Annotated in this window: 25 protein-coding genes and 3 pseudogenes; 16 read left to right on the top strand and 12 right to left on the bottom strand. The window is 72.0% G+C overall.

All coding sequences use genetic code 11. The features are described 5' to 3' along the window. Positions 1 to 458: 458 nt before the first annotated feature. Together IE294_RS40330 and IE294_RS40325 are read left to right on the top strand one after the other, a co-directional pair. Positions 459 to 2,222 carry a histidinol-phosphate aminotransferase family protein gene (locus IE294_RS40330; RefSeq protein WP_189894359.1) on the top strand — a complete coding sequence of 588 codons (1,764 nt, stop codon included), beginning with the start codon at positions 459 to 461 and terminating at the stop codon, positions 2,220 to 2,222. After that, complete coding sequence (locus IE294_RS40325; protein WP_189894358.1) at positions 2,219 to 3,022, top strand: phosphatidate cytidylyltransferase; 804 nt, start codon at positions 2,219 to 2,221, stop codon at positions 3,020 to 3,022. Before IE294_RS40330 ends, IE294_RS40325 begins: the two co-directional genes overlap by 4 nt. Before the next feature lie 129 nt (positions 3,023 to 3,151). Here IE294_RS40325 and IE294_RS49455 read toward each other — a convergent pair whose 3' ends face one another. After that, positions 3,152 to 3,349, bottom strand: coding sequence for an OsmC family protein (locus IE294_RS49455; protein WP_306433519.1), 198 nt, complete (start codon positions 3,347 to 3,349; stop codon positions 3,152 to 3,154). Between the two features lie 733 nt (positions 3,350 to 4,082). Then, a complete protein-coding gene (locus IE294_RS40315) occupies positions 4,083 to 5,522 on the bottom strand; it encodes a purine-cytosine permease family protein (protein ID WP_189894357.1) in 1,440 nt (479 codons plus the stop codon). Positions 5,523 to 5,656: 134 nt separating this feature from the next. On the opposite strand from IE294_RS40315, the gene IE294_RS40310 reads away from it, so the two are divergent. After that, a complete protein-coding gene (locus IE294_RS40310) occupies positions 5,657 to 6,316 on the top strand; it encodes a TetR/AcrR family transcriptional regulator (protein ID WP_189894356.1) in 660 nt (219 codons plus the stop codon). Positions 6,317 to 6,470: 154 nt separating this feature from the next. After that, positions 6,471 to 8,090: an amidohydrolase gene (locus IE294_RS40305; RefSeq protein ID WP_189894355.1), complete on the top strand. Its 1,620-nt coding sequence runs from the start codon at positions 6,471 to 6,473 to the stop codon at positions 8,088 to 8,090. A gap of 24 nt (positions 8,091 to 8,114) precedes the next feature. Here IE294_RS40305 and IE294_RS48270 read toward each other — a convergent pair. Continuing rightward, a pseudogene (locus IE294_RS48270) lies at positions 8,115 to 8,300 on the bottom strand (sulfite exporter TauE/SafE family protein); the annotation flags it as partial. Between the two features lie 352 nt (positions 8,301 to 8,652). After that, a complete protein-coding gene (locus tag IE294_RS40300; RefSeq protein WP_189894362.1) occupies positions 8,653 to 8,889 on the bottom strand; it encodes a hypothetical protein in 237 nt (78 codons plus the stop codon). A gap of 260 nt (positions 8,890 to 9,149) precedes the next feature. Here IE294_RS40300 and IE294_RS40295 point away from each other — a divergent pair, with 260 nt between their 5' ends. The 6 genes and pseudogenes from IE294_RS40295 to IE294_RS40270 all read left to right on the top strand — a co-directional run bounded on the left by IE294_RS40295 (position 9,150) and on the right by IE294_RS40270 (position 19,273). Next, the gene (locus IE294_RS40295) at positions 9,150 to 11,933 is read left to right on the top strand and encodes an ATP-binding protein (protein WP_189894354.1); all 2,784 of its coding nucleotides are present in this window, start codon (positions 9,150 to 9,152) and stop codon (positions 11,931 to 11,933) included. Between the two features lie 656 nt (positions 11,934 to 12,589). Next, a complete protein-coding gene (gene secY / locus IE294_RS40290) occupies positions 12,590 to 13,903 on the top strand; it encodes a preprotein translocase subunit SecY (protein WP_189894353.1) in 1,314 nt (437 codons plus the stop codon). Positions 13,904 to 13,934: 31 nt separating this feature from the next. After that, positions 13,935 to 14,663 carry a DUF4232 domain-containing protein gene (locus IE294_RS40285; protein ID WP_306433520.1) on the top strand — a complete coding sequence of 243 codons (729 nt, stop codon included), beginning with the start codon at positions 13,935 to 13,937 and terminating at the stop codon, positions 14,661 to 14,663. Positions 14,664 to 14,750: 87 nt separating this feature from the next. Next, positions 14,751 to 15,330, top strand: a pseudogene (locus IE294_RS40280) (IS701 family transposase); the annotation flags it as partial. Positions 15,331 to 15,424: 94 nt separating this feature from the next. Continuing rightward, entirely contained in the window at positions 15,425 to 15,796 is a 372-nt protein-coding gene (locus IE294_RS40275; RefSeq protein ID WP_189894351.1) for a hypothetical protein, read from the top strand. Between the two features lie 108 nt (positions 15,797 to 15,904). Beyond that, positions 15,905 to 19,273, top strand: coding sequence for a S8 family serine peptidase (locus IE294_RS40270; protein WP_189894350.1), 3,369 nt, complete (start codon positions 15,905 to 15,907; stop codon positions 19,271 to 19,273). 495 nt (positions 19,274 to 19,768) lie between these two features. On the opposite strand, the gene IE294_RS40265 is transcribed toward IE294_RS40270, so the two are convergent. The 3 genes from IE294_RS40265 to IE294_RS40255 all read right to left on the bottom strand — a co-directional run bounded on the left by IE294_RS40265 (position 19,769) and on the right by IE294_RS40255 (position 21,853). Then, positions 19,769 to 20,845 carry a response regulator gene (locus tag IE294_RS40265; RefSeq protein WP_189894349.1) on the bottom strand — a complete coding sequence of 359 codons (1,077 nt, stop codon included), beginning with the start codon at positions 20,843 to 20,845 and terminating at the stop codon, positions 19,769 to 19,771. Then, positions 20,838 to 21,083 carry a hypothetical protein gene (locus tag IE294_RS40260; RefSeq protein WP_189894348.1) on the bottom strand — a complete coding sequence of 82 codons (246 nt, stop codon included), beginning with the start codon at positions 21,081 to 21,083 and terminating at the stop codon, positions 20,838 to 20,840. The genes IE294_RS40265 and IE294_RS40260 overlap by 8 nt, the downstream gene beginning before the upstream one ends. Before the next feature lie 410 nt (positions 21,084 to 21,493). After that, positions 21,494 to 21,853, bottom strand: a complete 360-nt coding sequence (locus IE294_RS40255; RefSeq protein ID WP_189894361.1) for a hypothetical protein — start codon at positions 21,851 to 21,853, stop codon at positions 21,494 to 21,496. An 81-nt stretch (positions 21,854 to 21,934) separates the two neighbouring features. On the opposite strand from IE294_RS40255, the pseudogene tpg reads away from it, so the two are divergent. Continuing rightward, a pseudogene (tpg, locus tag IE294_RS40250) lies at positions 21,935 to 22,278 on the top strand (telomere-protecting terminal protein Tpg); the annotation flags it as partial. 1,033 nt (positions 22,279 to 23,311) lie between these two features. Here the strand turns inward: tpg and IE294_RS40245 are convergent. After that, positions 23,312 to 24,427 (bottom strand): FAD-dependent oxidoreductase, encoded by a 1,116-nt coding sequence (locus IE294_RS40245; RefSeq protein ID WP_189894347.1) that lies wholly within the window; start codon positions 24,425 to 24,427, stop codon positions 23,312 to 23,314. Between the two features lie 685 nt (positions 24,428 to 25,112). On the opposite strand from IE294_RS40245, the gene IE294_RS40240 reads away from it, so the two are divergent. Further along, positions 25,113 to 25,907, top strand: coding sequence for an Lsr2 family DNA-binding protein (locus IE294_RS40240; protein WP_229917840.1), 795 nt, complete (start codon positions 25,113 to 25,115; stop codon positions 25,905 to 25,907). 226 nt (positions 25,908 to 26,133) lie between these two features. Then, positions 26,134 to 27,267 carry a phosphoenolpyruvate carboxykinase (ATP) gene (locus IE294_RS40235; protein ID WP_189894346.1) on the top strand — a complete coding sequence of 378 codons (1,134 nt, stop codon included), beginning with the start codon at positions 26,134 to 26,136 and terminating at the stop codon, positions 27,265 to 27,267. 869 nt (positions 27,268 to 28,136) lie between these two features. Here the strand turns inward: IE294_RS40235 and sbnB are convergent. The 4 genes from sbnB to IE294_RS40215 form a co-directional block, all read right to left on the bottom strand. Further along, positions 28,137 to 29,150, bottom strand: a complete 1,014-nt coding sequence (gene sbnB, locus IE294_RS40230) for a 2,3-diaminopropionate biosynthesis protein SbnB (RefSeq protein ID WP_189894345.1) — start codon at positions 29,148 to 29,150, stop codon at positions 28,137 to 28,139. Beyond that, positions 29,144 to 30,163, bottom strand: coding sequence for a 2,3-diaminopropionate biosynthesis protein SbnA (gene sbnA / locus IE294_RS40225; protein WP_189894344.1), 1,020 nt, complete (start codon positions 30,161 to 30,163; stop codon positions 29,144 to 29,146). Before sbnA ends, sbnB begins: the two co-directional genes overlap by 7 nt. Positions 30,164 to 30,334: 171 nt before the next feature. Next, on the bottom strand, positions 30,335 to 31,618 hold the full coding sequence (locus IE294_RS40220) for an MFS transporter (protein WP_189894343.1): 1,284 nt from the start codon (positions 31,616 to 31,618) through the stop codon (positions 30,335 to 30,337). 33 nt (positions 31,619 to 31,651) lie between these two features. After that, on the bottom strand, positions 31,652 to 31,870 hold the full coding sequence (locus tag IE294_RS40215; protein ID WP_189894342.1) for an MbtH family protein: 219 nt from the start codon (positions 31,868 to 31,870) through the stop codon (positions 31,652 to 31,654). Positions 31,871 to 32,060: 190 nt separating this feature from the next. Between IE294_RS40215 and IE294_RS40210 the strand changes: the two genes are divergently transcribed. From IE294_RS40210 to IE294_RS40200, 3 genes are read left to right on the top strand one after another with little or no spacing between them, the layout of a single operon-like run. Beyond that, positions 32,061 to 33,089 (top strand): TauD/TfdA family dioxygenase, encoded by a 1,029-nt coding sequence (locus tag IE294_RS40210; RefSeq protein WP_189894341.1) that lies wholly within the window; start codon positions 32,061 to 32,063, stop codon positions 33,087 to 33,089. Beyond that, positions 33,076 to 39,519 carry a non-ribosomal peptide synthetase gene (locus IE294_RS40205; RefSeq protein ID WP_189894340.1) on the top strand — a complete coding sequence of 2,148 codons (6,444 nt, stop codon included), beginning with the start codon at positions 33,076 to 33,078 and terminating at the stop codon, positions 39,517 to 39,519. The genes IE294_RS40210 and IE294_RS40205 overlap by 14 nt, the downstream gene beginning before the upstream one ends. Continuing rightward, positions 39,516 to 46,736, top strand: coding sequence for a non-ribosomal peptide synthetase (locus IE294_RS40200; RefSeq protein ID WP_189894339.1), 7,221 nt, complete (start codon positions 39,516 to 39,518; stop codon positions 46,734 to 46,736). Before IE294_RS40205 ends, IE294_RS40200 begins: the two co-directional genes overlap by 4 nt. The last annotated feature ends 697 nt before the right edge of the window (positions 46,737 to 47,433 follow it).

Raw genomic sequence — 47,433 nt, 5'->3', positions numbered from 1 at the left:
CGACCCGGTCACCGGCGGCCCTCTCGTCGTCCCGTCCCGCATCTGGCGGCCCGCGCCCGGGGAGGAACCCGTTCCGGCGCCACGCTCCGGCTGACGGCGGGACGGACCCGGCCGGAGTGCCGCCGCTGCGCGGACCTTGTGCTCTGTGCCTGTGCCTGTGCATGTGCATGTCAGCGGCTCCTGGGCTGAGAACGGGCTCCGGCACGACTTCTGTGACGCCATCACTGTCCATGACGACAACAGGACTCGGTTCCGAAGGAGTTGGAAGCCGGCGCGGCCGAACTCCGTGCCGGTGCACGGCCGGCGCCGGTGGTTCGGCACCTGCCCATGGACCCGGCCCTGACCCGGACCGCTTCCACCCCGTCCGCTGTCCAGCTGAGTACGCGTACTCAGGTGCCGTCTGCCGGACTCCTCCATGCTGGGGCGCGAACGCCGGACCGCCTCGGGGGAACATACGCATGGACCACGCCCTGCAACTGCGCACTGCCACGCCTCGCGATCACGACTGGATCCACGAACTGCGCCATCGCGTGTACGCGGAGGAACTCGGCCAGCATCCGGTGGATCCGTCGGGAAGGCTGAGTGACGGACTCGACGGCGACAACGTCTATCTCGTGGCCGCGCGCGGCGAGACGCGGATCGGCTTCGTCAGCCTCACCCCGCCGTGGGTCGGCCGCTACTCCCTCGACAAGTACCTGACGCGCGAGGAACTGCCGGTCCTGACCGAGGAGGCGCCGTTCGAGATCCGCGTCCTGACCGTCGAGGAGCACTGGCGGTCCACCGCGGCGGCGCCACTGCTCATGTACGCGGCGCTGCGCTGGGCCGCGGCGCGGGGCGGACGCCGGGTGGTGGCGATGGGACGCACGGAACTGCTCGACATGTACCTCGCCGCCGGACTGCGGCCGGTGGGGCACACGATCCGCTCGGGCGCGGTCTCGTTCGAGGTCCTCAGCGGCTCCGTGGCCGAGCTGACGAAGGCGGTCGCGGAACGCCACGGCCGGACCCTGGAGCGGCTGCGGACGGGCCTCGACTGGCGGCTCGACATGCCCTTCGCGCCGCGCGCGGACGGCTGTGAGCACGGCGGGGCGTTCTTCTCGGCGATCGGCACCGACTTCCGCACCCTGACCCGCCGTCACGAGGTGGTCGCGGCGGATGTGCTGGACGCCTGGTTCCCGCCGTCCCCAGGGGTCCGCGCGGTCCTCTCGGAGGATCCGGGGTGGGCGACCCGGACCTCGCCGCCGACGGGCGCGGAGGGACTGCTCGCGGAGATCGCCGGGGTCCGCGGGCTGCCGGTGGAGTCGCTGGTCGTCGGGGCGGGCTCCTCCGATCTGATCTTCCGCGCGTTCGGCCGGTGGTTGACGCCCGGGAGCCGGGTGCTCCTGCTCGATCCGGGCTACGGGGAGTACGCCCATGTCACCGAGCGGGTGATCGGCTGCCGGGTCGACCGGCTCCCACTGCGCCGGGAGGACGGCTGGCTGCTCGACCCGGCCCGGCTCGCCGCCGCGACCGGCGACGGACGGTACGACCTCGTGGTGGTGGTCAACCCGAACAACCCGACCGGCCGGCACGCCCCGGCCGACGCGCTGCGCGCGGTGATCGAGGCCTCGCCCGTGCGGACCCGGTGGTGGATCGACGAGGCCTACCTGGGGTATGCCGATCCGGCGGACTCGCTTGCACAGCTGGCCTCGGTCGACGCCCGGGTCGTGGTCTGCACCTCGCTGTCGAAGATGTACGCGTTGTCGGGGGTGCGGGCCGCGTACCTGGTGGCCGGTCCCGAGACGGCCGGGGAGCTGCGACGCTGGACGCCGCCGTGGCCCGTAAGCCTGCCGGCCCAGCTGGCTGCCGTGACGGCGCTGCGCGACCCCGCGTACTACGCGGAGTGCTGGTCCCGCACCCATGTGCTGCGTCGGCAACTGGCTTACGACCTGGCGGAGTTGGACGGGTTGTCCATGGTCGACGAGGGGGTGGCGAACTTCCTCACTGTGACCCTGCCGCCGGACGGACCGAGCGCGGCGCGGCTGGTGCGCGAGTGCCGGCGGTACGACGTTTTCCTGCGTGACCTGTCGCCGATGTCCCCGGCGTACGAGGGGCGGACCGTCCGGATCGCCGTCCGCGACACGGCGGAGAACGCGCGGATCGTGGCGGCGTGCCAGAGCGCTCTGGACGCGCTGCGCACACCGGCCGCGGTGGTCTCGGGCGCGCCGGGACGGGCCTCCCGGTGACGACAGTCGCCGGTCTCGTGCCGTACCTCGGCGGGGCACTGGCGGTCGGAGGCGTCGCGGTAGCGGCGACCCGGCGCCGTGAACTGATGGTCCGCTGGTGCGTGTGGGCACTCGGAGTGCCCCTGGTGACCGCCGCGTTCTGGCTCGGTCCACCGGGGATCGCGGTGCTCACGGCCGTGGTCGGCGTGGTCGCGGTGGCGGAGTTCGGCGGGCTGCTCCGGCTGGGTCCGGTGGACCGGGCGGTGCTGGGCGCGGCGATCGTCGGACTCGTCCTGACCGCCTGGCTGGCCCCCGAGGAGGTGCTCCGGGTGGCGGCGGCCGGGGCGCTTGCGATCGCCGGGGTGCCGTTGTTCTCGGGCGACGCGGAGCACGGACTCCGCCGCCTGGGCGCGGGCCTGCTGGGGCTCGTGTGGCTGGGCGTCCTGGCCGGCCTCGTATCGTCCGGCGCTCTCGGCCTCGTCCTGTTCGTGGCCGTGTCGATCGCCGACATCGTCGCGTACGCGGCGGGCCGCCGTCTCGGCGGCCCCCAGCTCTCCCCGCTGTCGCCCGCCAAGCGGTGGAGCGGCACGCTGGCCGGGGCCGCGGCCGGGCTCTTCACGCTGGCCGTACTGTCCTCCCTGACGTGGCAGGCGGCGGTGGCCGTGGCGGTCGGCGGCCCGCTCGGGGACCTGCTGGAGTCGATGGTCAAGCGGGGCGCCCGCGCCAAGGACGCCGGCCGGTGGCTGCCCGGCTCCGGTGGCATCCTGGACCGGATCGACTCCCTCCTTGTCGCTCTGGCGGTGCTGTTGGTGCTGGGGTGAGCCCACGGGGCGGCGGCTTCCTCCGCGGCAAGCGGCTCCGGCTCAACTTCTGCGACGCTGCCACTCCGAGTGACAGGCAGGCCGCTCTGAGCCGCACGTGAAGGCGCCCCGCGCCCACTTGCGCGTCCGTCAACGGCACACGAACTCGCCGTCGTCGCCGTGGGTGAGGGCGACCTCGGTCCTGATGCTGGTGCTGGTCAGCCGGATCTTGCGCTGAGTCGCGGCATGCCGCAGGGCGCCGAGGAAGCAAGCGGACCAGCCGGCGGCCAGGAGCTGCTCGGGGTTGGTCGCCGTACCGGCACCGCCGAGCTCCTTGGGGGACGGCAAGGCCCGTCTCCAGCAACCCGTCGGAAAAACGCACACGACGAGTCATACGGCACCTGTCGACCGGAACTCGTCCTCCGAGTCACTGGTTTAGATGGTGATGCACGCCATGGATCACCTAAGCATCACGTGTCAATGCGGTGACTGAAACTGTGCCGGCGAAGTGCGCCATGTCGCTCCTTGAGACCCCCGGAGGGTGTACGGGCTGACGGCACGACGACCGGCGCCGACGTTCGCGCGGCCAAGGGCCCCTGCCGCGCGTGGTATTGCGGCTGGCGGCGGGACGACCGGTCCGGCGGACGGCCTGCCCGCTCTGCCGTCGAAGCCGCGGGCCTGTCGCACCTGTATCCCGACGCCGGCGCACCCTGGAGGCCCGCCGCCTTGCACGCGGCCGCCCACCCTCAATCCGGGATCGCGGATCTCGGGGTGCTGTTGAGCGAGGTCGGGAAAACTTTGCTGGCTGTGCATTATGAGTACGTGACTCCGTAGTGGACGGGACGGCGTTGCTCGACCGCAAACGGGCCGCCACCTGCTCGCACCTCAGCCAGCTCAAGGGCGAGCGACCGCTGCCCGCCCCGCTGTCCCGTACCCACGACCGGCGACGGTGGCGCATCCTCGCCACCGGGTACCACACCCGACTCGGCTCCCCTGCGACGGCCCGACCACCTCACGTCTCACGGTCAGTCCGCCCCGGCCCTCGGTGAAGTCCCTTCGCGTCACGCATGCGCGCCGGACGTCACCGCGTGGCCCGCTCCACCTGGGTACGCATCAGCGCTGCGTACACCACCGCCGTCACCACGACTCCTGCCGGCAGCGCCACGTCGACGCCGCCCAGGGCTTCGGCGACCGGGCCCGTGTACAGGGTGTTCACGCACAGGGCCGCCGCGCCTGCCCCCGCGGCGAGGGCGAGGGCGCCGGCTGGGTTGACGCCCGCGCGGTACCAGAAGGGGCTGCCCGGGCGTTCGTCGGCGAGCGCGGCGGCGTCGTAGTGGTTGCGGCGCAGGGCGATGTCGGTGGCGTAGACCGTCATGGCGGGGCCGAGGAGGACGACCGTCAGCTGGAGGACGTCGGAGACGGTGTCCAGGAAGTCGGAGACGAGCAGTGCGTAGAGGGTCAGGGCGACGGAGACCGTGCCGTCGGCCAGGACGCTGACCGTGCGGCGTACACGCAGGCCGACGGCTTGCAGGGCCAGTCCGGCGCTGTAGGCGGTCAGGGCGTTGATGGCGATGGTGCCGAGGACGAGGGCGAGCAGGAAGACGGGCTCGAACCAGCCGGGCAGGATTGCGGCCAGGGCCGTCTGCGGGTCGGTCATGTCCACCGCGGTCGCGGCGAGGGCGCCCAGCGAGCAGACGGCGACGCTGGGCACGAACGCGCCGAGGGCGGTCCAGCCGGTGATCGCCTTCGCGGAGGCAGTGCGGGGCAGGTAGCGGGAGAAGTCGGCGCTGGTGGTATACGACAGCGGGCCGGAGGCGATGAGGGTGACGCCCGCGAGGACGGTGGCCCACAGGTCGGTGCCGGTCAGCGGCGCGGCGGGCACCTGCCCGGGGTCGGCGTGGTCCACGACGAAGACAGCGACGACGGCGAACACGGCGGTCAGGACGAGGGTGATCGGCAGGTACAGCCGGACGATCAGGGCGTGGCCGTAGACGCTGACGGCGAGCGTGAGCGCGGCGATGGCCACCACGACGGCCGCCTGAATGCCGGTGCTCAGGGGGAGGCCGGTCTTGCGCACCAGGGCGAACGCGGCGGACGCCGCGGCGGCGAGGTTGAGCGCGAAGTAGCACACAGAGATCAGCCAGCCGGTGACCGCGTTGTTCAGCCGGTTGCCGCGGACGCCGTACACGGCCCGGGTGATGACCTCGCTCGGTGCTCCCGCCGCCGGTCCCGATATCGCCAGGAAGCCGGTGAGCAGCCAGAACAGGTTGCCCACCACGATGACGGCGACGGCCTGCCAGAAGCTGAGCCCCATCAGCACCAGCGCGCCGCCGACCAGCAGGCTGAGGTAGTTGACGTTGGCGGCGGCCCACACGGCGAACAGGTCCCGGGGCCGGCCGCGGCGCTCGGCGTCGGGGATGTGGTCGATGCCGTGCGCCTCGACGCGGGCGGCGCCTCCGGGCGGGGCGGTCCGGCCGCCGTCGAGGTCGTCCTGGTGCGGCTCAGGGGTCGTGGACACCATGCGGTCCCTCCGGGGGAACTGGTCGGTGCGGGATGGCGGTCCGGGCCGGCCGCCGGGGGAGTGCCCCGACCCGATTATTGGTCGGGCACCCAATAAAGTTGCTTATTGGCCGCACACTCAATAGCATCCTCGGCATGTCGTCAAGCGTTCAGCGCAAACGCGTCCGCAAGGACCCGGCCGCCCGACGTGCGGAGATCGTCGCCGCTGCGGCGGCTGTCGCCCTGACAGAGGGGCTGGAGTGCGTCACCCTGCGGCGGATCGCCGAGGAACTCGACGTGCGGCCCGGCCTGATCAGCCACTACTTCCCGTCCGTCGAGGACCTGGTCGCCGAGGCGTTCGCCGACGCCGCGACCGCTGAGATCGACGCGCTCATCCCCGAACGGCGGGAGGAGGGCACGCCGACCGCGCACCTGGCCCGCTTCCTCGCCCGGACCACGGGCGAGGCGTATGACGCTGTCAGCCGTCTGTGGATCAACGCGCGGCATCTGAGCCGGTACCGGGAGGTGCTGCGCGAGCAGGTAGCCCGGCAGGAGAGGGTGTGGCGCACCCGGCTGGAGGGGCTCATCCGGGAGGGTGTCGAGGCGGGCGAGTTCCGCACCGACGACACACTGGTGACGACCCTTCAGATCCTCATCGTCCTCGACGGGCTCGGCGCCGACGCCAACATCGGCAACGAGGACCTGCCCGAGGCCGTGGTCCGGATGGCGTTCACCATCGCGGAACGTGAACTCGGTCTGGAAGCGGGCGCGTTGAGCCGCCTCGCCGATACGCCCGCCGCTGGCGGGTCTGGCTGACCCGGAGTACCACCGACCGGCCGTCGCCCCCCCCGCGCTGGTGCCGCCCCGCCCACCCCGCACCCCTGCCCGCGCCCGTCCCTGCCGGTGCTCCGCCCTTGCCTCGCGTCCACCACCCCTTGCCCCTCACCCGTACTGCCTTGAAGGAGCCGTTGTGCCCGCTGACCTCGTCCTGCTCTCCGCCCGGCTGCTCGACCCGGGTACCGGTGCGCTGCTGCCGCACACCGCGCTCGCCGCCGAGGGCGGGCGGATCACCCTGCTCGGTGACGACCGTGAGACACGGGCACTGGCCGGACCCCGCACCACGGTGATCGACCTCGGGGGCGCGGTGGTCACCGCCGGTCTGACCGACGGGCATCTGCATCCGGTCTCCGGTGCCGAGCGCACGATGGGCGTGGACCTGTCGGGGTGCCGGGACCTGGCGGCCGTTCGCGCCGCTCTCGCCGACGCTGTGGCGCGGCTTGCCCGCGGTGCCTGGCTGCGCGGCTGGGGCCTGGACCCGAACGCCTTCGAGGGCGCTCCGGTCGCCGCCGCCTCCCTGGGACCGGTCCTGGACGGCGTACCGGCCCTGATCGACCTGTTCGACGGGCACTCGTTGCTGGCCAGCCCGCGGGCGCTGGAGCTGGCCGGGATCGACGGACCGCGCCGTTTCGAGCAGGCCGCGGAGATCGTGTGCGACACCGAGGGACGGCCCACCGGTCTGCTGCTCGAGGACGCCGCCTGCGAGCTGGCCGAGGCGGTCGCGCCCCGGCCCACCGAGGACGAGCTGCGGGCCCGGACCCGCGAGGTGCTGCGCGCCATGGCCGCGGCCGGGCTGAGCGGCGGCCACGCGATGGACGCCAACGGCACGACCCTGGCGACCCTCGCCGCGCTGGAGGACGAGGACGCGCTGCCGCTGCGGCTGCGGGTGGCGCCCTGGTGCCAGCCGGGCGCGGACGCGGAGGCGGTCGCGGAGCTGGTGCGGCTCCAGGGGACGGGCGGCCGGCTGTGGCGCATCGCCGGGGTGAAGCTGTTCATGGACGGCACGATCGACAACGGCACCGCCTGGCTGGAGCGCCCCGACTGCCACGGCGAGTCCACCCACGCCTTCTGGCCGGACCCGGCGCGGTTCACCGAAGTGATCGCCGAACTGCACGCGGCCGGCGTACCCACCGCCACGCACGCCATCGGCGACGCGGCGGTACGGCACATCCTGGACTCGGTGGAGAAGGCACGGGCCGCGCACGGGCGGCCCGTGCGGCACCGGGTGGAACACATCGAGACGGTCCCGGACGACACCGTGCGGCGCTTCGCCGCGCTCGGCGTCGTCGCGTCCATGCAGCCCACCCACTGCTGCGAGTTCACGCGAGCCGACCACACCGACAACTGGTCGCGGCGCCTCGGCGAGGAGCGGGCCTCGCGCGCCTTCCGCTGCCGCGACCTGTGGGAGGCGGGGGCGCGGCTGGTGCTCGGCTCGGACTGGCCCATCGCACCGTACCCGCCGCTGGGCGTGATGGCGGGCGCCCGGCACCGCCGCCCGAGCGACCTCTCGCTGCCCCCGCACGGCCCCGGCCAGGCACTCACCCCGCTCCAGGCGCTCCAGGGCATGACGGTGAACCCGGCCTGGGCAGCGGGCGAAGAACAGCGCGCGGGCCGGGTGGCGGTCGGCCACCGCGCCGACCTCACCGTTCTCGCCGACGATCCGCTGCGGGTCGCGGACGCGGACCTGGCGGCGCTGCCGGTGCTGCTCACGGTGACCGACGGCCGGGTCACCCACCGCGCGGCGGAACTTTAGCGCGGGCGGTCGCCGCGGCTTACGCAGCAGGTGCACCACGGTCGCCACCGTCGCCGCGATCACCAGCTGCTCGAACAGCCGCTGGTTGATCCGGTGCACCGCCCGCTTGCCGAGCAGCGCGCCCGGCACGACGAAGACCACGAGCGCCGCGTCCAGCAGCAGCGAGCGGCCGTCGACCAGGCCGAGCCCGGCACGGAAGGGAGGCCGGGCGGCTGGCCTTCAGACCTCGTCGGCAGCAGCCCGTCACCGCCGCCCGCTGGGCACGACTCGCGGGCGACAGCTGGTCCGACCATCTCGCCGACCGCCGGACATAGCGTGTATGTCGCCAGGTTCCCTCGGAAGACGCCATGGTACGAGCCTGCGCGATCCGCGGAAGAACGGGCCGACGCGTACGGCGATGTCCTGGGAGCGACCGGGCATCCAGGGCTCCGGGTCGCGTACGGCGGCGAGCATCACGCGGAACTGGTCGACGACGGCCTGGTCCTCGGGGGTAAGGGCGCGGCGGCCTGGTCCTCGGGGGCAAGGGCGCCGGGGCCGTGGCCGCAGCGGCGGCAGCGACGGATCATCGGGAGGTCTCCTGGTCAGGATTGGCGGTGCGGGGGTCGACGGGCTTCTTGAGGGCGCGCGGCAGATGGACGTGCAGTCTCCCAGTCCAGTCCACCTGGGTCTCGTAGCGGTCGGCGCGCTGGCCGTTCCGGGACTCAGGGGTCAGGACGGTCAGCGACTGCCTGCCGGTCCACTGCTCGGCCAGGAGCCGGGCGGCCTCAGGCCGCCAGGACGGAACGGGCGCGCTGACCATCCGCCTCACCGACCGCCGCCCCACACCCGTCGCCCACCTCCCGCACTGGTCGACCTGGCGCCGAGGACGCCGACACCAGGCCCGCACCAGCCACTGCAAACGACGCGGACACAGCCCCTGACCTGGCCACCAGTCACAGCACACACCGTTGCAGCACTAGCCGGGATGGTTGCATACGCTAGAGAGCCGAGCGTTGGCCCGACGGGCGACCGCTACAGCGCTCAGACCTCGTCAGCGCAGCCTTTGGAGACACCAACCCGATGCACGACCTGGACCACCCGTTCCGTACCGCGTCCACGCGCCTGATCGGACGGGACAAGGACCTGGAGTTCATACGGTCCCACTTCTCCGGCTCCGTCCACGGCGCGGCCCTCCTGCTGTCGGGCGAAGCCGGCATCGGCAAGACCGCCCTCCTCGACGCCGTCGCGGCACAGGCCAGGTCGGAGGGTACCCGTGTCCTACGGTCGAGCGGCGTGCAGTTCGAGGCGGACGTCAGCTACGCGGGCCTCAACCAGCTGCTCGTTCCCTTGTTCGAATCCTTCGACCTGCTGGATCCCAGCCACCGCGACGCGTTGAAGGTCGCGGTCGGGATTGGCAGCGGCCCCCCGCCCAACCGTCTGTTGACCTCCACTGCGGCCTTGCTGCTGCTGCGCCGGATCGCCCAGGACACCCCGTTGCTGATCGTCGTCGACGACCTGCCGTGGCTGGACCGGCCCACCACCTCCGTGCTCGGTTTCGTGGCCCGGCGACTCGTCGGCAGCCGCATCGGCTTTCTCGCGGCTTCCCGTGTCACGTCCGACAGCTTCTTCGAGTCCAGCGGTCTCCTCGAGCACCGCCTTCAGTCGCTGGACGAAGCGTCGTCGGCCGAGCTGCTTGCGGAAGCCCACCCGGACCTGTCGCATGCGATACGGCGCCGTATCGCCGCGGAGGCACACGGCAACCCGCTCGCGCTGGTGGAGCTGCCCACCGCCCTCGACCGCGAGCAGCGTACGGCGCCGACGGCGGTACCCTCGGTGCTGCCGCTCAGCGAGCGCCTTCAGGCGCTGTTCGCCGCACGCGTGGCCGATCTGCCCGAGGCCAGCCGCGAGCTGCTGCTGATCGCGGCACTCGAAGGCACCGGGGACCTCGCCGTCATCGAGGCCGCTGCGGGCCGCCGTGCCGCTGTAGACCTTCTGGAGTCCGCGGAGCGCGACCGGCTGGTGGCGATCTCGGCTGGTTCCCGCAGGCTGTCGTTCCGGCACCCCCTGATCGGTTTCGCTGTGGTGGCCCAGGCGTCGGCCGCCGACCGTCGCAGGGCGCACCAGGGGCTCGCCGCCGTCCTCACCGATCAGCCTGAGCGCCGCGCCCACCACCTGGGCGAGGCGACGACCGGGCCGGACGAGACGGTCGCCGAACTCCTGGAGCAGGCCGCTCGCTTGCGTCTCGGGCGTGGTGACGCGCTGGGCGCGATGGCGGCCCTCACCCGTGCTGCGGGACTCAGTCCGTCGTCGGCCGACGAAAGCCGCCGCCTGGCGGAGGCCGCCTACATCGGAACAGACGCCGGAGGAGGCATGGCGGACGCCTCGAGCCTGCTGGTCGGAGCCCGCCGTGCCGACCCCGCCACCCGAGAGGAGTCGCTGCACGCGGCGGCCGCCTCCGCGCTCCTGCTGATCAACGAGGAGGGCGACGTCAACACCGCCCACCGATTGCTGGTCGGCGCGATCGAGGCGGGCGGACACGGCTACGACGCCTCCGACGACGCTCTCGTCGAAGCCCTGTTCACCCTGATCACGCTGTGCTGGTACAGCGGTGACCCAGAGAAGTGGGCGCCACTGTTCCGGGCCCTCGACCGGATGACACCCGCACCCCCCGACCTGCTGTGGGTGTGTGCACAGACCTTCGCCGATCCCGCGCGCACCGGGTACCGCGCACTGGAACTCCTCGACACTCTGCTCGACGACATCGGCGACGCCACCCAAGTCGTCCGTGTCAGCACCTGCGCCGTCTACCCGGACCGGCTGGCGGATGTACGGGAAGCGTCCCTGCGCCTGGTCGAACAGGGCCGTGCGGGGACCGCGCCTGTCCGCAGGCATCTGTCTGCCCTGATCCACCTGTGTCTGGACGACTACTACAAGGGCCGCTGGGACGAGGCCGTGAAGCTGGCCGGCGAGGGGCTCAGCCTGTGCGAGGACTACGGATATCCCTTCTTCGCCTGCAAGTTCCAGTTCGTGCAGGCCCTGGTGGCCGGGGCGCGCGGCGACGTGGTGACGAGCGACGCTTTGTCCGAGGAGATCGTCGGCTGGGCCGTTCCCCGCGGTGCCCACGGCGCCCGCGCGCTTGCCTTCCACGCCAGGTGCCTGGCCGCACTCGGTAGCGGCGACTTCGATGGCGCTTTCCGGCACGCCACCGCGATCAACCCACTCACACCTCTGGCTCCGTACCTGCCGCACGCCATGACCGGCGCCTTGGATCTGGTGGAAGCGGCTGTCAGATCGGGCCGGTCCGCCGATGCGGCCACGCACACGGCAGCCTTGCGGGAGTCCGCGATGGCGCGGCTCTCTCCCCGCCTCCACATGCACGTGCTGGCATGCGAGGCCCTGACAACGTCCGACGGCGACGCCCTGGGACTGTTCGAGCAGGCGTTGTCTCTGCTCGACCCCGACGACTGGCCCTTCGACGTCGCGCGAGTACGCCTCTTCTACGGCGAACGCCTCCGACGCCGGCGCGTGACGAGAAAAGCCCGCGAGCAGCTGGTCCAGGCGGCCCAGACGTTCGAGAAGCTGGGGGCGGCGCCCTGGGCAGCGCGTGCCACGGCCGAACTGCACGCGAGCGGGCGCGCGACGTCCGCCACCGTGCAGGGCAAGGGAGCGTTGACCGCCCAGGAATTCGAGATCGCGACACTGGCGGCGACCGGGCTGACCAACAAGCAGATCGGCGAGCGTCTGTTCCTGTCGCATCGAACCATCGGCACACACCTGTACCAGATCTATCCCAAGCTGGGCATCAACTCCCGAGCCGCTCTGCGCGACGCTCTGGCCGCCCTCGAACTGGAGGACGTCGACTGACGACCCCTGATGACTCTCGTAGCACCGCCGGACGAACGAGTCCCTGCGATGCGCAAAGGCCCCGAAGCGGCCACGGCTAACGCCGCGGCCCGCTCGAAGGCGCTCGCAAAAGGTCGTTGTAGGTCCGTCTGAGGAGTTTCGCCGACTGACATGTGCTGCCTCTGCCCCGGCAGAACCGGCACGTCCGCACATGTTCCTCCAACGAAGCACGTGCTTGCTCCAGCGGACTCTGGTCTGGCTGCATGGCTCTCCCCGGGTGGGCGGCGCGACCACCTCGATCCTCACGACGGGAACTTCCAGCCGGATGGGACCCCGTGGCCGTGGAGATCCTCTCCAGGGGCTGAACGATGGTGACCCCTGCCCGGGTTCACGCTTCTGCCGGCAAAGGTGCTGCCCTGTCCGACAACACCCGCAAACACGCGATGCGGCCTCATCTCAACCCGTGCAGAGCGTGGTCGCCCCTACTGCGGCGAGAGCACCGGAGCCATGTGTGACCGAGTCGCCACCTCACACCCAAACGCACTACATGTTCGGGGCCATCTGGTGTAATTTCTGTCGAAAAGGCACGGGGTCACATGTGGAACGTAGGTGTGTCTCCCGCCGGTCAAAGAGCGGTAACCGTCGCTGTCATGCCGCTCCGTTACAGGAGGCATTTGGTGCTCACCGCGTTCACCCAGGCGTTCAGGACGCCTGACCTGCGCAAGAAGCTGCTCTTCACCCTGGGCATCATCGTGGTCTACCGGGTCGGCACACATGTCCCGATCCCGGGCGTGGACTACCGGGTTGTGCAGGAATGTGTGTCGCAGACTTCCGGCAGCCAGGGACTGTTCGGCCTGGTCAACCTCTTCAGCGGCGGCGCGCTGCTACAGATCACGATCTTCGCGCTGGGCATTCTGCCGTACATCACGGCGAGCATCATCCTTCAGCTGCTGACCGTGGTCATCCCCCGCCTCGAAGCCCTCAAGAAGGAGGGCCAGGCCGGCACGGCGAAGATCACCCAGTACACCCGCTACCTGACCGTGGCCCTCGCCATCCTCCAGGGCACCGGCCTCGTCGCCACCGCCCGCAGCGGCGCCCTCTTCTCCGGCTGCTCGGCCGCGTCGTCCATCGTCCCGGACCGCTCGATCTTCATCACCGTCCTCATGGTCATCACGATCACCGCCGGCACGGCCGTCGTCATGTGGCTCGGCGAGCTGATCACCGACCGCGGCATCGGCAACGGCATGTCGATCCTGATGTTCATCTCGATCGCCGCCACCTTCCCGTCCGCGCTGTGGGCCATCAAGAAGCAGGGCACCCTGGCCGGCGGCTGGATCGAGTTCGGCGCGGTCATCCTCGTCGGCCTGGTCATGGTCGGCCTCGTGGTCTTCGTCGAGCAGGCCCAACGCCGCATCCCGGTGCAGTACGCGAAGCGGATGATCGGCCGTCGTTCCTACGGCGGCACATCCACGTACATCCCGCTGAAGGTGAACCAGGCAGGTGTGATCCCGGTCATCTTCGCCTCGTCGCTGCTCTACATTCCTGCGCTGATCGCCCAGTTCTCCGGCGGCAACTCCAGCTGGAAGACCTGGATCGAGCAGAACCTGACCAAAGGCGACCACCCGATCTACATCAGTCTTTACTTCCTGCTCATCGTCTTCTTCGCCTTCTTCTACGTCTCCATCTCCTTCAACCCGGACGAGGTCGCGGACAACATGAAGCAGTACGGCGGTTTCGTCCCCGGCATCCGGGCCGGCCGGCCGACCGCGCAGTACTTGTCGTACGTGCTCACCCGGATCACCTGGCCCGGCTCCCTGTATCTGGGAGTGATCGCCCTTGTCCCGACCATCGCGCTGGTCGGGTTCGGGGCGACGAACAACTTCCCGTTCGGGGGCACCAGCATCCTGATCATCGTCGGTGTCGGCCTGGAAACCGTGCGGCAGATCGAGAGCCAGCTTCAGCAGCGTCACTACGAGGGTTTCCTCCGCTGACCCGCCGGGGACGGCATGGGTCACCGACTCGATGGGTCGGGCCTGCTCGAGTGTGGTGGCGGTCAGGAGTCGTACGTCCCGGGGACACCGGATGGACACCCGCCGCCGCCCGCGGCCGGTGAGCAGGATCCGACGGCAGCAACGGAGTACGCCGCCACCGCCGTCTCGCGTGGTCAACAGGCGTTCGAGGTGCCTGAACAAGGCATCTGGAAGGGGAAAGACGATGCTCCTCGGCAGGCGAACCCTCCACCTCCTCACCCCTGTCGCTCTGTCGGCACTCTCCGCAGTGGCGCTGATCGGCATCACGGCAGGTCCGTCGCAAGCGGCGACACGATCGGGGTGGGCGGACACCTCCTCGCTGTCGGTATGTGTGCACGGGCTGGACTCGGGCGCGGGGCAGCGCTACGCGACGGTGGTTCTCATGATCAAGACCCACAAGACCGTCCGGACCCAGGGGTATGCGGGGCTGCAACTTCTCAACTCGCGTGGAAGGGATGTCCCCACGCAGGTTGTCCGGGACCGTGGTCGGGCTGAGCTCATCACCCTCAAGCCCGTACAGAGCGCCTACACCCGGTTGCACTGGGCAGACGTGCCGGCCGCGGGTGGACCGACCAAGGCGGAGAAGCACCCCACCCGTCTGGAGGTCACCCCGCCCGACTCCTTGCACCACCTGGACACCCCGTGGAAGCTCGGTGACGTCCTCCAGAAGGGCCGCATCGACATCACTCCGTTGGTCAAGGGAACTGGCCCGGCATTCTGACAGCGCACACCGCGCGGGGTCCTGCGGCGGCAGCCCCCAGGCGGTGTGCCCGCCTCCCCGTCCTGCTGGATCATCGGGAGCAGCACGATCTTCGCCGCCTATGCCTCGGCCAAGGGCAGCGCGCTGGTGGACCGGGAGCTGTATCTGCCCAAGTCCTCGACCTCGGATGCGGACCGGTGCCGGGCGGCGAAGGTCCCAGGCAGCCGCGTCTTAGCGACCAACGGCGAGCTGGCCCGCGCGATGATCCTGCGGGCGCTTGCCTCACCCCTGCCGATCGCCTGGGTGACGGGCGACTGCGCCTACGGACAGGAATGGCGCATGCGCACCCTGGAAGAGGCCGGTCTCGGCTATGTCCTGGCCGCGCCGAAGTCCCAGCAACTGAGCGCTCCCTTCGGCCGTATCGACCAGGCCATCGCCGACGCCCCCGAGAAGGCATGGGAACGCCACTCCTGCGGCGACGGTGCCAAGGCCCGCGCCTTTACGGCTGGGCTGCCGCACGCCTGCCGGCGATCGGTGTCCTCGACAGCGACCGGCCCACCCACGAGCGGTGGGTACTGGGCCGCCGCAGCCTGGTCCGCCCGGACGAGATCGCCTGCTGCCTCGCCTACGCCCCCAACGGCACCGGCGTTGCCGCCTGGTCCGTATTGCGGGCTCGCGCTGGGCGATCTAGGAGGCCTTCCAGGCCGCCAACCCGCCCCGGAGCAGTCATCCACGCGCTGAACTGGTCACTCCGACGCAGACGACACCGAGCGATCGCCCGCGTGCTGCCCCTACCGAAGAAGCAGCTCAGGCAACGACTTCTGCCTGGAGTACTGGGAGCGAACCCCGACCTCACGGTCAACGTCCTGGCGAACCGGCCGCAGCGCACCGCGGTGCAGGTCCCCGAACCCGGGTCGGAGGAACTGCCACCCGGCCGGGAGGCCGCCTTCGCCGCGGTCATGACGGCGGTGTACGCGCTCGGCGCCCAGCTGCACGCGGACCGGGGCGACGAGGAGGGAACTCGACATGCTCTGAGCGGGGCGGATGAAGCCCTGATCGACATTCTCCGGGGCATGCATGACCTGCGGGTGGCCATCGGTGACGGGGCCGGGTGGCGGACCCCACGCACCGTGTCCGCCGGCATCCGCATGTGAACGATGCCGAGCCGCTTTGTGTGATCGAGATCTTTTGCTCATCGGATCAACACATCGTCGAACCAGTCTCTGTGTTTCCTCCAAGGAGTAAGGACAGGGACTACTCACATGCGCAGACCCAGCGGATACCTGGCGGTCGCCATCGGCATCGCCCTGGCGCTCACATCGGGATTAGCCGGCGGAGCCGCCGCGGCGCCACCGGGCGGTGCCCAAAGCGCGGGCGGCACCGGTATGGCCAAGGCGTCGAAGACGGTGACGCTGATCACCGGTGACCGGGTCATGGTGGACGCCACCGGCCAGGTCACCGGGGTGGAACGGGCGAAAGGCCGGGAGCGGGTGCCGTTCTCGGTCCGGAAGGTCGCCGGTCACATACGTGTGGTGCCCGGCGACGCCGAACTGCTGCTGGCAGACGGCACGTTGGACGCACGGCTCTTCGACGTGACGCAACTGGTGGCGGACGGCTACGACGACGCCCACCGCTCCGACCTGCCGCTCATCGTCACCTTCCGGCACGGGAAGGAACGCTCGATGAGCACGTTCACCCCGGCCGGGGCGGAGATCGACCGTGCGCTGCCCGTCATCGACGGCGCGGCGATGCACACCGTCAAGAAGCACGGCGCCGAGTTCTGGGACGCCGTGACCGGCGCCCGCACCGACGCGAGTGCCCGGGCCGGGGCGGAGTTCACCGCTTCCACGGCGGTGGAGAAGGTGTGGCTGGACGGCAAGCGCCGCGGCACCCTTGACAGGAGCGTGCCGCAGATCGGCGCTCCGGCAGCCTGGGCCGCCGGTTACGACGGCACCGGCGTCAAGGTCGCCGTCCTGGACACCGGGGTCGACAAGACCCACCCCGACCTGGCGGGCCAGGTGATCGCGGAGCAGGACTTCTCCGGCTCCGCGGACACCAGTGACCACTTCGGCCACGGTACCCACGCGGCGTCCATCGTGGCCGGAACGGGGGCCAAGTCCGGCGGCACGTACAAGGGCGTCGCCCCGGGCGCGAAGATCCTCAACGGCAAGGTCCTCAACGACAACAACCTGGGCGAGGAATCCGGCATCATCGCGGGCATGGAGTGGGCGGTGGCCCAGGGCGCCGACGTCGTCAACCTCAGCCTCGGCGGCGAGGACACCCCCGGGATCGACCCGATGGAGGAAGCGGTCAACCGGCTCTCCGCCGAGACCGACACCCTGTTCGTCATCGCGGCCGGCAACGACGGGAAAGGGGAGCACACGGTCGACTCCCCAGGCAGCGCCGAGGCCGCGCTCACCGTGGGCGCCGTCGACAAGTCGGACCAGCTCGCGGGCTTCTCCAGCCGCGGCCCGCGCGTCGGTGACAGCGGCGTCAAGCCCGACCTGACCGCGCCCGGTGTCGCCATCACGGCCGCTTCGGCCCCCGGCAGCAGACTGGAGAACTCGTACCCCTCCGACATACCGGGCTACATCACACTCGACGGCACCTCCATGGCGACCCCGCATGTGGCCGGCGCCGCCGCCCTCCTGGCCCAGCAGCACCCCGACTGGGACGGCGAGCGGCTCAAGGCGGTACTGACCGGTTCCGCCGAGCCGGGCGCGTACAGCTCCTTCCAGCAGGGCACCGGCCGTACCGATGTCGCCCGGGCGATCAAGCAGAGCGTCATCACCGAGCAGGGACCGCTCGACTTCGGCAGGCAGGAGTGGCCGCACGACGACGACAAGCCGGTGACGAAGCAGCTCACGTACCGCAACCTGGGTACGCAGCCGGTCACCCTGGACCTGTCCGTCGACGCCCTGTCGGTGAACGGCAAGCCCGCCGCCGAAGGAATGTTCACCGTCTCGCCGCAGCGGGTCACCGTCCCGGCGGGCGGCGAGGCGAGCGCCACCGTCACGGCAGACACCCGAGCCGGGAGCACCGACGGCACGTTCGGCGGCTCGGTGTCCGCCACCTCGGCTGACGACAAGGTCAGCGTGCGCACCGCCGTCGGGGTGGAGCGCGAGGTCGAGATGCACGACCTGACGCTGAAGCACATCGACGAGAACGGCCGGCCCACCGGTGACGCCGTGACCGAGGTCCAGGGCGTCGACACCGACTTCCACGCCTCCTACGCCGACGAGGAGGACGGCGAACTCACGGTGCGGCTGCCCAAGGGCGACTACTCCCTGAGCGGCATGATCCACCCGGGCTTCGACTCCGCCACCCACGCGCTGGTGTTCCAGCCGAGGATGCGACTGGACGCGGACACCACCGTCACCATCGACGCCCGGCAGACCCGGCCGGTCCAGGTCACCCTGCCCGATCCGGCGGCCAAGAACATCGACGCCGCGGTCGCCGTCGGATGGCGGCGGGGCGACGGACTGGACGACGGCCTCGTCAATTACGGCTTCCCCGGGTTCCAGAGCTTCACGGTCGGACAGCTCGGCTCCGACCTGCCCGCGGACCAGGCCTTCGCCCAGTACTCGGGCACCTGGAGCCACCAGGACGCCGGCACGCCGGTGAACTACCACCTGGCCTGGAAACGTACCGGTCAGCTGGACGGCTTCAACATCGCGGTCGCACGGAAGCAGCTCGCCACGGTCGATGTCCTGGTCGGCTCACCCGCCACCGGGAAAAAGGCGGACATCCTGGCACAGACCCTCGCACCCAGCGGAGAATTCACCTCCCTCGGTTCGCCCGTCACGGTGGACCTCCCGCTGCGCGGCACCGACTACGTCCTCGGCGACAACATCAAGTGGAACTTCATCGTCCTCCCGGGCGACGGCCCCGACGCCCAGCTCTGGAGCACGAGGACGTACCAGGCCGGCAAGAGGTACACCGAGCGGTTCAACGTCGGCGTCTTCGGTCCGGCCCTGGGCGGTACGGACACCACACCGTCCGCGTTCACCCCCGGCATCGCGCGGAACGGGAACGTCATCAGTGCCTATCTGCCACAGTTCAACGACGGTGCCGGGCACTGGAACACCATCGCCGGCGCCCCGGCGGAGACCTCGCTCCAGGCCGACGGCAGGGAGATCTCCGACCCGCACGGCGTCTCCCCGACCGACGACGTCGCCACCTACACCGTTCCCGCCCAGGACAGCGCCTACAAGCTGACCCTGGACACCTCCCGTGACCCGGCGAGCACGCCGGTCAGTACCCGGGTCAGGACGGAATGGACCTTCCGCTCCGGCGAGACGCCCGAGGGCGCCTGGTCCGCACTGCCGCTGTCCGTGGTCCGCTTCTACCCCGAACTGACCCTGGCCAGCACCGCGAAGGCCGGTCAGCAGTTCGACGTGCCGTTCCGCATCGAGGGTGCCGCCGCCGGGCAGCAGCCCAAGAAGCTGGCCTTCGAGGTGTCGTACGACGAGGGGAACACCTGGCAGGCCGCCGAGGCCGTCGGCGGCACCCACCTGTCGCTGAAGCACCCGGCCGCGGCAGGCTCCGTGTCGCTGCGGGCCAAGCTGACCGACGCACAGGGCAACACGCTGGTCCAGACGATCGAACGGGCCTACCTCACCACCCAGTGACCCCTGGCCCCCCCTCGGCCCGGCCGGGGCGGCGACGCCGCCCCGGCCGGCCTCATGCCCCTTGTGGCCATGAGGCCGGCCGGTGCTCGGCGTTCTCGCAGAAGGTGGTGTCGCGGCTGGCAGCCGGCAGCACTGGTCTTCCCGGCCCGCAGCTCTCCACCGCCGGGGGGCGGCGTCGAGGACCGCCGCGGTGAGAGGCGCGGCGATCCCAGGGAGCTGACGAAGCCCGGTCGACCGCCCGGAGCCGGCTCGCCCGCCTCGGCAGCAGCGGCTCGATCCGCGCTCACGACTCATCCGGCACGATCCACGGTGATTACCCACCCATACGGACAAAGCTCACGAGCGGCAATCCGGTCCGGCCCTCGCCACGTGACACCGCCCTTTCGCGTGAGCGGGCCGGCGAGCAGTGACCAGGCTGGGCGTCCCACGGCGAGCCCGCCCGGCCCCATGCCTTCCTCGTGCACGGGACCAGGCGGTGCTGTGCCTGTCCGAGGTCTACTGACTGTGTCGCTCCAGGTAGATAGTGGTGAATACGGCGACCTTGGCACGGAGGGCCCATGGGTCGAAGGGCTTGCTGATGTAGTCGACTGCGCCGGCCGCGTATCCGCGGGCGGAGTGTTCGGACTCCGTGCCCATGGCGGTGAGGAAGATGATGGGGACGTCCCGAGTTCTCGGGCGGCGCTTGATGTGAGCACAGGTCTCGTAGCCGTCCATCTCCGGCATCTGCACGTCCATGATGATGACGGCGAAGTCGTCGTGGTCGAGTAGGGCCTTGAGAGCCTCCCGGCCCGAGGAGACGGTGACGAGCTCCTGATCGAGCGTTGCCAAGACCGCGGTCATCGCCAGCAGGTTGTCCGGCTGATCGTCTACGACGAGGATCTTGGGCATGCTTCGCCGCCCCGTCGGCAGCACGGCTTCGGTCGTCTTCTCGACTGCCTCCAACTGGCGTTCGAGTAGATCGCAGCGGCCTTCCGCTGCGGCACGCTGAGCTTGTGCCTCCTGGAGAGCCGCTCCAAGTCGCTCGACTTCCCGCCGGAGTGCGTTGCGTTCCTGGACGAGGCTGTAGACATCGGGATGGGCCTCCGCGAGTTCGTCCGCTCGCCTCTGCTCCGCGATGCGGTCGGCCTCCAACTGGTTGAGTCGTGTCTCCAGGTCGGCGATGCGCTGGGTTCGGTCCAGGAGGGCATCACCCAGGACGTCACCGCGGACGCTGGACCGCCGGGATACATGGTCAGCGTCGGCCAGTTGCTGCTCCAGGATTTCCACCGCGTGCTTGGGCGATGAGGCAGCATCCACGGCCGAGCCATACAGGCCTCGCACCAACTCGATGGCCTCGGTGGTGACTGCGGTCCCGCGGTGTTCGGCAACGTCGGTGAACAGGTCACTGATCACCTGCCATGGAGGTAACCGGGTGCCGTTCAGGTAACGCGAGACGGTACCTGGATCGAGTCGGCGCCGGGCCGCATAACGACGGACAGACACGTGAAGGCTCTCGAACAACTCGCGCAAAGCCTCGGCCAACGCCCGGGACGCGCCGTTGAGGTCGTCGCCCAGAGGCCGCAGCTCACCCATTGCTCTCCTCCTCGCCCCTGCCGGCACCCACGGCGGCCGGCGGCTGGACAGCGCTGCCCTCGGCGGCGATGAGGTGGTTGAAGAACGGCACGGCCATTCCCGCAGCGGCGAGCCCCGCAAGCAGGCTGCGCGCGACGCCTTCCCCGGCGACGGCCGTCAGCCCGCTTGCAGCCGCGCCGGTAAGCAGGGCGAGGAGAAATACAATAGTTGATCTCAACGACAGCAGCGGACCGTCCACTGTGGGCTCCGTTCATCCAACCCGCTCCAGTGCAGCGGGACTTGTCCCCCATCCGGCCGATTGCGGATGCAGGAACCAGAATGGATGAAGCCAGGGGTGTTGCAGTCCACGATCCGTAATCGGGGCAGTAGAGACCGCCTGTTGCACGGGCGTTGCCGTCGCTCATGTCACAGTCGTGGCCGGTCAGGAGATCGACAGCTGGTCCGTTGCCACAGCGTTGCTCTGCAACGCTGTGGATCTTCGACAACGACGGCACTGTGGAGCAGCGCAGGGTCGGTGGGCCGGAAGCTGGATGTCACGTCCTCGTGTGTCCAAATGGTCAGCTGGGCGGGTGCAGTCGCTGCGGCGCTGCCGGTGCCCGTACGGTCCGAGCGCAGAGGAGGGGGCCGACAGTCGCGGGGCCGAGTCGGTCAGGCCGCCGGTGGCTGACTGGAGGAGGCGGCCTGTTCGGCGGGGTGGTCCAGCTGCTGCCGGCGGCGCCGCTGCCCGTCGCGGTGGTCCTCGACGCGCTGGGTGAACAGTGTCAGCGCTTCTACTTCCTGGCCGGGGCCGAAATCGCTGTGGGGGCCGATTGGGGCCGATACCGAGGCTGACGGCGTTGGCCTCTTTGTCGATGGCTTCGGCAGTCTGCCCTGCGGCGCGGATTGAGCCCACTGCGACAGGCGGGAGCGTCCGATGCCCCAGAAGGCGTTCGGCAGGAGCCATACCGCCCGCTGGACCAGGCGCTCCAGGTCGCGGCGGGTGCGGTCGCCGATGTCCGCCCGGGACATCGTCCGCCTTGCATCGCCGTCGGCCTGCCCGCCACCTGGGTCACCGCGGACGAGGCATACGGACAGGGCTGGCACTTCCGCCGCCTGCTAGAGAAACGGTGGCAATCGCAGGTCCGGGCCAAGGCCCGGCAGCAGGCCGCAACCACGGGGCGGCATCGTCATCGACACCCGCGCCCGACTCGGCTACACCGCGCCGACCGGGCCGACGGACCAGGACCGCATCCGCCACCTGACCATCACCCTTCCGCCCCCGCTACGTCGCCCGCCTCTTCGACGCCCAGGAGGCGGGCGCCAGCGACCAGCAACTCAAGGAGATCGCGGCGGAAGCACTCAAGGAGGTGTACTTCCAGGACAACGGCCGCTGCGCCGGCCAGCTGGAGCAAGTCCGCTGCACCGACATCGAGCACCTGGAATTCGATCTGTAACAGTCACGTCCCGAACAGCCGACGGACGTGACAGGCTGCCGCTGGCCGGCGCTCCCCCCACAGGGGGCGCTGTTGCCATACATCGTCCGCGGGTACTTCAGCGGCCCCACTGTCCGTTACGTAACGGGCGGAAATCCTCTGAGTTCTTGATCAATAGGGGTGGCCGCAAAGCGTGCCGAGTTCGCGCCCACCCCTATTACCAGGGTCAGGAACTCACCGAGTGTCGGTCCAAACATGCGTGACCGTGCCACTGACGCAGGTGAGCCGGGCTGTTGTGGTGTAGGGGTACCAGGCAGACCACTGGTATTCGCCGCTCGTGCACCGAATCCCGAGTCGCCACTCCTTGGGGAAAGCCGTACAAGACCCCGTTCCGGTCTTTGTTCCCACCCCGGATGTCCCGCAGGTAGCGGCTGCTGTGCTCTCCACCGCTGTTGCACTCTCGGCGGTAACCACAGCACCGCCCAGCAACAGACCACCGGCGGCTCCGACGGCCACCACCGCACGCCTTAATCGCATCGCCATCTCCCTGCTCGCTTAGGAGGCTTGCCTGAAAGGCTCTGACAGACATCACTCTTACAGGCGCGATAGAACCATGACACCAATTCGATGCTTATTGGCCGGAATCATTCGCCCGAACGCAGGTTGGTACTCCAGTCCGACTTCGCGATCTTGTCGCGGATCCGGCTGGGAAAAGATACGGCCACCGCGTGGTCATCGAGGGTTGTGTGGACTCCTGAAGATCGTGCGATGGTCATATCTATTTCAGGCTGAGATCGCGACGTGCGCCGAGTTCTAGTAGTTGGCCAGCACCAGTTGGCGAAGGTCGCGAACGCCGCCTTAGTCCCGCTGCCGGCCACCCCGCCGATCTTGCCGGTATAGCCCCAGCCGGTCCCTCAGGAAGCGTTGCAGACCCGATATCGTGCCGCTGCCGACGGTCCCGTCGATGTCACCGGTGTAGTCGTGGTACGCCTTGAGGTGGCGCTGCCAGCGGCGCCTCCGCGACGGATAGCCCGCCGATCGGGGCTTGAGTGGTTCATTGGCCCTTTTCGGCGAACATGTTGATCAGGTCGTGGGCTGTGTTGTCAGTGGAGTTGATCCCGGGCATCTCGTCCGTGTCGGCACTGCGGCGGAACATGGCCTGCTCGTACTTGGTGAGCGCCGTTTCGCTGTCGTCGAGGTGCGCGGCGAGAGCTTCACCGAGTTCGGCCCCGTCGAGCATGGCCAGGTTGGCGCCCTCGCCGTTGGGAGCCGCGAGGTGGGCGGCGTCGCCGAGCAGGGTCACCCCCGGCACCCGGTCCCACCGATGCCCGGTCGGCAGAGCGTAGAGGGGGCGCAGGACCGGCGCGACGTCGCTGTCGGTGATCAGCGCGGTGAGCTCCGGCGCCCAGCCGTCGAATTCCTGCGCGATCCGCGCGGTGGCCGTGGCGGCATCGGCGAAATCTATGGCGGCGAACCAGTCCTGCGGCTCGGACAGTCCCACGTAGGCGTGCAGAGTGTCGTACTTTTCCCGGTGAGCGAAGATCTCCCTGCCTGGCGAAGGAGCGATCAGCATGCCGCCGCCGACCGCCTTCGCGGCGGCCGGGTGCCGTGTGCCGGCGTCGAACAGATAGGTCTCGACGACCGATTTACCGATGTACTCGGGTGTGGCGGTGGACAGCAGCGGCCGGACCCGCGACCACGCGCCGTCCGCGCCGACCAGCAGGCTGGTGACGACGGTGCCGCCGTCGGCGAACGTCACCTCGTGGCGACCCTCGCCGAGGGCACGGGTGCGGCTGACCTTGTGCCCCCAGCGCACGGTGCCTGCCGGGAGTGAGTCGAGCAGGACCTGTCGCAGGTCACCGCGCTGCACCTCAGGGCGTCCACCCGTGCCGTCGTCGGCTTGGTCGAGCAGGACAGTCCCGTCCCGGTCGAGGACCCGCAGCGCCTGGCGGCCCTCCAGAACGATGGCGTGGAACTCGTCCATCAACCCGGCCGCCTTGAGTGCGAGCTGCCCGTTGTAGTCGTGGATATCGAGCAACCCGCCCTGCGCGCGCGCCGAGGGGGTGGACTCTGCCTCGTAGACCGTGACCGGGATTCCGTGGACGTGCAGGACGCGGGCCAGCGTGAGTCCGCCGAGTCCGGCGCCTACGATCGTGACGGGGGTGTGCATGGTGGCTCCTTCAGGATCGGGCCGTCTGGTGAGCTCCGGCCGGCCGTCTCTGGAAAGGTGCCAGTCCCCGCCGACAAGCCACCGATATCCGACCGACAGCCCCCGACAGTGCTCCGACATGGCACCGACACCGCAGATCAGCTGGCTGTCAGGTGGACACGTGCGCGGCTGCGTGACTTGCAGGCGGAGGCGTTCCGCACGGGCCGGACGCTGGCGGAGCGCAGCGAGCAGCTGGCCACGATCTGCGAGCAGCAGCGCACGGCGTTCAGGAGCGTCGACTCCCTTGCTGACGCCATTGGTGCGTCCGCGGGACGGTCAGTCACCGAGAGTCTTGTTCGCTCTCGCGCGTGCGCAGGGCGTCGATCCGGACGCCCTTCAATCTTGCCCCCTGTGCACGACGCACCGGAACCGAACGGTCCGGGCACACCGGTCTTTGGGCGGCGCACCTTCCACAGCGTCAGCCCGGACACCACCTGGGACGACACGATCGACACGGCCCGCCTGGAACAGCTCCACGATGATGCCCGGCTTGGCCCCGCTGCTGCGCGAGCACGGTGTCCCGGGGAGCGGTGTATGAGATCTGGAGCCGCAGATCCGGGACACGGTCCGGGGCAGCAGCGACCGGCCAGGGGAGATCGTCCAGTACAGCGTCTACCTTGAGTTCGCTGACAAGGAAGCAACCTCCGTGCCCAGCCACGTCTCCATGGAAGCGGACGGTAGCCGCGGCTTCCGCCTCGACCGTAACTTCCCCAAACCCCGACCAGGCCGCACAGCTGATCCGACGCAGGGACGGAATCGAATGACCCTCCTCCAACGCCTTACCGCGCTTTGCCCACCGCCCACTCCGGTGCAGCCGCCGGTGAACTGGGAAAGCGTCGAATCCGCCCTCCGCGTGCGCTTGCCGGAGGACTACAAGCAGCTCACCGCTGCCTACGATCCCGGACGCCTCGCCAACTTCCTCTGGGTCCACGACCCACGTCACACCTCCGTCCACGTCAACCTGCTCGGACCGGCCCAAGACCGCACCCGTGCGCAAGTTCGCGACGACTACGCCCGGGGAGTCTGCCCCGCCCCGGTCGACCCGGAGCTCCTGCTTCCTTGCGGTGGCACGGACAACGGCGAGGACATCTTCTGGATCACCGACCCCAAGGACGATCCGGACGCCTGGACCATCGCCGTCAATGAAGCACGCGGACCGCGCTGGTACACCTTCGACGGAAGCCTGACCCAGTTCCTGGTCGCCGTACTCAGCGACACCGCGACCGTCCCGCAGTTCCCCGAGGGACTCCTGCAAGGTGTCATCGACTTCAAGCCCTCGCGCCTTGACCAGTGGTCTCCGCCTCTGCCGCCTGAGACCCCTGCCGTCAGCACCGACGAGATCCGCAACTGGGCGCGCGCCAACGGGTACGACGTTCCGACGCGAGGACGCATTCCCGCCGAAGTTCGGCACGCCTGGGAGCGGACGCACAAGAGCGACTGATCACCACGGAGCGGCGGGCGGTCATCGAGACCGAGGAACCGACCCGTGAACACCGCGGCGACTGGCTCGCAATTCCGTTGCGCTTCACCCCTGGCCGGCCCATAGCGTGCTTGCCTGCCCTGGATACGGACGAGCGCGCGCAGCCGGCCGCGACCCTCACCAAGCTCCGAGGCGCCTACCGGGCGCTCGGCAGTCCTGCCCCATCCTCAACTCTTCTGGAGACGACGTGAGTACCCCCACCGCAACCCGGCTGCAAGCCGCGGACGCGAGCGTGACCGTGCTCAGCAACACCGCCTTCGTCACCGACTGGGCCCGCCGCTACTTCGGATCGTGGTGGAACGCCTTCCACGTGCCCGCCAGCAGTGTCCGCGCCGGGCCGCTCGTCACGGCCGACCTCGACGAGAAGACGTACACGGACCTCGACGCGCTGGTGCGCTCCCGCCCCCACGACCAAGTCACCTACGCCAAGGCCCAACTGCTGCTCGCCCGGGACAGCACAGGCACCATCACCGGCGTCTCCCCGCAAGAAGGACTCGCCTACCGCTCCGAACAGCTCGGCCGCCACGTCACCCTCTTTGGCCGCACGGCGCAGCCGCTGGCGCCGGCCGCCGCACGGATCGCCCGGGAGATGATCCGTGCGTCCCTGCTGCGTGACGGCTGGACGCTCCTGCACGCCTCCGCCGTCGTCCGCGACGACCGGGCCCTGCTCGCCTTCGGCTCCAAGGGTGCGGGAAAGACCACCACGGCCCTGCTACTGGCCCATCGAGGCGCCCAGCTCCTCGCGAACGACCGGGTGTTCGCGAAGGTTGTCGGTGACGAGCTGCGCGTCCTGCCCTGGCCGTCGGCGGCGGCCATCGGGCTGGGCCTGCTCGATGCGCTGGGCCTGTACGACGTCGTCCGTGACCGGCTCCAGGCGGGGGAGCAGCTCCATCCCACCCAGCACCAGGGCGTCACCGATGCCCTCCTGGCCGGCCGCCGCGAGCCGCTGTGGGAGCCGGGCGGCAAACGGGAGATGAAGGTGCAGGTCTTCCCCGACCAGTTCGCCACCTGGTTCGGCATGGAACTCGCGACGGGCGGACACGCGGCGGCACTGCTGTTCCCCCGCATCGACCCCGCCTCCATCCCGGCCGTGGTCGACGGCGACCGGGCCCTCAGCGATGACGACTTCATGAGCGGCAGCACCGAGGACCGCTACCCCGACCACTTCGGCCTCGCTCACGGCATCAACGGCGGCGGCAGTGACGAGGCACGCGCGAGTGTCGCCGACCGACTCGCCACGCTCCCTCACCACCAGGTCGTGCTGAACCACGACACCCAAGCCACCTCCGACTTCCTCGCCAAACTCGCGGCCGACCTGTGAACCGAGCCATCACCGCCGGCCCACAGACCGGCGAAGGAAGGCCGCCGTCCTTTCCACCGTCGCGGCGTAACCTGCGCCGCGACGGCGACGGGCTTCGACGGCGACGGGCTTCGGCGGGGGCGCGATCCGGTCCGGATCCAGCCCCACCTTGTGCGGATGCACGCACGCCGGAGTCCCGTCGGCGGTGTACCGGAAGCCATCCTCGGAGTTGAACGCGGAAGGAGCAGCGAGGGACGACTTGAGTACCGAGCTCAGTTCAGAAGTCCCGGGCGGACTCAACGATTCGGTGAACAGACCGACAACCGCCCTGGGGTGACCCGGCCCGGCCCCGACCTTGCCGCTGAGGCCGAGCGGCATGATGGCCATGGAGACGTGCCGGTGATCGTGGACATGGCCGAGGTGGTCGGTTGTCTCGCCCTCCAGGGCGGACTCCGGCAGCCACTTCGTCAGCTGCTGGAGCAGCCCCCTCGCCGGTCAGCCTCAGACGAGGGGAAACGCAGCGGTCGATCAGGGCCGGATCGGATACGGAGTCCTCCTGCCGGCTTTGGCCACCGTGCTGCTCGCCGTGGTGACCCCGGGGCGGCGTCCGGCGGTCCGTGACGGGCGCGTTCGCTGCCGCCGGCCTCTCCGCCCGGGACTCCGTCCTGCGTGCCGTCCATGGCGATCGACACCGGAACGCGGGGGGGGGACGCCGGAACCCGCGCCGTGCGGGCGAACGCCGGCCGTGGTGGAGGGTTCCGGCTCGACGTCGTACGACTCGGACCCGGCGTACTCGCCGTCGTCCCCGGCGCCGGGTTCGCCGGCGTCGTGGCGTCCGGACCGTCCGGGCCGCCCCCCGCGCGGCCCGGACGTGTCCTCCCGGCCTCTGGTCAGCCGGCCGCCGCGCCGGCCGTGGCCGGCAGGAAGTCCGGTGCTCGCGTGCCCAGGCCCAGGGGTTCGGCACGACGGCGGACGAGGTCGGCGAGGGCGAGGTCGAGGATGCCCAGGCCGAACGGGGAGAACACCGTGACACGGTCCTCGGCGCGTCTGAACGGCTTCCCGGAGCGCAGCACGGAACCGAGCGAGGTGGCGATGAAGTCCCGGTTGCCGCAGAGCTGTTCGGCCAGGTGCAGGGAGGTCGACTCGCGGCACACGTGGTCCGCGTCGTCGACCACGTTGACGGCGGTCAGGATGCTCCCCGGCGTGAGGTCGCGCAGCGACACGTGCAGGACCAGGGTGCCGCGCCGGCAGGCGTCGGTGGTCAGGTGCGGGGCGGATGCGGTGGTCGCCAGGCAGACCAGCCGGTGGGCGGAGAGCGCCTCCTCGACGCTGAGGGCGACCTCGGTCTTCAGGTCGGGCCAGCGTTCCTGGCAGCGGGCGGCGAAGGCCTCCGCGCGGGCGTCGTCGAGGTCGAACACGGTGACCGCGGCCAGGTCGGGCAGAACGGCCCTGAGGCAGGCGAGGATCTCGAAGCCGATCACACCGCAGCCGACCAGGGAGACGCCGGTGTCGGGGACGGACGAGCCCAGCGTGGCCGCGGCGAGCGCGGCGCTCGCCGCGGTACGCCGGGCCGAGATCACCGAACCCTCCAGCAGCGCCTCCGGCTGCCCGGTGACCATCGAGTTGAGGATCACCGCGGCGGAGGCCCGTTCCAGGCCGCGCGCGGTGTTGCCGGGGAACGAGGCGATCCACTTGATGCCCGCCACCGGCTCGTCCTCGCCGAGGTAGGCCGGCAGTCCGATGATCCGGTTGCGCGGATCTTCGGGGAACCGGAGGAAGACCGAGTGGGGCAGGGTCGTACGGCCCTCGTCGTGCAGCAGGTACGCGCGGCGCACCGCCGCGACGACCTCGGCCTCGGCGTCGTCGAGGACCTGGTGGACCTCTGCGGCTCCCAGGATCAGCATGGTGCCTCCTTCATCGCCGACTTCGGCTCTTTCCACAGGTGGGACACGTCGCCGAAGTGGCGGGCGACCCATTCGTCGTCGTAGATCGTGTCGAGGTAGCGCTCCCCGCGGTCGGGCAGCACCATCGCGCAGCGCGCGCCCGCCGGGATGCGGTCGGCCATCTGCTCGACCGCCGCCACCAGGGCCCCGGAGGAGCCGCCCGCGAGGACGGCCTCCCGGGCGGCGAGCCTCCGGCAGCCCACCACGCAGTCGAGGTCCGTCACGTGGACCACCTCGTCGGCGAGTCCGTCGCGGTGGAGCGCCGGCCGCACGGCCGCGCCGTGGCCCGGGATCAGCCGGGGCATCGGGACGTCGCCGAAGATGGCGCTGCCGCGGGCGTCCACCGCGACCACGGTCACCGGCAGTCGCCGTTCGCGCACATACTCCGCGCAGCCGCGCAGGGTGCCGCACGAACCCGTCGCGCAGAACAGGTAGTCGATCCCGCCCGGCACCGCCTCCCACACCTCGCGCATGGTCCGCCGGTGCGCCTGCGGGTTGAGCGGATTGGCGTACTGGTTGGGCCAGTAGGCGCCCGGGATCCGGTCGATCAGCGCGTGGATGCGGCGGATCCGGACGGGCAGGTACTCGCCGGTCGCCGGGTCGCACTCGCTCACCACCTCGACCTCCGCTCCGAGGGCCCGCATGACGGCGACGTTCTGCCGGTTGGTGCGGGGGTCCACCACGCAGATGAACCGGAGCCCGTAGTAGGCGCAGACCTGCGCGAGCCCGATACCGAGGTTGCCGGAGCTGGACTCGACGACCACCGAGCGGCCGGGCACGAGGGCGCCGCGCCGGATGAGCCGGCGCAGCATCTCCAGGGCCGAGCGGTCCTTCATGCTGCCGCCGGGGTTGAACGCCTCCAGCTTGGCGTAGGTGGTGAAGTGCCGCCCCGGCGCGAGCTTGGTGAGTTCGACCAGCGGGGTGCCGCCGATCGTGCCGAGAACACCGGGGGGCCCGTCGTCAGGTTCCGGCATGGCGGCCTCGCCCCGTCGGATCGGGGCACGGCCCGAGCATGGTGCGGAACACCCTGGTTCCTCCTGTCTGTACTGGCTGCACTGACTTGCACTGGCTGCACTGTCTGCACTGGACCGGGGGACGGCCCGGCGGCCGCCGCCCGGTGCGGTGACCCGCCGGGCCCCGGCGGGTCACCGCACCGGCGGGCCGGGCGTGGCGCGAACGGAGCGGGCAAGGGACGCGGCACCGGCGATGAGCACCATCCAGCCCGCCAGGGCCAGCGCGGCGGTGCGCGCGCCGGCCCAGTCGAGCAGCAGGCCGCCGAGCAGCGAGCCGATCGGCAGCGCCCCGCTGGACAGGGTGCTCGTCGCCGCGAGCACCCGGCCGCGCAACCGGTCGGGGGTGATGTCCAGTTGGTAGCCGCCGACCGCCACGTTCCACAGCGGCCCGACGAACCACATCGCGGCGTAGGCGGCGGCGAGCGAGAGGGGATCGCGGCTGAGCGCGATCACGGCCATCAGCACCGCCCACGCCCAGTTCGCCCCGATCACCAGGGCGCCCAGCCCCACCCGGCGGGCGAACCAGGGCGCCGCCAGCGAGCCGAGGAGCCCGCCGCCCCCCGCGACGCCCACCATCAGGCCCACTCCCGCCGAGGAGGCGCCGAGGTCGCCGGCCAGCACGATGGCGACCAGGAAGAGCGCCCGGAACATCAGGTTGCTGCCGGCCACCAGCAGGGCGGTGGTGCGCAGGAAGGGCTGGCGCCACAGCCACCCCAGACCCTCCCGGACCTGCGCCCCCATGCCGTCGCGGCGGTCGGACCGCTCGGCCTCGAACTCCTTGCGGATGAAGAGCAGTCCGGTCAGCGAGACCAGGTAGCTCACCGCGTCGGCCAGGAACGGGACGGCCCGGCCCAGACCGAACAGCGCACCGCCGAGCGGCGTGCCGAGCATCACGGCGGCCCGCCCGCGCGCCTCGTTGCGGGACAGGGCCAGCGAGAGCTGGCCGCGCGGCACGACGTTCGGGACGGCCGCGTGCGCGGCGAGCCCGTGGAACACCGTGAGCGCTCCCTCGACGAATCCCACGGCCAGCACCAGCGGCAGGCCCAGGACGTCGAGGGCGGCGGCGACCGCGATGGCCGCCGCGCCGAGCGCACGCAGCCCGTCGCACCAGATCATCAATCGCCGGCGGGGCCAGCGGTCCACCAGGGCGCCCGCCGGCAGTGGGAGGAGCAATCCGGGCAGCAGCGCCACGAATCCGGCCAGCCCGGCGGCGAACGGCGAGCCGGTCAGCGTCAGGACCAGCAGCGGGTAGGCGATGGTGGTGGCCGTCGATCCGAGCAGGGAGACCGCCGAGCCGCCCCACAGCAGCAGGAAGTCGCGGTTGCGGTGCAGCGGCACCACCGGTTCGGCGGCGGCCGCGTCCGGCGGGTCGGGCGGCCGCGGATCGGCCGGCGCCCTCGTGTCGGGGCTCGTCATCTGTCACACTCCCAGTCCGGCCGGGGCCGGACGCTAGCCGCGTGCCGCCTGCTCCATCTGCCGGCGCAGACTGAGCGGTCGCATGTCGGTCCAGACGGCGCCGATGTGGGCCAGGCACTCGGCCCGGGTGCCCTCGGTGCCCTCGGCGTGCCAGCCGAGCGGCAGCTCGCGGTCGGCGAGCCAGACGGAGTACTGCTCCTCGTCGTTGAGGACGACGCGGTACGTGCGCTCGTCGGTGTCTTCCTCGGCCACGGCGGGGCCTCCCTCGGGTGAACTGCCGCGTCACGAACCTCACGTGACCGGTGGCGGCGCCGAAGAGCCTGCCGCAACGGCACCCCGCGCCCCCAGAGAAGGAGGCGCAGTCACCGCCGCGCCGATGCTGCCGGTGTGACTGCCGGTTGTTCTCTCGGGCGGCGACGGCCCGGCGGCGACGCTGAGGCGCATGACTGCGAACCCCTCCCTCGCGCCGGCCGGCCGCGCCCAGCAGCGCGACGCGAACCGCGCCCTGCCCCTGACGGTGTCGGCCGAGTCGCCCGGTACGCCCCTGTCCGCATACCTGTCGGACGCCCGGCCGCTCGTCCGGGCCCGGCTGCTCGAACACGGCGCGGTGCTGCTGCGCGGTTTCGACGTCGGCGGCGTGGACGGCTTCGAGGCCGCGGTGCGGGCGGTCTCCGGCGCGCCGCTGCCCTACGCGGAGCGGTCCTCGCCGCGCAGCACCATCAAGGGACAGGTGTACACCTCGACCGACTACCCGCCGGACGAGGAGATCTTCCTCCACAACGAGAACTCCTACCAGGCGGACTGGCCGCTGACCCTGTTCTTCCACTGCGTGCAGCCGCCCGACACCCTCGGCGCCACACCGCTCGCCGACACCCGCCGGGTGTACGAGGCGATCGACCCGTCCGTCCGGGAGGAGTTCGCCGCCCGGGGCTGGATGGTCGTGCGCAACTTCTCCGACGGTTTCGGCGTGCCGTGGCAGCAGGCATTCAACACCGGCGACCGCGGCGAGGTGGAGGCGTACTGCGCCCGCAACGGTGTCCAGACGGAGTGGACCGCGGACGGCCTGCGGACCCGCGCGCGCCGCCGGGCGGTACACCGCCACCCGGTGACCGGGGAGACGGTCTGGTTCAACCACCTCACCTTCTTCCACGTGACCACGCTGTCCGAGGACGTGTGCGGCGCACTGCGCGAGATGTACGACGACACGCGGCTGCCGACCAACACCTACTACGGCGACGGCAGTCCCGTCCCGGACGAGGTGGTCGCGCACCTGCGGTCCTGCTACCGCGCCGAACAGCGGCGCTTCGACTGGCAGCGCGACGACGTGCTCCTCGTGGACAACATGCTGTCCGCACACGCCCGCGAGCCGTTCACCGGTCCGCGCCGGATCGCCGTGGCCATGGCCGAGCCGTTCTCGGCTGCCGTGCGGCGCTCCGCCCCGTCCGCGGAGGTGACCGATGTCCGCCGGTGACAGCGGCCTGCCGCTCTCGTTCGCCCAGGAACAGCTGTGGTTCCTGGACCAGCTCCGCTCCGGAACCTCCACCGAGTACCTGATGTGCGAGGCGTTCCGCATCGGCGGCCCGCTCGACACGCGGGCACTGGAAGCGGCGTTCACCGAGATCTCGGCGCGGCACGAGGTGCTGCGCACCCGTTACGGCACCGCCGCGGGCGCCGGGGTCCAGTACGTGGACGAGCCCGGCCCGGTCCGGCTCGCCCGGCGGGACCTGACCGGCACCGCGCCGGCGGACCGCGAGGCGCGCGTGCGCGAACTCCACGCGGCCGAGCTGCGCACGCCGATCGACCTCCGCGCCCAGGCGCCCTGGCGGCTGACCCTGGTCCGGTTCGCCGAGGACGACGCCGCCCTGCTGGTGACGGTCCACCACATCGCCTTCGACGGATGGTCCTGGGGCGTCCTGGCCCGGGAGCTGCACGAGCTGTACACCGCGTTCGCGGCCGGCCGGCCCTCGCCGCTCGAACCGCCGGCGGTGCAGTACGCGGACTTCGCACAGTGGCAGCGCGACACCTGGGCGGCCGCCCCCGCGCGGGCCGAGCGGCGGCGCGGCTACTGGCGGGAGCGGCTGGCGGGCCTGGAGCCGCTGGAGCTGCCCGCCGACCGCCGTCGCCCGGCGCAGTGGGACCCGGCCGGGGACAGCGTCGCGTTCACGGTGCCGGCGGAGCTGGCCGAGCGGCTGGCGGTGCTCGGCCGGGACGCGGGCGCGACCCCGTTCATGGTGCACCTGGCCGCGTTCCAGCTCCTGCTCGCCCGCTGGTCCGGCCGGACCGACGTGGCGGTCGGCGTGTCCGTCTCGGACCGCGGCGAGGTCGAACTGGAGCCGCTGGTCGGCCTGTTCCTCAACACCGTGGTGCTGCGCACGGACCTGTCCGGCCACCGCTCGTTCCTCGACCTGCTCGCGCGGGTCAGGGAGACCACCCTGGACGCCTACGAGCACCAGGACGTCCCGTTCGGCTGGGTGGTGGCCGACCTCGCGCCCGAACGGGACCCCTCCCGCAACCCGGTGTTCCAGGTGGGCTTCGCGCTGCACAACGCCGAACGCCGCCCGCTGCGGCTGCCCGGACTCGACGTCGCGAAGGTCGCGCCCGCGACCGACCACTCCGCCTTCGACCTGTCGCTGCACCTGTCCGACCTCCCGGACGGCTCGATGGCGGCCCGGCTCATCTTCCCCACCGCGCTGTTCGACCGCGCGCGCATCGAACGGATGGCGGCGAGCCACTTGCGGCTGCTCGCCGGCATCGCCGAGCACCCGGACATCCCCGCGCACACGCTGGAGACCGTCCCCGACGCGGAACTGGCGGCTTTCCAGCGCTGGAACCGCACCAAAACCGAGCGCCCGCGGCAGTCGCTCGCCGAGCTGTTCTTCGCCCAGGCCCTGGCCACCCCGGACGCCGTGGCCGTGGTGTCCGGCACGGAGGAGACCCGCTACGCCGACCTCGCCGACCAGGTGCGGCGCCTGGCCGGCGTACTGCGTGCGCGCGGTGTCGGCCCCGAGCACGCGGTGGGCGTAGCGCTGCACCGCGGGACCCACCTGGTCGCCACCGTGCTCGCGGTGCTCACCGCCGGCGGCGTGTACGTGCCGCTCGCCCCGGAACACCCGGCGGAGCGGCTCGCCCACCTGGTCACCGACGCCCGAGCGACCCTGCTGGTCACCGAACAGTCCTTCGCGGGGCGGCTGCCGGCCCACCCGAACACCCTCGTCCTCGACGCCGTCCGGCCCGCGGAGGAGGCCCCGGCCCTGGAACCGGAGGGCGCGCCGGGCACGCGGGCCGCCTACGTGATGTACACCTCCGGCTCGACCGGCCGGCCCAAGGGCGTCGTCGTACCGGAGGCCGCCATCCGCAACCGCGTCCTGTGGTCGGTGGAACGCCTCGGCCTCGGCCCCGGCGACCGGGTGCTCCAGAAGACCACCATCGGTTTCGACGCCGCACTGTGGGAGTTCCTCTCCCCGCTGGTGTGCGGGGCCGCGGTGGTGACCGGCCCCCAGGACGCCCACCGCGACCCGGCGGTGATGCTCCGCGCCGTGGCCGACCACCGGGTCACCGTGCTCCAGGGCGTGCCCTCGATGCTGCGCCTGCTGCTGGAGGAGCCGGCCCTCGCCGACTGCGCCTCGCTGCGCCTCGTGTGCTCGGCGGGCGAGCCGCTGACCGCCGAGCTGGCCGGCCGGCTGCGCCGCGCGTTCGACGCCGAGGTGGTCAACACCTACGGCCCCACCGAGTGCGCCGTGGACTCCACCGCCTGGCGGTTCGACCCGGAGGAGCCGGGCGACCTGGTGCCGATCGGCCTGCCGCTGCCCAACGTGCGCACGTACGTGGTGGACGCCGAGGGCCGGCAGGTGCCCCTCGGGGTGACCGGCGAGCTGCATGTCGGCGGCATCGGCCTCGCCCGGGGGTACGCGGGCCGGGGTGACCTCACCGCCGACCGGTTCGTCCCCGACCCGGACGCGACCGTGCCCGGCGCCCGCCGCTACCGCACGGGGGACCTGGTGCGGCGCCGCGCGGACGGCGCGCTGGAGTACGTCGGACGCGTCGACGACCAGGTCAAGATCGGCGGAGTGCGGATCGAGCCCGGCGAGATCGAGGTCCTGCTGGCGACCCACCCGTCGGTGGCCGCCGCCGTGGTGGCCGTGCACCGCTCCGGCACCGGCGACGCGCGGCTGACCGCCTACGCGGTGCCCGTCGCGGGGGAGCGGCTCGATCCGGAGGCGCTGCGCTCCCACCTGGCCGCCGCACTGCCGGAGGCGATGCTGCCGGCCGCCTTCGTCGAACTCGCCGAGCTGCCGCTCACACCCAACGGAAAGGTGGACCGCCGCCGGCTGCCGGCCCCCACCGAACCGGACCAGCCCGCCGCCGGAGTCCAGGAGGCACCGCGCACCGCCGCGGAGGAGACCGTGGCGGAGCTGATGGCCGAGATCCTCGGCGTCGAACGCGTCGGCGCCCAGGACGACTTCTTCCTGCTGGGCGGGCACTCCCTGCTCGCCATCAAGCTCGTGCTGCGGCTGCGGCGCGCCTTCGGCACCGAACTGACCGTCGGCGAGCTGTTCCAGGCCAGGACGGTCGCCGCCCTGGCCGCGCGGGTCGCGCAGACCGGCGCCGGTGCGCAGACCGACCCGGGCACCGACCCGGACGCGATCCGGCCGGCGGGCCGGGGCCGCCCGCTGCCGCTCTCCTTCGGCCAACAGCGGATGTGGTTCCTCGACCAGCTCGAACCCGGCACGAACGAGTACGTCGTCCCGCTGGCGCTGCGGCTCACCGGAGCGCTCGACACCGTGGCGCTGCGCCACGCGCTGGACGCCCTGTCCGAACGGCACGAGGTACTGCGGACCAGGTACCGCTCCGAGGACGGCGAACCCGCCCAGGTCGTGGACCCCGCCGGGCCGGTGGACTTCGTCCTCGCCGACCTGACGGACGCGCCGGACGCCGAGGAGCGGGCCCGGACCCTGCTGGAGGAGCTGGCCCGCCGGCCGTTCGACCTCGAACGCGAGCACCCGCTGCGGGCGACCCTGATCCGCACCGCCCCGCAGGAGCACCTCCTCGTCCTCACCCTGCACCACATCGCCTTCGACGCCTGGTCGACCAACGTCTACCTGCGCGACCTGGACCTCGCCTACCGGGCCCTCGCCGCGGGCGGACGGGCGCCGCACGCACCGCAGCCCGTGCGCTACGCCGACTTCGCGGTGTGGCAGCGCGCGCAGCAGCGGGCCGGCCGGCTGGACCACCAGCTCGCCTACTGGCGCGACCGCCTGACCGGCCTCACCCCCGTCGAACTGCCCACCGACCGGGTCCGCTCGGCCGTCCGCGACGCCCGGGGCGACAACGTCGTCGTCGAGGTGGCGCCGGAGACGGCCCGCGCCGTCGCCGAACTGGCCGGCCGGCACGGAGCGACCCCGTTCATGGTGATGCTCGCCGCCTTCCAGGTGCTGCTGCGGCGCTGGACCGGCCGCGACGACCTCGCGGTGGGGACCCCGGTCGCCGGACGCACCCGCCAGGAGACCGAGGACCTGGTCGGGTTCTTCACCAACAGCCTGGTCATCCGCAGCGACCTCGGCGGCGACCCGGTCTTCACCGATCTGCTGGAGCAGGTCCGCGGCACCGTGCTCGACGCCTTCGCCCACCAGGACGTGCCCTTCGAGCACCTGGTCGACGCGCTCCAGCCCGAACGGGACCTCTCCCGCAACCCGCTGTTCCAGATCATGTTCGAGCACCAGCACCTCGCGGGCGTCCCCGACCGGCTCGGCGCCGTCGCCGTGGAGCCGGTCCGCGCCGGACTGGAGACCGCCAAGTTCGACCTCACCGTGACCGTCAAGGAACGCGGCGGACGCATGTACTGCTGGTTCGAGTACGCGACCGCGCTCTTCGACCGGGAGACCGTCGAACGGATGGCGGGTCACTACCTGACCCTGGTCGGCAGCGTCACCGCCACCCCCGGCGCGCGCATCGGCGACCTCGCCATGCTCACCGAGGACGAGCGGCACCGCGCCCTCACCGCCTGGGCCGACCCGGAGTCCGAACGGGCCGGCGTGCTCGACCCGCCCGAGGAACACGGGCTGTGCGTACCGGAACTGTTCGCCCGGCAGGTGCGCCGCGCCCCGGACGCGATCGCCGTCGTCTTCGGCGACCAGCAGATCAGCTACGCCGAACTCGACGCGCGGTCCGATCGGTTCGCCGCCCGGCTGCGGTCCCTCGGGGTCACCGCCGAGACGGTCGTCGGCTCGTGCCTGGAACGGGGTGTCGAGGCCGTGGTGGTGCTGCTCGCCGTGCTCAAGGCCGGCGGCGTGTACGTGCCGTTCGACCCCCGGCACCCGGCCGAGCGGCTGGAGCTGATGCTCGCCGACGCCGGCCCGGAACTCGTCGTCACCACACGCGCGTTCGCCGGCCGGCTGACCGGCGCGCACCGGGTGGTCCTGGCCGACGCCGACGCCCAGGAGGAGAGGGGCGCCCCGGCCGGCGCCCCCGCGCCCGTCCCGGCCCGGCCGGGGAACCTCGCCTACGTCATCTACACCTCCGGCTCGACCGGCCGCCCCAAGGGCGTGATGATCGAGCACCGCGCCTACGCCCACCACTGCCGGGTCATCGCCGACGCCTACGGGATCGCCCCCGGCGAACGCGTGGCGCTGCTGTCCGCGCTCACCTTCGACGTGGCGATGGACCAGATCGCGGCGACCCTCGTGGCCGGCGCCACCGTCGTCGTCGCCGACCCGGTGTTCTGGACCCCGGAGGAACTGCCCGCCCGGCTCGCCGAGCACGGCGTCACCGTCCTGGAGATCACCCCGTCCTACTACCGGGCCGTCCTGGAGTCGCCCGACCTCCCCCTGCTGGACTCCCTGAAGCTGATGAACGTCGGCAGCGACGTGGTCACCGGCCTGGACGCGCGGCGCTGGGCCGAGACCGGCCTGCCCGCACGCTTCCTGTGCAACTACGGGCCGACCGAGGCCACCGTCACCTGCCTGCTGCACCCCGTCCCCGACACCCCCGCCGAGGGCGACGCGGCCGGCGCCCTGCCGCTGGGCCGGCCCGTCCCCGGCACCCGGGCGCACATCCTGGACGCGGACCTGCGGCCCGTCCCGGTCGGCGTGCCCGGCGAGCTCTACCTCGGCGGGGTCCGGCTGGCCCGCGGCTACCACCGGCGGCCGGACCTCACCGCGGAGCGGTTCGTCCCCGACCCCTTCGCCACCGAGCCCGGCCGGCGCCTCTACCGCACCGGCGACCTCACCCGCCACCGGCCGGACGGCACCATCGAGTTCCTCGGCCGCATCGACCACCAGGTCAAGGTCCGCGGCCTGCGCATCGAACTCGGCGAGATCGAGGCCGCGCTCGCCCGCCACCCCGCTCTCCAGGAGGCGGTCGTCACCGCCCCAAAGACCGCCCCGGGCGAACGACGGCTCGCCGCCTACCTGGTGGCGCGCCCCGGCAGCCCGGTGCCCGACGTGGCCGGACTGCGCGCACACCTGGGCGCCCTCCTGCCCGAGTACATGATCCCCTCGGTGTGGGTGCCGCTCGACGCGTTCCCGCTGACGGCCAGCAAGAAGATCGACCGCAAGGCCCTGCCGGACGCCTCCGCCGCCCTGGCCGGCGCCGCCCGCGAACACCTCGCCCCCCGCGACCCCGTCGAGGAGGCCGTCGCCGGAATCTGGTCCGAGGTCCTGGGCGTGGAGCGGATCGGCGCCCGGGACGACTTCTTCGCCCTCGGCGGCCACTCGCTGCTGGCCACCCGGGTGCTGGCCCGGCTCCGCGAGGCGTTCGCCGTCGAGCTGCCGCTGCGCCTGCTGTTCGAGGCCACCACCGTGGCCCGGCTCTCCGAGGCGGTGTCCGACGCCGTGGAGGCCGACGTCGCCGCCCTCTCCGACCAAGAAGTGGCGGGCCTGCTCGCCGAGGAAGGCCTGCGATGACCGACACCAGGGACCGCGACCAGCTCAGGCAGGAACTGCTCCGCCGGCGCCTCGCCGGCCGGGCCGCCCCCGCCCCGGCGGAGGGCATCGCCCGCGCGCCGCGCGGCGGCCCGCTCCCGCTCTCCTTCGCCCAGCGCCGCCTGTGGATCCTCGACCGGCTCCGGCCCGGCACCACCGAGTACCTGATGACCGTGGCGCTCCGACTGCGCGGCCCCCTCGACCGGGCCGCGCTGCGCACCGCGCTGGACGGCGTCCAGCACCGGCACGAGGTGCTGCGCACCCGCTACCCGGTGGCCGACGGCGAACCCGTGCAGTTCGTCGACGAGCCGGGGAGCGTCCCCCTCGACGAGGAGGACCTCAGCGCACTGGACCGCACGGCCGCCGATGCCCGCATCGCCGCCCTGGCCACCGGCGCGCGCCGGCCCGTCGACCTCGCCGAGGGCCCGGTGTTCTCCGCCGTGCTGGCCCGGCTGGCACCGCACGAGCACGTCCTCCTGGCCACCGTCCACCACATCGCCTGCGACGGACGGTCCGAGGACATCCTCGTCCGCGAACTGGCGGAACGCTACGCGGACGCGGTCGCCGGACGGCCCACCCGCTCGCCCGAACCGCCGGTGCGCTACGCCGACTTCGCGCTGTGGCAGCGCGAACGGCTCTCCGGCGCGGCGCTGCGCCGCCCGCTGGAGCACTGGCGCGAACGGCTGGCCGGCCTGCCGCCCCTGGATCTGCCCACCGACCGGCCCCGTCCCGCCGTGCGCGACACGGCGGGCGGTCTCGCGCCGCTCACCGTGCCGGCCGGCACCGCCCGGCGGCTCACGGCGCTCGCCCGGGAAAACGGCGCGACCCCCTTCATGGCCCTGCTGGCCGCGCACGCCGTCCTGCTCGGCCGCTGGAGCGGACGGCGCGACGTCGCCGTCGGCTTCCCGGTGGCCGGACGCGACCGCGCGGAACTCGACGACGTGGTCGGCCTCTTCCTCAACACGCTGGTGCTGCGGGTCGACCTGTCCGGGACGCCGTCGTTCGCACACCTGTTGCGACAGGTCCGTGAACGCGCCCTCGACGCCTACGCCCACCAGGAGATCCCCTTCGAGCGGCTGGTCGAGGAACTGGCGCCGCAGCGGGACCCGTCCCGCACGCCGCTGTTCTCCTCCATGCTGCTGTGGCAGGACGCGGACGGCTCGCCGGCGCCGACGGCCATGGGCCCCCTGACGGCCGAGCGGCTGCCGGTCGGCGAGAGCAGCGCCAAGTTCGACCTCACCGTGGGCCTCGCCGCGCAGCCCGACGGTTCGCTGTCCGGCGGCGTCAACTACGCCACGGCCCTGTTCGACCACGCGACGGCCGAGCGGTTCGCCGCACAGTTCGCCCGCCTCCTCCAGAGCGCGGTCGCCTCGCCCGACACCCCCGTCGACGAACTGGAGATCCTGCCCGCGGCGGAACGCGACCGCCAGCTCCTCGACTGGAACGCGACCGGCCGGCACTACCCGGCCGGCACCCTCCCGCTGCTGTTCGAGGCCCAGGCCGCCCGCACCCCCGACGCCGACGCGGTGCGCTTCGAGGCCGCCGCCCTCAGCTACCGGGAGCTGAACGAGCGGGCCGGCCTGCTCGCCCGCCACCTGCGCACCCTCAGCGTCGGACCCGAGTCCGTGGTCGGGGTCTGCCTGCACCGCGGCACCGACCTCGTGGTGGCGCTGCTGGCGGTCCTCAAGGCCGGCGGCGCCTACCTGCCGCTCGACCCGGACTACCCGGCCGACCGGCTCGCCTTCATGCTGGAGGACTCCGGCGCCCGCGCCGTGATCACCGAACCCGGGCTCGCCCCCCTGGTGCGCGACCGCGCGCCGCACCTGGTCGACATCACCGCCGGCCTCCCCGAAGGCAGCACGCACGCCGCCCCGGCCGTCGCGGCCGCCCCCGGGCACCCGGCCTACCTGATCTACACATCGGGCTCCACCGGCCGCCCCAAGGGCGTGCTCGTCGAGCACCGCGCCATCGTCAACCGGCTGCACTGGATGCAGGAGGCCTACCGGCTCGGCGCCGACGACCGGGTGCTCCAGAAGACGCCCTACAGCTTCGACGTCTCGGTGTGGGAGTTTTTCTGGCCCCTGGTCACCGGCGCGACACTGGTGCTCGCCCGCCCCGGCGGCCACCGCGACCCGGCCTACCTGGCCGGGCTGATCGGCGCCGAGGCCATCACCACCGTCCACTTCGTCCCATCGATGCTGCGGGCCTTCCTCGCCGAACCGCTGCCGCCCCTGCCCTCGCTGCGCCGCATGGTGTGCAGCGGCGAGGCGCTCCCCGCCGACCTGGTCACCGCCGTGCACGAACGGGTCGGCTGCGAGCTGTACAACCTGTACGGGCCCACCGAGGCCGCGGTCGACGTCACCGCGACCCGGTGCGAGCCGGGCCTTCCCGTCACCATCGGCCGTCCGATCGCCAACACCCGCGCCTACATCCTCGACGCCGCCCTGCGGCCGGTGCCGATCGGCGTGCCCGGCGAACTCCTCCTCGGCGGCGTCCAGCTCGCCCGCGGCTACCTGAACCGCCCGGAGCTCACCGCCGACCGCTTCGTGCCCGACCCCTTCGCCGCCGAACCCGGCGGGCGGCTGTACCGCACCGGCGACCTGGCCCGGTACCGCGCGGACGGCACGATCGAGTACCTCGGCCGGCTGGACCACCAGGTGAAGATCCGCGGTCAGCGGGTCGAACTCGGCGAGATCGAGGCCGTACTGGCCGAGGCCCCCGGTGTCGCGGCCGCGGCCGTCGCCGTGCACGACGAACAGCTCGTGGGATACCTGGTACCGCCCTCGGCCGACGTGGAGGCCGTCCGGGAACACCTGCGCGCCCGGCTCCCGGAACACATGCGGCCCGTGCACTGGACCCTGCTGGAGGCGCTGCCCCTGACGCCCAGCGGCAAGACCGACCGCACGGCGCTGCCCGCACCCGACCGTACGCGGTCCGACCTGGTCGGCGCGTTCGTCGCCCCCAGCACGGACACCGAGCGGACCCTCGCGGACGCCTTCGCCGCCGCCCTCGGCGTCGACAAGGTCGGGGTGCACGACGGCTTCTTCCAGCTCGGCGGGGACTCCATGCGTGCCATCCGGGCCGTCGGAGCACTGCGCGACCAGGGACTGTCCCTCACCGTGCAGGACGTCTTCGCCCGGCAGACCGTCGCCGAGCTGGCCCCCCTCGCGGCCGCCCGGCCGGCGGCCGAGCCGCAGGAGACCACCCTTGCCGGCCGCTTCGAGCTGCTGGCCCCGGACGACCGGGCCCGGCTCCCCGAAGGACTGGTCGACGCCTACCCCATGGGGCAGGTCCAGACGGGCATGGTCTACGAGATGCTCGCCGACCCCGGGCGCAACACCTACCAGAACGTCAGCACCTTCCAGGTACTGGACGACGGCCCGTTCTCCGCGGACGCGTTCACCGGCGCGGTACGCCTGCTGATCGAACGGCACGAGATCCTGCGCACCTCCTTCCACCTCACCGGCTACTCCGAACCGCTCCAGTTCGTGCACGCCCCGGACGGCCTGGAGGTGGAGATCGGCGTCACCGACCTGCGCGGCCTGCCGACCGAGGAGCAGCGGGCGCGCGTACGGGACTTCCGCGCCGCGGCCCAGCGCACCCCGTTCGACATCGGCCGGGCGCCCCTGCTGCGCTACCACGCCCACCTGACCGGCGACCGGGAGTGGCTCCTGACGCACGTCGAATGCCACGCCATCCTGGACGGCTGGAGCCACCACTCGGTCATCGGGGAACTGCGGGCCGCCTACCGCGAGCTGTCCCGGGGCGCCGCGAGCCCGCCCGCCGCCCCGCCGCGGGTCCGCTACGCCGACTTCGTCCGGCTGGAGAAGCAGGCCCTGGCCTCGTCGGCGGACCGCGCGTTCTGGCAGCAGCGGATCACCGGCCACGAACGGCTCCGGCTGCCCGCCGACAGCGCCCCCGCCGCGGCCGACTCGCCGGCCCCCGAGGTACGGCTGCCCTGGCGCGACCTCGAACCGAGGCTGCGGCGCCTCGCCGCCGAGACCCAGACCTCGCTCAAGAGCGTCCTGTACACCGCACACCTGAAGGTGCTCGGTCTCCTCTGCGGCCAGCACCGATTCCTCGCCGGCGCCGTCACCAACGGCCGGCCCGAACTGCCCGGCGGCGACCGGGTGCGCGGCATGTACCTCAACACGGTGCCGTTCGCCGTCGACCTGCGGGCGCCGAGCTGGCGCGAACTGGTGCGGTCCGTGTTCGCCGAGGAACTGGCCCTGTGGCCCCACCGGCGCTACCCGCTGCCCGCCATGCAGCGCGAGTGGGGCGGCGGCGAACCCCTCGTCGAGGTGGTCTTCGCCTATCTGGACTTCCACGTGCTCGACGAGCAGCGCACGGACATCGGCACGGTCGACGACCACAGCCCCAACGAGTTCACCTTCGACGTGTGGACCTTCCCCGGCGAACTGCGCATGACCTGCCGGCCCGGCTGGGCGGACGAGGATCGGCTGGCGGCCGTCGGCGACACCTTCCTGGACGTCCTCACCGCCATGGCCGACGACGCCGACGGGGACCCGCGCGCGTTCCGCGCCCGCGCCCTGGAGCAGACGAGCGCGACGCCGGCCGGCACCCGGCCGCTGCCCGAGGTCTGCGTGCCCGAGCTGCTCGCCGCCCGCGCCCGCCCCGACGCGACCGCGCTGGAGGACGGGCGGCGGCGGATGACCTACCGCGAACTCGACGCCCGCGCCAACCAGCTGGCCCACCTGTTGCGCGGGCTCGGCACCGGCCCGGAGAAGCCGGTCGGACTCTGCCTGGACCGCGGCGCCGAGGCCGTGGTGGCCATGCTCGCCGTCCTCAAGGCCGGCGGGTACTACGTGCCGCTCGACCCCGCCTACCCGGACGCGCGCATCGGCTACGTCCTGGCGGACGTCGGCGCCGACGTGGTGCTGTGCCGCCCGCAGGACACCACCCGCCTGGCCGGGTTCGCCGGCGTCCGCGGCGTACCCCTGGACACGCGGTGGGCCGTACTCGACGGGCTGCCCGAGACCCCGGTGCGGGCGGGCACGGTCCCCGACAACCTGGCGTACGTCACCTACACCTCGGGCTCCACCGGCCGGCCCAAGGGCGTGCAGGTCACGCACCGGGCGATCGTCCGGCTGGTGCACGACCCCAACTACGCCGACCTCGACCCGGACCAGGTCCTGCTGCTGCACGCGCCGCTCGCCTTCGACGCGTCCACCCTGGAGGTCTGGGGAGCACTGGCCAACGGAGCCCGGCTCGCCGTGTGCCCGCCCGGGGCCACCACGGCCGACGAACTGGCCGAGGTGGTCCGCCGGCACGGCGTGACGCTGCTCTGGCTCACCGCCGGCCTGTTCCAGCACATGGTGGAGACCCGCCCGGAGGCGCTGGCCGGCGTACGGCAGGTGCTCGCCGGCGGCGACGCGCTCTCACCCTCGCACGTGCGCACGGCCCTGGCGCACGGCGTGGCGCTGACCAACGGCTACGGTCCCACCGAGTGCACCACCTTCAGCACCGCGCTGCGCGGGGTGACCGAGGCCGACGCCGACCGGGGCGTACCGATCGGCACGCCGATCACCGACACCCGGGTGCTGGTCGTCGACGACGACCTCGACCCCGTGCCCGTCGGGGTACCCGGCGAACTCCTCGTTGGCGGCCCCGGACTCGCCCGGGGCTACCTGGGGCGTCCCGACCTGACCGCGGATCGCTTCGTGCCGGACCCCTCCGGGACCGTCCCCGGGGCGCGCCTGTACCGCACCGGGGACATCACCCGCCGCGACGCCGACGGAACGCTCTCCTTCCTCGGCCGGCGCGACGGCCAGGTGAAGATCCGCGGCCACCGGGTGGAGCCGGCCGAGGCGGAGGCCGCGCTCGGCGACCTGCCGTCCGTCCGGGCCGCGGCGGTCGCCGTCCACCCCGGGCCGGACGGCCACAAACGGCTCACCGGCTACGTCGTCCTCGAACCCGGAAACGGCCCGCTCGACGTCGCCGCACTGCGCGCGGAGCTCCGGCGGCGGGTGCCCGACTACCTGGTGCCCGGCGCCTGGGTGGAACTGGCAGCCCTCCCGCTCACCGCCCACGGCAAGATCGACCGGGCCGCGCTGCCCGAGCCCGCCCGGCCCGCCACGGCACCGGACCACACCGCCCCGCGCACACCCGCCGAGCGCGCCCTGGCCGAGGTCTGGGGCGAGGTCCTCGGCGTGGAGAACGTCGGCGTGGACGACGACTTCCACGTCCTCGGCGGTCACTCCCTGGCCATCCTCCGGATCATCGCCCTGCTACGCGAACGGCACGGCATCGAACTGACCGTCCGCTCGTTCCTGGAGCACCCCACCGTGGCCGGGCTCGCCGCGGCCACCGAGGCCGGCGCCCCCCAGGCCCGGTCCCTGCTGTGGCTGCGGCGCGAGGGCAGCAGGCCGCCGCTGTTCTGCGTGCACCCCGGAGGCGGCAGCGCCCACTGGTACCGCCCGCTGGTGCAGCACCTCGACCCCGACCAGCCGGTCGCGGCGTTCGCCTGGCCCGGCCTCCAGGCCGAGCACGGGCCCGTGCCCTCGACGGAACAGATGGCGGAGCGCTACCTGGCCGAGCTGCGGGCCGAGGCGCCGCACGGTCCCTACCGGCTGTTCGGCTGGTGCGGCGGCAGCGGCATCGCGAGCGAGATGGCGCACCGGCTCGCCGCCGACGGCGAGGAGGTCACCTTCATCCTCCTCGACCCGGGCCTGGACAACCACGAGCGGATCGAGCTGTGGCGGGAGTACTGGCTGATCGAGAGCTGCGTGGCCAAGCTGACGGAGCTGGCCGCCGCGCCGCCCGAGGAGGACACCTCGGCGCTGCGGGCCCAGACCCTGGCGCTGCTCGAACACCTTGTGGACGACGTCGACCCGGAGGTGGGGATCACCCTGCCGGAACACGGCGCCGGCGACGTGTGGCTGCCCTCCGCGAAGATGTGGCGCGAGGTCATGGAGATGTGCCTGACCTACCGCCACCGCCCCTACGGTGGCCGGCTGCACCTGATCGCCAGCGACGAACTGGCGGACGGCGAGCACGAGGTGGCCTCCGGGCAGTCGTTCCCCGACTACCTCGCCCGCTGGCGCGAGCTGACCGGGGACGTGACACTGCACCGGATCCCCGGTGACCACTTCGGCGTGATGAAGCCGCCGCACCTCGGCCGGCTCGCCGAGACCGTCACCGGCATCCTCGACGACGCCGGTGCCGGGGGCGCCGGCTGACGGCGCCGGACGGGACGGCCGGGAGGGCGGGAGCGCCGTGGGCGCCCCCGCCCTCCCGTCGTCGGCCGGCTTCCCGGACGCGCGCCGTGCACGTCAGCCCCCCGGGCCGAGTGGGTCCTGGACGAGGACGCTGTGCGTCCCGGGCACCTTCGCCGCCAGCCCCGGGGAAGGATCTGGACGACGCTGCCCCGGCACCCCGGGACATGGTGGACACGGACGGGAACATCCGTGAAGTTGAGCACGGTGGACGGCTGTACGACCTCGTAGCAGCCCAGCGGACGGTTGTGGACGACCCCGCCGACGCGGAGGAATCCGTTCGTGGCGGACGCCGGGCCGGGAACGGTGAGCGCCGGCAGTCCGGCGGCCGCGAGTACGGTGAGTGCCGAGCTGATGCGACGCATGGCGCGCCTCCTCATGGCCGGGCCGGAGGGTGTTCCGGCCCTGCTCACGACCGTACGGAACGGTGCGGCTACCGCATCCCAGTGTCGTCCGGACGCCCGGCGCCGCACGCGACCGGGCCGGGCTCCTGGAGGGGGGCCCGGCCCGGTGCGGCCTTGTTCAGGTGTCAGGAACGGTCCGGCGCCGCCGTCTCGTACGAGTTGGCGGCGCGGGTGTGCCGCGGGTTCAGTCCGTCACGGCGACGAGGCGGAGTTCGGAGGTGTAGCGCCGGCCTTGGTCGTCGGTGAGCCAGGTCTGT

Source organism: Streptomyces canarius, assembly GCF_014650735.1.
Classification (GTDB): Bacteria; Actinomycetota; Actinomycetes; order Streptomycetales; family Streptomycetaceae; genus Streptomyces; species Streptomyces olivaceoviridis.
This window is presented reverse-complemented; position numbering and strand designations above follow the sequence as displayed.

What these genes read in the sequence shown, in the direction of transcription:
- IE294_RS40330 (WP_189894359.1), top strand. Translation starts at nt 459, where the DNA reads ATGGACCACGCCCTGCAACTGCGCACTGCCACGCCTCGCGATCACGAC.
- IE294_RS40315 (WP_189894357.1), bottom strand. Translation starts at nt 5,522, where the DNA reads ATGGTGTCCACGACCCCTGAGCCGCACCAGGACGACCTCGACGGCGGC.
- IE294_RS40310 (WP_189894356.1), top strand. Translation starts at nt 5,657, where the DNA reads ATGTCGTCAAGCGTTCAGCGCAAACGCGTCCGCAAGGACCCGGCCGCC.
- IE294_RS40300 (WP_189894362.1), bottom strand. Translation starts at nt 8,889, where the DNA reads ATGGTCAGCGCGCCCGTTCCGTCCTGGCGGCCTGAGGCCGCCCGGCTC.
- IE294_RS40295 (WP_189894354.1), top strand. Translation starts at nt 9,150, where the DNA reads ATGCACGACCTGGACCACCCGTTCCGTACCGCGTCCACGCGCCTGATC.
- IE294_RS40285 (WP_306433520.1), top strand. Translation starts at nt 13,935, where the DNA reads ATGGGTCGGGCCTGCTCGAGTGTGGTGGCGGTCAGGAGTCGTACGTCC.
- IE294_RS40270 (WP_189894350.1), top strand. Translation starts at nt 15,905, where the DNA reads ATGCGCAGACCCAGCGGATACCTGGCGGTCGCCATCGGCATCGCCCTG.
- IE294_RS40265 (WP_189894349.1), bottom strand. Translation starts at nt 20,845, where the DNA reads ATGGGTGAGCTGCGGCCTCTGGGCGACGACCTCAACGGCGCGTCCCGG.
- IE294_RS40255 (WP_189894361.1), bottom strand. Translation starts at nt 21,853, where the DNA reads ATGTCCCGGGCGGACATCGGCGACCGCACCCGCCGCGACCTGGAGCGC.
- IE294_RS40245 (WP_189894347.1), bottom strand. Translation starts at nt 24,427, where the DNA reads ATGCACACCCCCGTCACGATCGTAGGCGCCGGACTCGGCGGACTCACG.
- sbnB (WP_189894345.1), bottom strand. Translation starts at nt 29,150, where the DNA reads ATGCTGATCCTGGGAGCCGCAGAGGTCCACCAGGTCCTCGACGACGCC.
- sbnA (WP_189894344.1), bottom strand. Translation starts at nt 30,163, where the DNA reads ATGCCGGAACCTGACGACGGGCCCCCCGGTGTTCTCGGCACGATCGGC.
- IE294_RS40220 (WP_189894343.1), bottom strand. Translation starts at nt 31,618, where the DNA reads ATGACGAGCCCCGACACGAGGGCGCCGGCCGATCCGCGGCCGCCCGAC.
- IE294_RS40210 (WP_189894341.1), top strand. Translation starts at nt 32,061, where the DNA reads ATGACTGCGAACCCCTCCCTCGCGCCGGCCGGCCGCGCCCAGCAGCGC.
- IE294_RS40205 (WP_189894340.1), top strand. Translation starts at nt 33,076, where the DNA reads ATGTCCGCCGGTGACAGCGGCCTGCCGCTCTCGTTCGCCCAGGAACAG.
- IE294_RS40200 (WP_189894339.1), top strand. Translation starts at nt 39,516, where the DNA reads ATGACCGACACCAGGGACCGCGACCAGCTCAGGCAGGAACTGCTCCGC.